This is a genomic window from Bacillus tequilensis (genome assembly GCF_012225885.1).
Lineage (GTDB): Bacteria > Bacillota > Bacilli > Bacillales > Bacillaceae > Bacillus > Bacillus tequilensis.
The window spans coordinates 504,786-562,456 of record NZ_CP048852.1 but is presented as its reverse complement, the minus strand read 5'-3'; the positions used below and the strand labels follow the sequence as shown (position 1 = coordinate 562,456).

Annotated in this window: 52 protein-coding genes, 5 tRNA genes and 14 pseudogenes (2 of these 71 cut by a window edge); 26 read left to right on the top strand and 45 right to left on the bottom strand. The window is 37.3% G+C overall.

The genetic code is table 11. From position 1 onward, the window contains the following. Positions 1 to 598, top strand: partial view of a flavin reductase family protein gene (locus tag G4P54_RS02965; RefSeq protein WP_167871721.1) — the 3' portion only. Its footprint begins 26 nt before the window's first position; the window shows 598 of its 624 coding nt (coding positions 27–624); its start codon lies beyond the left edge, outside the window; it ends in the stop codon at positions 596 to 598. 74 nt (positions 599 to 672) lie between these two features. Here G4P54_RS02965 and G4P54_RS02960 read toward each other — a convergent pair whose 3' ends face one another. Beyond that, complete coding sequence (locus G4P54_RS02960; RefSeq protein ID WP_167871720.1) at positions 673 to 2,121, bottom strand: aminotransferase-like domain-containing protein; 1,449 nt, start codon at positions 2,119 to 2,121, stop codon at positions 673 to 675. 133 nt (positions 2,122 to 2,254) lie between these two features. On the opposite strand from G4P54_RS02960, the gene G4P54_RS02955 reads away from it, so the two are divergent. Next, on the top strand, positions 2,255 to 3,175 hold the full coding sequence (locus G4P54_RS02955; protein ID WP_167871719.1) for a DMT family transporter: 921 nt from the start codon (positions 2,255 to 2,257) through the stop codon (positions 3,173 to 3,175). Between the two features lie 55 nt (positions 3,176 to 3,230). Here G4P54_RS02955 and G4P54_RS02950 read toward each other — a convergent pair whose 3' ends face one another. The 5 genes and pseudogenes from G4P54_RS02950 to G4P54_RS02930 all read right to left on the bottom strand — a co-directional run bounded on the left by G4P54_RS02950 (position 3,231) and on the right by G4P54_RS02930 (position 6,737). Beyond that, entirely contained in the window at positions 3,231 to 4,007 is a 777-nt protein-coding gene (locus G4P54_RS02950; RefSeq protein ID WP_167873809.1) for a GNAT family N-acetyltransferase, read from the bottom strand. A 198-nt stretch (positions 4,008 to 4,205) separates the two neighbouring features. Continuing rightward, positions 4,206 to 4,523 (bottom strand): annotated as a pseudogene (locus G4P54_RS02945) (arsenate reductase/protein-tyrosine-phosphatase family protein). 15 nt (positions 4,524 to 4,538) lie between these two features. Beyond that, a complete protein-coding gene (locus G4P54_RS02940) occupies positions 4,539 to 5,846 on the bottom strand; it encodes an arsenic transporter (protein WP_167871718.1) in 1,308 nt (435 codons plus the stop codon). Positions 5,847 to 5,858: 12 nt separating this feature from the next. After that, positions 5,859 to 6,006: pseudogene (gene aseR / locus G4P54_RS02935) on the bottom strand (metal-responsive transcriptional regulator AseR); the annotation flags it as partial. 152 nt (positions 6,007 to 6,158) lie between these two features. Beyond that, positions 6,159 to 6,737: a TetR/AcrR family transcriptional regulator gene (locus G4P54_RS02930; RefSeq protein ID WP_167871717.1), complete on the bottom strand. Its 579-nt coding sequence runs from the start codon at positions 6,735 to 6,737 to the stop codon at positions 6,159 to 6,161. A 248-nt stretch (positions 6,738 to 6,985) separates the two neighbouring features. Here G4P54_RS02930 and G4P54_RS02925 point away from each other — a divergent pair, with 248 nt between their 5' ends. Then, positions 6,986 to 8,176 carry an MFS transporter gene (locus tag G4P54_RS02925; RefSeq protein WP_167871716.1) on the top strand — a complete coding sequence of 397 codons (1,191 nt, stop codon included), beginning with the start codon at positions 6,986 to 6,988 and terminating at the stop codon, positions 8,174 to 8,176. A 141-nt stretch (positions 8,177 to 8,317) separates the two neighbouring features. On the opposite strand, the gene G4P54_RS02920 is transcribed toward G4P54_RS02925, so the two are convergent. Further along, the gene (locus tag G4P54_RS02920) at positions 8,318 to 8,911 is read right to left on the bottom strand and encodes an NAD(P)H-dependent oxidoreductase (protein WP_167871715.1); all 594 of its coding nucleotides are present in this window, start codon (positions 8,909 to 8,911) and stop codon (positions 8,318 to 8,320) included. Between the two features lie 105 nt (positions 8,912 to 9,016). Here G4P54_RS02920 and G4P54_RS02915 point away from each other — a divergent pair, with 105 nt between their 5' ends. Continuing rightward, positions 9,017 to 9,412 (top strand): winged helix-turn-helix transcriptional regulator, encoded by a 396-nt coding sequence (locus G4P54_RS02915; RefSeq protein ID WP_167871714.1) that lies wholly within the window; start codon positions 9,017 to 9,019, stop codon positions 9,410 to 9,412. Between the two features lie 152 nt (positions 9,413 to 9,564). Here G4P54_RS02915 and G4P54_RS02910 read toward each other — a convergent pair whose 3' ends face one another. Beyond that, a complete protein-coding gene (locus G4P54_RS02910; RefSeq protein ID WP_024713969.1) occupies positions 9,565 to 10,437 on the bottom strand; it encodes a YitT family protein in 873 nt (290 codons plus the stop codon). A 351-nt stretch (positions 10,438 to 10,788) separates the two neighbouring features. On the opposite strand from G4P54_RS02910, the gene G4P54_RS02905 reads away from it, so the two are divergent. After that, on the top strand, positions 10,789 to 11,118 hold the full coding sequence (locus G4P54_RS02905) for a winged helix-turn-helix transcriptional regulator (RefSeq protein WP_167871713.1): 330 nt from the start codon (positions 10,789 to 10,791) through the stop codon (positions 11,116 to 11,118). 83 nt (positions 11,119 to 11,201) lie between these two features. Continuing rightward, a complete protein-coding gene (locus G4P54_RS02900; RefSeq protein ID WP_167871712.1) occupies positions 11,202 to 11,774 on the top strand; it encodes an alpha/beta hydrolase in 573 nt (190 codons plus the stop codon). Between the two features lie 52 nt (positions 11,775 to 11,826). Here the strand turns inward: G4P54_RS02900 and G4P54_RS02895 are convergent, their stop codons facing one another. Both G4P54_RS02895 and G4P54_RS02890 read right to left on the bottom strand, forming a co-directional pair. After that, on the bottom strand, positions 11,827 to 12,252 hold the full coding sequence (locus G4P54_RS02895) for a MaoC family dehydratase (protein ID WP_024713966.1): 426 nt from the start codon (positions 12,250 to 12,252) through the stop codon (positions 11,827 to 11,829). Positions 12,253 to 12,378: 126 nt separating this feature from the next. Further along, positions 12,379 to 12,630, bottom strand: a pseudogene (locus G4P54_RS02890) (MocR-like pyridoxine biosynthesis transcription factor PdxR); the annotation flags it as partial. Here G4P54_RS02890 and G4P54_RS02885 point away from each other — a divergent pair. Continuing rightward, positions 12,631 to 12,992 (top strand): annotated as a pseudogene (locus G4P54_RS02885) (EamA family transporter); the annotation flags it as partial. It lies immediately after the preceding pseudogene. Positions 12,993 to 13,176: 184 nt separating this feature from the next. Here the strand turns inward: G4P54_RS02885 and G4P54_RS21195 are convergent. Then, positions 13,177 to 13,385 (bottom strand): annotated as a pseudogene (locus G4P54_RS21195) (Lrp/AsnC family transcriptional regulator); the annotation flags it as partial. Between the two features lie 186 nt (positions 13,386 to 13,571). Here G4P54_RS21195 and bglS point away from each other — a divergent pair. After that, on the top strand, positions 13,572 to 14,303 hold the full coding sequence (bglS, locus tag G4P54_RS02875) for a beta-glucanase (RefSeq protein ID WP_167871711.1): 732 nt from the start codon (positions 13,572 to 13,574) through the stop codon (positions 14,301 to 14,303). A gap of 574 nt (positions 14,304 to 14,877) precedes the next feature. After that, positions 14,878 to 15,588 carry a YdeJ family lipoprotein gene (locus G4P54_RS02870; RefSeq protein WP_167871710.1) on the top strand — a complete coding sequence of 237 codons (711 nt, stop codon included), beginning with the start codon at positions 14,878 to 14,880 and terminating at the stop codon, positions 15,586 to 15,588. 415 nt (positions 15,589 to 16,003) lie between these two features. On the opposite strand, the gene G4P54_RS02865 is transcribed toward G4P54_RS02870, so the two are convergent. From G4P54_RS02865 to cspC (G4P54_RS02850), 4 genes are all read right to left on the bottom strand, one after another. Further along, the gene (locus G4P54_RS02865) at positions 16,004 to 16,591 is read right to left on the bottom strand and encodes a YdeI/OmpD-associated family protein (protein ID WP_167871709.1); all 588 of its coding nucleotides are present in this window, start codon (positions 16,589 to 16,591) and stop codon (positions 16,004 to 16,006) included. Positions 16,592 to 16,956: 365 nt separating this feature from the next. After that, complete coding sequence (locus G4P54_RS02860) at positions 16,957 to 17,334, bottom strand: hypothetical protein (RefSeq protein ID WP_167871708.1); 378 nt, start codon at positions 17,332 to 17,334, stop codon at positions 16,957 to 16,959. Between the two features lie 252 nt (positions 17,335 to 17,586). Next, positions 17,587 to 18,108 carry a streptothricin N-acetyltransferase SatA gene (gene satA, locus G4P54_RS02855; protein WP_167871707.1) on the bottom strand — a complete coding sequence of 174 codons (522 nt, stop codon included), beginning with the start codon at positions 18,106 to 18,108 and terminating at the stop codon, positions 17,587 to 17,589. 684 nt (positions 18,109 to 18,792) lie between these two features. Further along, positions 18,793 to 18,996 carry a cold shock protein CspC gene (gene cspC / locus G4P54_RS02850; protein WP_024714418.1) on the bottom strand — a complete coding sequence of 68 codons (204 nt, stop codon included), beginning with the start codon at positions 18,994 to 18,996 and terminating at the stop codon, positions 18,793 to 18,795. A gap of 827 nt (positions 18,997 to 19,823) precedes the next feature. On the opposite strand from cspC (G4P54_RS02850), the gene G4P54_RS02845 reads away from it, so the two are divergent. The 5 genes from G4P54_RS02845 to G4P54_RS02825 all read left to right on the top strand — a co-directional run bounded on the left by G4P54_RS02845 (position 19,824) and on the right by G4P54_RS02825 (position 23,911). Then, a complete protein-coding gene (locus tag G4P54_RS02845) occupies positions 19,824 to 20,141 on the top strand; it encodes a winged helix-turn-helix transcriptional regulator (protein ID WP_024714420.1) in 318 nt (105 codons plus the stop codon). Positions 20,142 to 20,212: 71 nt separating this feature from the next. Beyond that, positions 20,213 to 20,848: an FMN-dependent NADH-azoreductase gene (locus G4P54_RS02840; RefSeq protein WP_024714421.1), complete on the top strand. Its 636-nt coding sequence runs from the start codon at positions 20,213 to 20,215 to the stop codon at positions 20,846 to 20,848. 613 nt (positions 20,849 to 21,461) lie between these two features. Continuing rightward, positions 21,462 to 22,313: a RhaT/GlcU family sugar-proton symporter gene (locus G4P54_RS02835; RefSeq protein WP_024714422.1), complete on the top strand. Its 852-nt coding sequence runs from the start codon at positions 21,462 to 21,464 to the stop codon at positions 22,311 to 22,313. Positions 22,314 to 22,377: 64 nt separating this feature from the next. After that, positions 22,378 to 23,163: a glucose 1-dehydrogenase gene (gene gdh, locus G4P54_RS02830; protein WP_024714423.1), complete on the top strand. Its 786-nt coding sequence runs from the start codon at positions 22,378 to 22,380 to the stop codon at positions 23,161 to 23,163. Between the two features lie 286 nt (positions 23,164 to 23,449). Further along, positions 23,450 to 23,911, top strand: coding sequence for a CarD family transcriptional regulator (locus G4P54_RS02825; RefSeq protein WP_167871706.1), 462 nt, complete (start codon positions 23,450 to 23,452; stop codon positions 23,909 to 23,911). Between the two features lie 722 nt (positions 23,912 to 24,633). Here the strand turns inward: G4P54_RS02825 and cspC (G4P54_RS02820) are convergent. Then, on the bottom strand, positions 24,634 to 24,837 hold the full coding sequence (cspC, locus tag G4P54_RS02820; protein WP_003156143.1) for a cold shock protein CspC: 204 nt from the start codon (positions 24,835 to 24,837) through the stop codon (positions 24,634 to 24,636). A 947-nt stretch (positions 24,838 to 25,784) separates the two neighbouring features. On the opposite strand from cspC (G4P54_RS02820), the gene desA reads away from it, so the two are divergent. Further along, positions 25,785 to 26,813 (top strand): Delta(5) desaturase DesA, encoded by a 1,029-nt coding sequence (gene desA, locus G4P54_RS02815; RefSeq protein WP_167871705.1) that lies wholly within the window; start codon positions 25,785 to 25,787, stop codon positions 26,811 to 26,813. A 505-nt stretch (positions 26,814 to 27,318) separates the two neighbouring features. Here the strand turns inward: desA and G4P54_RS02810 are convergent. From G4P54_RS02810 to G4P54_RS21595, 6 genes and pseudogenes are all read right to left on the bottom strand, one after another. Then, positions 27,319 to 27,555, bottom strand: coding sequence for a hypothetical protein (locus G4P54_RS02810; RefSeq protein ID WP_240939721.1), 237 nt, complete (start codon positions 27,553 to 27,555; stop codon positions 27,319 to 27,321). Positions 27,556 to 27,665: 110 nt separating this feature from the next. Further along, the gene (locus G4P54_RS21600; RefSeq protein WP_167871704.1) at positions 27,666 to 27,791 is read right to left on the bottom strand and encodes an asparaginase domain-containing protein; all 126 of its coding nucleotides are present in this window, start codon (positions 27,789 to 27,791) and stop codon (positions 27,666 to 27,668) included. A 32-nt stretch (positions 27,792 to 27,823) separates the two neighbouring features. Beyond that, positions 27,824 to 28,927 (bottom strand): threonine synthase, encoded by a 1,104-nt coding sequence (locus G4P54_RS02800; RefSeq protein WP_024714426.1) that lies wholly within the window; start codon positions 28,925 to 28,927, stop codon positions 27,824 to 27,826. A 73-nt stretch (positions 28,928 to 29,000) separates the two neighbouring features. Further along, on the bottom strand, positions 29,001 to 29,375 hold the full coding sequence (locus G4P54_RS02795; RefSeq protein WP_024714427.1) for a RidA family protein: 375 nt from the start codon (positions 29,373 to 29,375) through the stop codon (positions 29,001 to 29,003). Positions 29,376 to 29,385: 10 nt separating this feature from the next. After that, the gene (locus G4P54_RS02790) at positions 29,386 to 30,036 is read right to left on the bottom strand and encodes a helix-turn-helix transcriptional regulator (protein ID WP_167871703.1); all 651 of its coding nucleotides are present in this window, start codon (positions 30,034 to 30,036) and stop codon (positions 29,386 to 29,388) included. 279 nt (positions 30,037 to 30,315) lie between these two features. Next, positions 30,316 to 30,945: pseudogene (locus tag G4P54_RS21595) on the bottom strand (tetratricopeptide repeat protein); the annotation flags it as partial. Between the two features lie 196 nt (positions 30,946 to 31,141). On the opposite strand from G4P54_RS21595, the gene G4P54_RS02785 reads away from it, so the two are divergent. Together G4P54_RS02785 and G4P54_RS02780 are read left to right on the top strand one after the other, a co-directional pair. Then, positions 31,142 to 31,456 carry a YfzA family protein gene (locus tag G4P54_RS02785; protein WP_024714430.1) on the top strand — a complete coding sequence of 105 codons (315 nt, stop codon included), beginning with the start codon at positions 31,142 to 31,144 and terminating at the stop codon, positions 31,454 to 31,456. Between the two features lie 111 nt (positions 31,457 to 31,567). Next, positions 31,568 to 31,786 (top strand): annotated as a pseudogene (locus tag G4P54_RS02780) (tyrosine-type recombinase/integrase); the annotation flags it as partial. Between the two features lie 155 nt (positions 31,787 to 31,941). Here the strand turns inward: G4P54_RS02780 and G4P54_RS02775 are convergent. Beyond that, the gene (locus G4P54_RS02775) at positions 31,942 to 32,382 is read right to left on the bottom strand and encodes a MarR family winged helix-turn-helix transcriptional regulator (RefSeq protein ID WP_167871702.1); all 441 of its coding nucleotides are present in this window, start codon (positions 32,380 to 32,382) and stop codon (positions 31,942 to 31,944) included. A gap of 434 nt (positions 32,383 to 32,816) precedes the next feature. On the opposite strand from G4P54_RS02775, the gene G4P54_RS02770 reads away from it, so the two are divergent. The 3 genes from G4P54_RS02770 (at position 32,817) to G4P54_RS02760 (ending at position 34,605) form a co-directional block, all read left to right on the top strand. Next, entirely contained in the window at positions 32,817 to 33,236 is a 420-nt protein-coding gene (locus G4P54_RS02770) for an organic hydroperoxide resistance protein (RefSeq protein ID WP_167871701.1), read from the top strand. Positions 33,237 to 33,305: 69 nt separating this feature from the next. Next, a complete protein-coding gene (locus G4P54_RS02765; RefSeq protein WP_167871700.1) occupies positions 33,306 to 34,253 on the top strand; it encodes an alpha/beta hydrolase in 948 nt (315 codons plus the stop codon). A 148-nt stretch (positions 34,254 to 34,401) separates the two neighbouring features. After that, positions 34,402 to 34,605: a hypothetical protein gene (locus G4P54_RS02760; protein WP_240939720.1), complete on the top strand. Its 204-nt coding sequence runs from the start codon at positions 34,402 to 34,404 to the stop codon at positions 34,603 to 34,605. A 341-nt stretch (positions 34,606 to 34,946) separates the two neighbouring features. Here G4P54_RS02760 and G4P54_RS02755 read toward each other — a convergent pair whose 3' ends face one another. The 4 genes and pseudogenes from G4P54_RS02755 to ydfI form a co-directional block, all read right to left on the bottom strand. Further along, on the bottom strand, positions 34,947 to 35,165 hold the full coding sequence (locus G4P54_RS02755; protein WP_240939718.1) for a hypothetical protein: 219 nt from the start codon (positions 35,163 to 35,165) through the stop codon (positions 34,947 to 34,949). Between the two features lie 286 nt (positions 35,166 to 35,451). After that, positions 35,452 to 36,483 carry an acyltransferase family protein gene (locus tag G4P54_RS02750; RefSeq protein WP_167871699.1) on the bottom strand — a complete coding sequence of 344 codons (1,032 nt, stop codon included), beginning with the start codon at positions 36,481 to 36,483 and terminating at the stop codon, positions 35,452 to 35,454. Between the two features lie 248 nt (positions 36,484 to 36,731). Then, positions 36,732 to 38,906, bottom strand: coding sequence for an MMPL family transporter (locus G4P54_RS02745; protein WP_167871698.1), 2,175 nt, complete (start codon positions 38,904 to 38,906; stop codon positions 36,732 to 36,734). A gap of 106 nt (positions 38,907 to 39,012) precedes the next feature. Beyond that, positions 39,013 to 39,309: pseudogene (gene ydfI, locus G4P54_RS02740) on the bottom strand (two-component system response regulator YdfI); the annotation flags it as partial. Positions 39,310 to 39,455: 146 nt separating this feature from the next. On the opposite strand from ydfI, the gene G4P54_RS02735 reads away from it, so the two are divergent. Together G4P54_RS02735 and G4P54_RS21185 are read left to right on the top strand one after the other, a co-directional pair. Next, positions 39,456 to 39,593 (top strand): hypothetical protein, encoded by a 138-nt coding sequence (locus G4P54_RS02735; RefSeq protein WP_167871448.1) that lies wholly within the window; start codon positions 39,456 to 39,458, stop codon positions 39,591 to 39,593. 23 nt (positions 39,594 to 39,616) lie between these two features. Then, positions 39,617 to 39,787 (top strand): hypothetical protein, encoded by a 171-nt coding sequence (locus G4P54_RS21185; protein ID WP_240939717.1) that lies wholly within the window; start codon positions 39,617 to 39,619, stop codon positions 39,785 to 39,787. A gap of 271 nt (positions 39,788 to 40,058) precedes the next feature. On the opposite strand, the pseudogene tmrB reads toward G4P54_RS21185, so the two are convergent. From tmrB to G4P54_RS02690, 8 genes and pseudogenes are all read right to left on the bottom strand, one after another. Beyond that, positions 40,059 to 40,651, bottom strand: a pseudogene (gene tmrB, locus G4P54_RS02730) (tunicamycin resistance ATP-binding TmrB). An 84-nt stretch (positions 40,652 to 40,735) separates the two neighbouring features. Next, a complete protein-coding gene (locus G4P54_RS02725) occupies positions 40,736 to 41,095 on the bottom strand; it encodes a cystatin-like fold lipoprotein (protein WP_420809524.1) in 360 nt (119 codons plus the stop codon). 839 nt (positions 41,096 to 41,934) lie between these two features. Further along, positions 41,935 to 43,338 carry an MFS transporter gene (locus G4P54_RS02715; protein WP_024714435.1) on the bottom strand — a complete coding sequence of 468 codons (1,404 nt, stop codon included), beginning with the start codon at positions 43,336 to 43,338 and terminating at the stop codon, positions 41,935 to 41,937. A gap of 38 nt (positions 43,339 to 43,376) precedes the next feature. After that, a pseudogene (locus tag G4P54_RS21180) lies at positions 43,377 to 43,740 on the bottom strand (BCCT family transporter); the annotation flags it as partial. 608 nt (positions 43,741 to 44,348) lie between these two features. Further along, positions 44,349 to 44,714, bottom strand: coding sequence for a cupin domain-containing protein (locus G4P54_RS02705; protein WP_024714436.1), 366 nt, complete (start codon positions 44,712 to 44,714; stop codon positions 44,349 to 44,351). Positions 44,715 to 44,780: 66 nt separating this feature from the next. Then, positions 44,781 to 44,963: pseudogene (locus G4P54_RS21175) on the bottom strand (DinB family protein); the annotation flags it as partial. Positions 44,964 to 45,268: 305 nt separating this feature from the next. Beyond that, positions 45,269 to 45,841, bottom strand: coding sequence for a class D sortase (locus tag G4P54_RS02695; protein ID WP_167871696.1), 573 nt, complete (start codon positions 45,839 to 45,841; stop codon positions 45,269 to 45,271). A gap of 6 nt (positions 45,842 to 45,847) precedes the next feature. Further along, positions 45,848 to 50,068 (bottom strand): isopeptide-forming domain-containing fimbrial protein, encoded by a 4,221-nt coding sequence (locus G4P54_RS02690; RefSeq protein ID WP_167871695.1) that lies wholly within the window; start codon positions 50,066 to 50,068, stop codon positions 45,848 to 45,850. A gap of 776 nt (positions 50,069 to 50,844) precedes the next feature. Here G4P54_RS02690 and G4P54_RS02685 point away from each other — a divergent pair. Then, on the top strand, positions 50,845 to 51,855 hold the full coding sequence (locus G4P54_RS02685; protein ID WP_167871694.1) for a ketoacyl-ACP synthase III: 1,011 nt from the start codon (positions 50,845 to 50,847) through the stop codon (positions 51,853 to 51,855). A 319-nt stretch (positions 51,856 to 52,174) separates the two neighbouring features. On the opposite strand, the gene G4P54_RS02680 is transcribed toward G4P54_RS02685, so the two are convergent. The 5 genes and pseudogenes from G4P54_RS02680 to G4P54_RS02660 form a co-directional block, all read right to left on the bottom strand. Then, positions 52,175 to 52,699: an NAD(P)H-dependent oxidoreductase gene (locus tag G4P54_RS02680; RefSeq protein ID WP_167871693.1), complete on the bottom strand. Its 525-nt coding sequence runs from the start codon at positions 52,697 to 52,699 to the stop codon at positions 52,175 to 52,177. Between the two features lie 195 nt (positions 52,700 to 52,894). Then, the gene (locus tag G4P54_RS02675) at positions 52,895 to 53,014 is read right to left on the bottom strand and encodes a phosphatase (protein ID WP_081719821.1); all 120 of its coding nucleotides are present in this window, start codon (positions 53,012 to 53,014) and stop codon (positions 52,895 to 52,897) included. Next, positions 52,971 to 53,424 (bottom strand): annotated as a pseudogene (locus tag G4P54_RS02670) (tetratricopeptide repeat protein); the annotation flags it as partial. The pseudogene G4P54_RS02670 and the gene G4P54_RS02675, both read right to left, overlap by 44 nt. A 1-nt stretch (position 53,425) precedes the next feature. Continuing rightward, complete coding sequence (locus G4P54_RS02665) at positions 53,426 to 54,211, bottom strand: helix-turn-helix domain-containing protein (protein WP_167871692.1); 786 nt, start codon at positions 54,209 to 54,211, stop codon at positions 53,426 to 53,428. Positions 54,212 to 54,479: 268 nt separating this feature from the next. Continuing rightward, a pseudogene (locus tag G4P54_RS02660) lies at positions 54,480 to 55,207 on the bottom strand (bifunctional lytic transglycosylase/C40 family peptidase); the annotation flags it as partial. A gap of 32 nt (positions 55,208 to 55,239) precedes the next feature. Here G4P54_RS02660 and G4P54_RS02655 point away from each other — a divergent pair. The 3 genes and pseudogenes from G4P54_RS02655 (at position 55,240) to G4P54_RS02645 (ending at position 57,113) form a co-directional block, all read left to right on the top strand. Next, on the top strand, positions 55,240 to 55,572 hold the full coding sequence (locus tag G4P54_RS02655) for a site-specific integrase (RefSeq protein ID WP_167871691.1): 333 nt from the start codon (positions 55,240 to 55,242) through the stop codon (positions 55,570 to 55,572). A gap of 80 nt (positions 55,573 to 55,652) precedes the next feature. Then, positions 55,653 to 55,994, top strand: a pseudogene (gene immA, locus G4P54_RS02650) (metallopeptidase ImmA); the annotation flags it as partial. Between the two features lie 12 nt (positions 55,995 to 56,006). Then, positions 56,007 to 57,113, top strand: a complete 1,107-nt coding sequence (locus G4P54_RS02645; RefSeq protein ID WP_080624160.1) for a tyrosine-type recombinase/integrase — start codon at positions 56,007 to 56,009, stop codon at positions 57,111 to 57,113. Positions 57,114 to 57,198: 85 nt separating this feature from the next. Here G4P54_RS02645 and G4P54_RS02640 read toward each other — a convergent pair. The 5 genes from G4P54_RS02640 to G4P54_RS02620 form a co-directional block, all read right to left on the bottom strand. Next, a tRNA-Leu gene (locus G4P54_RS02640) sits at positions 57,199 to 57,282 on the bottom strand. Between the two features lie 79 nt (positions 57,283 to 57,361). Next, a tRNA-Leu gene (locus G4P54_RS02635) sits at positions 57,362 to 57,443 on the bottom strand. An 11-nt stretch (positions 57,444 to 57,454) separates the two neighbouring features. Beyond that, positions 57,455 to 57,530: transfer RNA gene (locus G4P54_RS02630), tRNA-Lys, on the bottom strand. A gap of 25 nt (positions 57,531 to 57,555) precedes the next feature. After that, positions 57,556 to 57,630: transfer RNA gene (locus G4P54_RS02625), tRNA-Gln, on the bottom strand. Positions 57,631 to 57,642: 12 nt separating this feature from the next. After that, a tRNA-Glu gene (locus G4P54_RS02620) sits at positions 57,643 to 57,671 on the bottom strand; it runs 43 nt beyond the window's last position.

Sequence of the window (57,671 nt, the reverse complement as noted above, 5' to 3'; positions counted from 1 at the left end):
GCATTTTAAAGAAATCAAACCAAAAATCATGTATTATGGCACCCCTGCATTTCTTCTTACCACACTGAATGAGGATGGCACCACTAATATCAGCCCTATGTCTTCTTCCTGGGCTCTTGGAAACTATATTGTCCTCGGAGTAGGACTGGGAGGAAAAGCCATTGAAAATTTAGAAAGACACAATGAATGTGTCATCAACTTGCCTGGCCCTGAACTGTGGGAACACGTTGAAAAAATTTCATCTTATAGCGGAAAAAAGAGTATACCGCCTCTGAAGAAACAGCTTGGGTTTACCTATAAAAAAGAAAAATACGAGGCGGCAGGGTTAACTCCTTTACAATCAAAAACAGTATTACCAACACGAATTCAAGAATGCCCTATCCAAATTGAAGCCGAAGTCAAACATATTCGCATTCCAGAATATGATTCATCTTTTGCGATTGTAGAGACGCAGGCATTGCATTTTCACGCCGAGGAAAGGATCATTTTGAATGAAAATCATATAAACCCTTCTAAATGGAGTCCTCTTATTTATAATTTTAGACATTATTTTGGTTTAGGAAGAGAAAGAGGAAAAACCTTTCGTTCAGAAACATGACCTTTCTTACCTTTTCAAAACCAAGCCATCATCAGGCTTGGTCTCTTTTTTAGAACATCCATTTAAGGATAGAGTTACTTACTTGCCAATTCTTTTATCATTAAGCCCAATTCATAGATCCCCTTTTGAAGGTCTTCAAGTGACGCATAGGCATATGATAAGCGAACATAATTCCCTTTTTCCTGAGCATAGATACTGCCTAGATTGAGAAGAATCCCTTTTGACAAAGCTTTCGCATAAAGTAATTTCATTGATATTGAAGGCAATACTTTTATCCAGATAAAGAATCTTCCCTTTGGGATATTCCATGTCGCAACATCTTTCAAATGAGTTCCTAATGCACTCAAGGCCAATTCTCTTCTCAGCTTTAATTGCTGCCTAACCTTTTCCACATGCAGCTGGTATTGGCCCGTTGTAAACCACTCTGCCGCTACTCTCTGGGATAACGAACTGGATCCGTAATCTGTTTGCATTTTAATATCGGATAAACGTTCTATCACTGGTTCCGGACCGACGATCCACCCAATCCTCAAGCCCGGGCTCAATGTTTTCGATAAACTGCCTATGTAAAGCACATGCCCATTTTTATCTATTGTTTTAATAGGAAATGGCGGAATTTCATCGATCCATAACTCACGATAAATATCATCTTCAATAATGGGAAGCTGTGTATTCTCACTCGCTGCAAGGATTTCTTCCCGCCGTTTTTTTGACATTAAAATACCGGTCGGATTATGAAAACAAGGATTTGTATATAAGATAGACCTTCCCCGTTCCCCTCTTGGCATGTGAATATTTTCCGGCAAAAGCCCGTCTTGATCCATAGGAAGGCCCGTTAGTTTCATATCGGCAGATTGAAACACGTGCAATGAATAAAGGTAGGATGGCTGATCAAGATATACGGTTGATCCTCTTTGCAAAAGCCCCATTGATATCAGCTGCAGAGCTTGCAACGCTCCCGACACAATCAGAATGGAAGATGGGGAGGCATTGATCCCAATGGTTCTTAAATAGCTGCTTAGGGCCTCTCTTAATGGAAAATAACCTTTTGGTTCCTCATATCCGAATGCTTCCATGTTTTGAGATACCTGCCCCATCATCTTTTTCATAACATCCAAAGGAAAAATCTCAGCTGAAAGTTCGCCTTTGCTGAGCTGTATAAGATCTGTATTTGATTCTGATTGATTGATCTCTTGAACGATTTTTTGGCTGGGCCGCTGGATTCCTGAGGTTACATATTGATCCCAATTAGGCGCAGAATTCTTAGCCAAAAGTGTCCATGTATTGTTGATAACAACTGTCCCTTTCCCCATTCTGCCTTCTATTAACCCATCTGCCATTAATTCCTCTAAGGCCGTAATGACTGTGCTTCGATTTACCTGAAAGTCTTTTGCGAGCGTGCGCTGGCTTGGAATCTTGCTTCCAATCGGCCACTCTCCATTTCCTATTTTCTCCTTAATAAAATGAACGATTTGTCTGTACTTAGGTAGATTTTTCATCTTTTTTTCTTCTGGGTCGTTCATGAAAGCAGTCTCCTTCAAACTAAATTGGTTGGGTCAAAATCTATTGAACTGGTTGAAGCCATATCACCAAATCTTTATTAGTATAGAAACACATTAAATAACCGGTTGGTTTTTGTAAAGAGGAGAGAGAAAGATGCGAAAGAAAACAGTTCAAATTATCATATCTTACAGTCTGATGATCGGTTTATGGGCATCAGCTTTTCCGGGAATTCGTGCAGGTCTGGAAGGTTATACACCAGAACACCTTGCTTTATTTCGTTTGTTAATCGCCTCTATGGCAGTATTCCTTTTTGCTGTTTTGACTCAGATGCGCTTGCCTGACATGAAAGACATTCCTGCCATTTTTCTTTTAGGGTTTTTAGGTTTTGCACTCTATCACATGTTGCTGAACATCGGTGAAAAAACAGTGAGTGCCGGGGTTGCAAGCTTGCTCGTCACCATGGCACCGATCTTTTCAGCCATGCTATCCCGCCTGTTTTTTAGAGAGCATTTTGGATTTACGAAATGGCTTGGTTCTATGATCAGTTTATTGGGTGTATTATTGATTGCATTTGGGGCAGGAGACTTTACGTATTCAATGAGTGGTATCTTGTTCATCCTGCTGGCAGCCTTTTCGGAGAGTTTTTATTTCGTTTTTCAAGCCCGCTATATAGAAAAATATGGTTTTATCCCATTCGTTACATTCACCATTTGGGGCGGAACAATACCTATGCTTGTGTTTCTGCCAGGCTTAGGCGGAGAGATGATAAACGCTTCAACAAGCGCAACTTTGTCTATCGTTTACTTAGGATTATTGCCCACGGTTATTCCTTACTTCGCACTAGCATATGTCACTTCGCTCATCGGTGCTTCAGAAGCAACTCTTTCTCTTTATGTTACACCGGCTTTGGCCCTGGTCATTTCATGGGTATGGATAGGCGAAATACCTGCATTTCTTTCTCTGCTGGGCGGGATGGTTACAGTCAGCGGCGTGTGTTTTACCTACCTTAAAATAAATAAATCGAATAAGATTTCCTTCACCCATTTTTCTGCTAAAAGGGTTAAAAAAATCTAAAACAAAAAAGATACCAACATCGTTTGGTATCTCCTTTAAGGTTCTTTCATTAAGATTATCCAGAGTAGTAAATAGAGTATTCAGCTGCCGGCTTAAATCCTAGTTTAGCTGCTAGTGTAATGGACGACTTGTTGCAAACATCACAATCCCAAATGGGAGCCATCCCATTTTCCAGGCAACATTCGATAAACTTGCTGCCTGCGCAATACGCTAACCCCATGCCTCTATATTCTTCAAGTGTATAGATATCCATTTCCGCCCGATTCCCCCCTAAGAATATAGAGGTGCACTCACTCACAACATGATGGCCATGTAATACGGCAAATCCAAAACCTTTTGAAGAAAAATGTGAGACAGAATTCCAATACTCCTCGTAATAAGCGCTGTTAAACACTGTGCTGTTTAGAATGATGTCTTCATCTATTCTTTTCAATTCAAGCTCCTTTGGAAGTTTCAAAGCTGTTTCAGAAGGTTTTTGCTGAAAGGAAAATGCCATTCTTTTCATTTGATTCAAATCGTCTTTCAGTATTGTTTTCAATACTTGATCCCATGTATCATTAGCAGAAAACAGGGTAAATCTTTTTGTTGATTTCGCTTGTTGTTCATAATATTCAGCAATGAAATCATTAAAAACTTGATTCCCTTGGTCTCCCGCAATAAAATAAATTCCTGATTCAGTTCCTATAAAAAACGATCTAGGGGATGTTTGGTCATCTGTATAAACAACTCCCGGAATGGTTTGTTCTAATATTGCATAGACAAATGTGGGACAAAATGATTCATCAAACAATGTTTTTATGCCGTTATATTTTTCTTTTGCTAATTCCCGCAAACCGACAACTCCTCTCAAACAGCGTCTCCTTCATCATTCTGTTAACAAAATCAATTTTCCTTTGTCTCAGCTTTTAAGCGGCGGTTCAGAACTCAGACAAGTCAAATAAAAAACAGGTGCCTGCACAGAGCCCACCTGTTGAACAGCAATTGATGGGCTCACCAATTTTTTCACAAATGCTGAGTATATCTAATATTTTTATTCCCCAGTTTCAGCAAACTGTTTTAATCGGCCTCCAATTTCATCACGGACTCTTTGGAAAAACGCCCATTTTTCTTCGTCTGTTCCCTGCGCTTTTGCCGGATCATTAAATCCCCAATGCTCACGTTTTACATTTGGAAATATCAATCCCCGCTTCTTTCATTGCTTTGACAGCACGAGGATTTAATCCATGAACCTCGATTCCCGCGCTGTACACATTCCACTCGTCTCCGAGGTGCTTTACCCCCACCCTTCAGCCATTTGACTGCGGCAGGAGTTTCCTTTGCATAGAAAGTAAAATGTTTTCTTTGGCATGTCCATTTTCTCCTTTTAGAAACATGAATGAATCATCATCAGCCAAAGATACAGGCCGACAAGTGTAATCAATAATGTTGGAATTGTAAGAATGATTCCTGTTTTAAAATACGTTCCCCAGGAAATCTTCACACCTTTTTGCGAGAGGACATGGAGCCATAATAATGTCGCCAAGGAACCAATCGGCGTTATTTTAGGTCCCAAATCTGAACCGATAACATTTGCGTATATGAGCGCTTCTCTCATCATCCCATGTGTATCTGTGCCGGCAATTGCCAATGCATCAATCATGACAGTCGGCAAGTTATTCATCACGGAAGAAAGAATCGCTGCGATAAAGCCCATTCCAATCGTACCCGCAAACACTCCTTGATCACCCGCGGTTTGAATCACATCTGAAAGGACATCTGTCAATCCAGCATTACGGACACCGTACACAACAACGTACATGCCAATTGAAAAGAACACGATAGCCCATGGCGCGTCCTTCAGCACTTTTTTTGTATGAACGGCTGGACTCTTTTTTGCAGCAATTAAGAAAAAGAGTGCAATGATACCGGCTACCACTGATACAGGGATAGATAAGAATTCACTTGCAAAGTATCCAACTAACAACAGCCCTAATATATACCACGATAGCTTGAACATGTTCTGATCTTTTATGACATCAGCAGGGTTTTTCACCTCAGTCAGATCATAATGTTTTGGTATGCTTTTTCTAAAGAAAAGGTAAAGTACAATGATGCTCGCCAGCAGCGAGAACAAGTTCGGGACAATCATTCTGGATGCATAATCAATAAACGTAATATGAAAATAATCCGCTGAAACGATGTTGACCAAATTGCTCACGACTAATGGAAGTGAGGTCGTATCTGCTATAAACCCGCTGGCAATGATAAAGGGAAAAACCAATTTTTCATTGAAGTTTAAAGCTCTGACCATCGCTAATACAATCGGTGTCAAGATAAGAGCGGCACCGTCATTTGCAAATAATGCGGCGACGATAGCGCCTAATATAGATACATAAACGAACATGCGCACACCGCTTCCTTTTGCGGCCTTAGCCATATGAAGCGCTGCCCATTCAAAGAAACCGATGTTATCTAAGATTAAGGATATAATAATGATGGCCACAAATGCCAATGTTGCATTCCAAACAATCCCGGTCACAGTTAATACATCATGTAAAGTAACAACTCCGGCAATTAGAGCCAAGACAGCTCCTCCGCAGGCTGACCACCCTATAGATAAGTTTCTCGGCTGCCATATGACCAATACTAAAGTTAAGAAAAAAATGAATACCGCCAAAATCACTGAAGTCAATCCAAAGCCTCCTTACTGGCAACACACTTGAGTTTCCTTTTGTTTGATGTGATGTAACAATTCGTCCTCGTGATCGATTCAATTGCAATGTATCAAACTTGGGACATGAATCATTTATTGAATCATAACGCCATTGCCCTCTTCTGTCCTCATTCACGAATTCTCTATAAAGTTAATCAATTGGTAAGAAAAAAAGATGCCCGCGGGCATCGAAATAGCATGGGAAAGAAGCTCATCACCCTATTTAAGTTAAGGCAATCAAATTGACACGTATGGAACAGAAATGTAAGAACGGACTCCTCTCTACACGATTCACGTAGCTTGAACTCCCTTAAACGCATTCATCACCAAATCATGCACATAGGCATCATTGACCTCGTCCCCTGTTACAAGCAGTCGATAGAAAATCGGTCCGTAAATGAGATCAATACTTACTTCAATATCAAGATTCTCTCTCAATTCACCTTTCTGAATTCCCTTTTCCAGAAGGCCTTTAGCTTGAAGGCGGCGGGGCTGGAAAAATCGTGTGCGATATTCTTCTGCCAATTTGGCATCCAGCTGCCCCGCACCTATTAATTCCTTAATAACGGTACCTTCCCGGCTTGTCAAAAACCTTGCTAAATTCGCGGCGTGGATCGATATATCATGTACTGTTGATCCTGTATCAGGCACTGGCAGTCTTTCCGTAGCAGTCGAAAGAAAGCTGTCCATGATAACGGCAGCTTTGTTTGCCCACCATTTATAAATCGTTGCTTTACTCACTTTCGCGCGCTCTGCAATTTTATCGACTGTCACCGCATCAAAGCCTTTTTCCAGCAAGAGGTCATAGGCCGCAGAAAGAATCGCCTTATGTGTTCCTTCATCACGCGGCCGCCCTCGTTTACTCTGCACATAAATCATTCCTTCCCGAAATATAAACGATACGTTCAGTATACTTAACATGATAAAAAAATAAAACAGAAACCCATTTACAAAACTGAACGTTTAGTTTATAATTCACTTATAAATAAAACTGAACGTTCAGTTTATAAAATGATCAACACTCCGCAAAACCTTATCACTAAAAATCTATGGAGAGGAGAAGAATCAGCAAATTATGTATCAAACATCATAAAATCATTAAAAAGGAGTTCATTCATATGGCTACATTAAACAAACAAAAAGCAGATCAGAGAATCTCACCCAGTTTAACCCTTCTTCTCGCAACGGCATGCGGTATCATTGTCGCTAATCTTTACTACGCACAACCCTTGGTAGGATTAATTAGTGAGGCAATTGGAATTTCTCCAAGCGGTGCTGGATTGATTGTCACACTCACCCAAATCGGATACGTTGCCGGTTTACTATTTCTTGTCCCTTTGGGAGATATGATCGAAAACAAAAAACTCGTCGTTATATCTCTGCTTCTAAGCGCAGCAGCTTTGACACTAACGGCGTTTGTAAAGCATGGCACACTGTTTTTAGCTGCTGCGTTTTTCATCGGATTGGGATCGGTCGCAGCCCAAGTGCTTGTTCCATATGCTTCATACCTTTCGTCAGACGCTGCACGCGGCCGAGTGGTCGGCAATGTCATGAGCGGCCTATTGCTCGGTATCATGCTTTCTCGCCCGATATCCAGTCTAGTCGCTGATATCTGGGGATGGAATGCAATATTTGCTTTGTCCGCCGCGGTAAGTGTTGTCCTGGCAATCGTATTAGCAAAAGTGCTTCCTGCCAGAAAACCAACCGCACATACAAACTATACTGCCTTACTCGGTTCAATGTGGAGGCTGCTGAAGACGACTCCAGTCTTACGCCGCCGCGCCATCTACCATGCGTTTGTATTTGGAGCTTTCAGCTTGTTCTGGACGACTGTTCCTTTATTATTATCCGGTTCTGCTTTTCATTTTTCTCAGAAGGCAATAGCACTGTACGCATTGGTGGGCATTGCGGGTGCAGCCGCTGCCCCTATAGGCGGCCGTTTGGCTGATCGCGGCTTGACCCGGATTGCCACTGGAATCGCTCTCAGTGTTGTCATCGTTTCTTTATTATTGCCGCTCATGATTCAGAGCAGCTCCCCCGTTGGTATAACAGTTCTAGCGGTCGCGGCTATTCTGTTGGATATGGGCGTATCTGCCAATCTCGTGCTCAGTCAACGTGCTATTTTTTCGTTGGCGCCTGAAATCCGCAGCCGATTAAACGGATTATTCATGGCAATCTTCTTTCTTGGCGGCGCTATAGGGTCATCAATTGGGGGGTGGGCCTATGCCTCAGGCGGATGGAGTGCGGCATTATGGATTGGAATCGCTTTTCCGGTCATCGCTTTGCTTTATTTCATCTCAGAGAAATAAGTCTTTCAGCAAAAATAAGCCGTCAGAACCAAGCTAATGGCTTATTTTTGGTGGATTCTTCTTTGTTCGCTGTATGTTAACATCCCTCTTCTGAACAAAAAAATCCTGCTTAATGAGAACAGGATTTTCCTCATTCAATCTTTATGTTAAATCGGCACCCTCCAGTTGTTTTAAATATCTTTGCAGGCGAACCTTAGGGTTTAATTCAATATTTGTAATATGCTTTACATACCAATTCGCACTTTCGGCGATTTCTTGGTCACTGATTTGATTAGCGCGATATTGGGCAAAGGAAGGCAGATAGGTCATGCCTACTAAATTGGCAGTTGCTTGGAATGGCTTTGTCAATTCGCTTATTGAATATAAGTTATATCCGCCCGCTTGGTAAGAATGTTCAGGTGAACCGATGGACATGGCTGTCACCCACTCTTTTCCATTCAATTTCGTTCCGCCAGGGCCATGAGCCCAGCCAAAAGTAAATACTTCATCAAACCACTGTTTTAAAAGCGGCGGACTGCTGTACCAGTATAACGGAAACTGAAAAACAATGCGGTCATGGGCGAGGAGCTGCTGTTGTTCAAATTCCACATCAATCGGTTGATTTCGATATGTTTCATACAGATCATGAACAGTTACATCCGGTTCTCCTAAAACCGCTTCTTTCCACTTTTTATTCATACGAGAGGATTCGATGTTCGGATGTACTACGAGTACTAGTGTTTTCATATCAATCATTCCTTTCTTTGATATGACATCATTATATGTTGTATATTAAGATATAAAAAGTACGCACATTGATTGTATATAGTATCAAAAAGTATACTATTAGGAGTGAACAGCTTGAGAAATCGAAAACTTGGTATCGATTATTCTTCGGATGACTTTGAAGGATGCCCAGTGGAGACAACATTAGATATCATCGGTGGAAAGTGGAAAGGCATTCTTCTTTACCATCTCATTGACGGTAAAAAGAGGTTTAATGAATTCCGAAGACTATATCCGAAAATTACCCAGCGTATGCTTACTTTACAACTAAGGGAACTGGAACGGGATGGTGTGATTCACCGCGAGGTTTATAAACAGGTCCCTCCGAAAGTGGAATACTCTTTAACCGAGTTTGGAAAAACGTTAGAACCTGTAATCCTGCACATGAAGGACTGGGGAGAAAAGTACAAAGACAGAATCAATCAAATTGAAACAGCACGTAAAGCTGAAGATGAAATCAGCAAAAGATAAACAAAAATACCAAGGGTCTCAAAACCCTTGGTATTTCTATATATATATGCGGCCGACCTTCACCGATTATTCACCAGCCAGACCATCAAGAAAACTGTTTGATTGTATCATATGATTTTGCTAAAGCCGCTGTTAAAAGGCCATTCCTTTTTCTAATGAGCATTGTGTTTTCTAAAATTGCTGCCTTTCACTTCAGCTACGTCGTAGACAGTAACAAAGGCACTTTTATCAATATCATTAATTATTTCCTTTAGTTTTGTTTCTTCTAATCGGTTGATGACACAAGTGATTTCTTGAAATTTCTCGTGGGAAAAGCCCCCGTAAGCTTCTTTGTATGTGGCGCTTCGTCCTAATTCATCACGTATGGTCTCTACCATTAATGCAGGCTCGGCAGTAATAATTTGAAACGTTTTAGAACCGCTTAAGCCTTCCTCAACGACATGAATGACTTTGGATGCGATGTAGTAAGCAATGACTGAAAGCAATGCCCCTTGCAAACCAAATACTGTGGAAACAAAAATAAACACAAAAAGGTTTAAGAATAGAATAAGATCGCTCGTTCCAAATGGCAGTTTGCGGGATAGCAGCACAGCCAGCATATCAATTCCATCTAACGCGCCGCCATTACGCAGCGCCAAGCCCATTCCGAAACCAAGGATAATCCCGCCGACAACGGTAATTAACAAAGTGTCTCCCTCTATGATAGCCGGAGTGTGGTGAAAAAAGCTTGTCCCCGCGGCAAGTGATACGATGCCGAGAATGGATAATAACGCAAAGCCTTTCCCAATTTGTTTATATCCTAACCAGACAAATGGAATATTGATAATCGCAATCAGAATCCCCAGCGGCAAATGGAATAGCTGTGAACCAACAATGCTGAGACCTGTCACTCCTCCATCAGAGACACTATTTGGAATGAGCACTGTTTCTAATCCATATGCCGCTATAATTCCCCCGATAATGACCATGATAACTTGCAGAATCATTTTCGCTTTAAATTTCTTATGTTTTTTGATTGTATTCATACCATTCCTCATTTCTTAAATATTTCGTTATATGTAACTATACCATAATAGATTTGTTCAGTTTGTAAGAAGGACTCCTCTTATACCGCTTTATCCCATATCTCAACCAAAGAATAATAAATCATAAAGATAAGGTAACCCTTTATGAATTAGAACATTCAACATGTACCTGCTGCAGATGAAATCCAGCATTCTGTTTATAGCAAAAATACAAAGGAACTTACATTCTTCGTTATCCTTCATAAACCTCTTTGCGCACTAGATCCTCAAACAAGTACGCTTTCGGATCAGAACACCGAAAATCCTGATTCATTCTGATATTATACTTATTAAAAAGGAGGTTTGATTTCCTTGAATAACTTATGCCGCAGTAAACAAGCCCCATTTGAATACACCTTATCTCTTATAGGCGGCAAATGGAAAATGAGGATTCTTTATGAGTTAGGATGTGAAAAAACGATGAGATACGGCGAGCTGAAACGGGCTATGCCTTTAATCACCCATAAAATGTTAAGCTCACAGCTCAAGGAATTGCAAACCGACGGCCTTATTCATCGGACAGAGGTTTCACAAATCCCCCTCAAAGTAGAGTATTCGTTATCAGACAAAGGCCTGTCATTGAATCCCCTTTTAGATGAGATGTGCAAATGGGGAATAATGCAAGGCGCACCTCTTGAATAAAAACCACTTACAAAAAAGTGCGTACTTGTCTTCTAATGAGAGGAATTTTATACTACATAAAAATACTTTGTTAGGAGGAAATAATGACAAAACAAGTCTATATCATTCATGGCTACAGAGCCTCTTCGGCAAACCATTGGTTTCCATGGCTGAAAAAACAACTGCTCGCAGACGGGATTCAAGCCGAAATTTTAGACATGCCCAACCCGCTTGAGCCCAGACTTGAAGATTGGCTGGATACACTCGCTTCTTATCAACACACTTTACATGAAAATACGTATGTCGTGGCTCACAGCTTAGGGTGTCCCGCCATTTTGAGATTTTTGGAACGTACTCAATTGCGCGAACAGCTTGGCGGAATCATCCTTGTTTCCGGCTTTGCCAAATCATTGCCTCATTTAAAGATGTTAGAAGAATTTACAGAGGGATCGTTTGATGATCAAAAAATCATCAGGTCCGCAAAGCACCGTGCTGTCATTGCTTCTAAAGACGATCAAATTGTGCCATTTGCATGGAGCAAGGAGCTGGCACAACAAATAGACGCTGCGTTTTATGAAGTCCAACACGGAGGCCATTTTTTGGAGAATGAGGGGTTTACTTCTTTGCCTATCGTTTATGATGTGCTAAGCTCCTATTTTTCAAAAGAAATCGGCTAAAAACTTTCATCGTATTTGAATAAGCCCGCTTTAGCATAGCGGGCTTTACGCGTTATTGTTTAATTAATACCGATAACTCTCCTTCAAATACTTTTTCTTCTTTATGATTATAAGTAGATAATAATACAGTGAGTATTCCCAATTCATTTCTCTTTGGCTGCTTATCAAGAACCTCAACAATGGTATGCAGTTCATCATCAGGATATACGGGTTTTATGAATTTAATGTTATTCATTTCTGTTCCGGCTATCACATCGTCTCCATACATCTCTTCTTCAACCCAAAGTTTAATGGAAATGCTCAGCGTTTGTATTCCAGAAGAGATAATGCCATTAAATCTGCCTTTACTCGCTTTTTCCTCATTTACATGCATATATTGAGGGTCAAACTCACCTGCAAACCGCATAATATCATCTTTTGTTACCTTTAGTGATTTCGTTTTGAATACCTGTCCAATTGTAAACTCATCTAATCTCATGCTTACACCTCTACTTTGTAATTGATTTTGTACGAGCCTTAAATAAAATAGTGAGGCAGTGCCAAAGGACAAATGCTGCAGTATAGTCCTTGTCCTTTTTAATTATAAACTAAACTGAAAGCTCCCTCATACTTTCCAAACTGCTTTCAGTTTTTTATGCCTTCTCGTATGTTACATTCCAAAACCCCTGCAAATCCAAGTGAGACCGCTTTTGCAGGAGGGTTGTTTTGACATGTTCCTCGCCTTCTCAATTCACTCTTTTTCACTATAAGGCAAATAAACGTCAAATAAAATCCGAAGCCCGGCGTTTTCTCCGCGAATCCTGACATGATTTCCTCATTCTCTTTGCACAGTTTCTAGTAAAATCGCTCTTTTTTTGCTCGTCGTCTGGGCAATTGGCAGGTGATCTCTTGGGCACTCGTTCTGCCGCTCCCCCCTTATGCTGCCATTGTCGTTCTTTTTTACACCGACCTCATGGTCAGGCATCGGGACTCCCGCGCTGCTCAGCCTTGCCTATGTGTCTTTATTCAGCATGCTAATCGACTTTATGTTCTGGTATCGAGGCCTTGTCCAAGGCTGAATTGCGGCGGTTGGACAGCTTCAGCTTTTTCAGCCCTTCTTTGGACTGCTGCTTTCCTCAATGATCCTGCACGAAAAAGTAGGCTGGGCACTAGTAGCAGTGAGTATTGCCGTGATCATGTGCGTGGCACGTGGCAGCTGCTCGGCGATTTGCAAAGTAGTAAGGATTAAAATATATGAAAGCATAAAAAAACCAAGAGTCTGGGGCCCTTGTTTTTTTGCATGCGTCCGTGTAGATGTAATCAACCTCCCGGGTTATTGTCTCTATTTATTAACTCAATAATCGGTCATTTATCATTTACAGCTGATCTAACATTTATTAGGCAGAAATATGCATTCAAACTAACAGCCGTCTCCGCTGTTTTTATCATTATTGATGATATTCTCTTGTGTTTTTATCCATGACAGGTATGGCTGATGATAGATGCTATTTGTATAAATATAAGCAAGGCAATATATATTAACAACCTAATTTCACTTTAAATGTATATCCCTCAATCACGCCGTTGTCTTTCAATGGCCGCTGCTTGACCTGCTAAATGAACTTTTTCACCTCATTCTTTCATCGTCATAGCTCTAGGCCTGCAACATTTTTAATAGGAATAATGCCCAATAAAACCCAGGCGGATCCTCTCAATAAATAAGATTCGTTATTATCATTAATTTGACCGATGTTCCCCTTTCAAAGAATCATGTATGATCATTTAGGAAAACGCTTTCAAATAAAGGGGGATGCCAATATGTCTTGTCGTATGAAACGATTGTTGTTACTTCTTGTCACTGGATTGTTTATGAGTTTGTTTGGAGTCACTTCTACTGCCTCGGCTCAAACAGGCGGATCGTTTTATGATCCTTTTAACAGCTATAACTCCGGCTTATGGCAAAAAGCAGATGGTTACTCAAACGGAAATATGTTCAACTGCACTTGGCGTGCAAATAACGTATCAATGACGCCAGCAGGTGAAATGCGTTTGGCTTTGACAAGTCCGTCTTATAACAAGTTTGACTGCGGAGAAAACCGCTCTGCTCAAGCATATGGCTACGGGCTTTACGAAGTCAGAATGAAACCAGCTAAAAACACAGGGATCGTTTCATCGTTCTTCACTTACACAGGTCCATCGGATGGAACTCCTTGGGATGAGATTGATATCGAATTTTTAGGAAAAGACACAACAAAGGTTCAATTTAACTATTATACAAATGGTGCAGGAAACCATGAGAAAATTGTGAATCTCGGATTTGATGCCGCTAATGCCTATCATACGTATGCGTTCGATTGGCAGCCAAACTCTATTAAATGGTACGTCGATGGGCAATTAAAACATACTGCGACAAGCCAACTTCCGACAACACCGGGAAAAATCATGATGAACTTGTGGAATGGTGCAGGTGTCGATGACTGGCTTGGCTCCTACAATGGTGTAACACCTCTATACGCACATTACGATTGGGTGCGTTACACAAAAAAATAATGTCAAATGGATAAGAGCCTGCTGCTACAATATAGCCAGGCTCTTATGATTGTAATGAGAGGTTATTGAATCGAGATTGTCAGCCCTCTTTTGATCCCTATTACTGGGTTTGTCTTCTTTTGTTAAAATAACTTCCTCATGTCCTTCCATTTTAAAATCTAATCGTTTAACTGTTTCTTCATCTGTTTTCCTATACATCTTATACCTTACCTTTAGCACATTCATTTACAATCGATAAAATCTATTCGTCTTTACACTTTTCTTTTAATAAAATGCAAGAAACCTTGAACCGGTAAGAATGGCGACGACAGTTCTTAGCTGGCCTATATATTAAAATAAAAATAACAGACGCTTCATATCGAATCTCCTCAGTTTGTTTTCCCCTATTACAGTCTGAAGCTAAAGGGGTAAGTTCTTAATAATCCTGAAGTTTGAACGAAGGCTGACAGCCGTTTAGGATGAAAAATTGTTTCCTCTTTTAAACAAATTTTAAGCGATTCTATCTATTACATGGTAATATTTAGTTGTGTAAACTGATGAAGCTGAAACCGAGGTAATGGAGAGGAATGAAAGAATGAAGAAACTTAGCAAGATATTTTACAGTCATGCTGCCTTGCTTCTGCTCGCTTTATTGCTTGCAGGATGTACGGGCAGTAAGGACGAAGAGTCAAAACAGCCTTCAAAACATGATGCTGCCCATTCTGACAAAAATGATAATGGGACTGAAGATAGCACCAACATACGCAAAGAGGAAACAGAGCCAACAACAGAATCAGAAAAAGCCGCAGCTAAGGCTTCAACTGAAAATGCATCAAAAGAATCCACAACGAATGAATCAAGCAAAACCTCTTCTGAAAAAGTGAAAAATGTGGAGAAAGGCAAAGAGGGCAATGGATTGGCTGCATATTCATCTGAGAAAATCGAGTATGCCCGTGTTTGGCTGCAACTTGGGCCCAACCAAGAATTAGATGAATTGAATGTTCGGCACATTTCAGCTGGTGAACCGATCAATCCTAATGATGACACCAGTGCCAGCTATCCAGAAGATGTGATCCAGTTGGCAGGTTCCAGGTTAGTAGATGGATCAGTTACCTATAGCGGCAATGGAGATGGCACAATCAATATATACAATGTTCCTTTACGCTGGGATTCCGCAGCTGATTTAGATCAAGGCGTCATGCGGAAAGAGACTGAGAATATCATTAAAAACACAAAAAAAGTGTACGTTAATACTGGCGACGATCAAAAAATCAAGCGACTCATAGACATTATGATTATTCATTAATCAGTATCATGTGTCTGCAACAGACACATGATACTTTTTCACGCCTATCTTTTTATCAATAATGGTTAGTTATTTTTATATTTACAAAGTTTGGAGTGTAATCACTTGCTTAAAAATCTGCCTATCCTATTGGCTCTTTCATCAGTCGGAGTCATTCTATTAGTTATGAGCCTAACTGTTGCATTATCAGTTACTTTGGGCTGGATCGTCTTATTACTGGGTGTTGCTTTAGAATTTTATAGCGCTGTATGTCTAGTGGCATACAATGCTAATCTAAAGAAACATCTCAGCAGAAAGTAAATGATGTCTTCAGAAAAACAAGCATATCATTCCTATGCTTGTTTTTTTCTGCCTTATGAGCAGAATAAACTTCCATAATTTATTCCTCAGCAATACCTGAAAGCCAAACTATAAACTAATCCTTTAATCCCTTTCCATCAAGAATTTTCTCCACATATTTTTCAACCCTTGCTTCTCTAGTTTTTGATTGTTTGGCTTGAGAAAAATAAAAAATGTATGCTCTTTGCCGCCCCGGGGTCAATGCTTCAAAAGCTGTTTTTAAGGCGGGAATTTCATCGAATTTGTTTTCAAGCTCTTCAGGAATGATCAACTCCGTATTCTTTTTCACTTGCAACCCGGCCTTTTCAACTTCAATGGCTTCATGAATATAGTCTTTCAAGATGGTTTCCATTTCAACGATTTCCTGGACATTGATAAACCGAATCTGGCGCGCCGCCTGTACATTCTCCGTTTGTTGGATGAGAATCCCATAGGCATCCTGCAGCAAGGCACCTTTGTGAAACAGAAGCGCGCAATATTCTTTAAATCCATGTATTAAAACGATATTTTTATTATTAAACGTGTAACAAGGATGCATCCACTTCAATTCTTCGGTCAGCTCACAGTCAAGAACGATGGATCTCAACTTCTCATATTCGTCCTTCCACGTTGCAGCTTTACTTAAAAATTCGTCAACCTTAGGATTCGTTCTGTTATTTGTCATGAGGAACCTCCTGTTCATTTTTTGACATACGATCGTTGTTTATTCTCCGATATCAAGCGGCAGGTTCAAACTTTATTATGTATTCAATAGATTAAGCTTAAGGTTAAGATTATGCAATCACAAAAGGAAGACTTGGACATGCTTTTATGAAACAACATTGATATTTATGGATAAGAAACTGCTGATCGCTTAGATGAACAATTTGCGCTCTGACATTTAGGGAATATTATGCCCTGTAACTTTGCTTTCCGATCCTAAAAGCATCAGTCAATAAGAACTATAATGTCCCCAACCTATAAACCTGCAAAAAAAAGAAAGCTTCTTTCCCCGAGATTAAGGATAAAGCCCTCTCACCTTGTTGTCAGCTATGATTGAACTTTTTTATTTCTTCCAATGAGTAAGGTTACCACAACACTTGCTATGCTGACTAACGTTCCTGCAATAGAAACAAGAATAGTCAAAGCACCATTAGGAATAAGAAATCCAATGGGTATCAGCCCCAGAAAAGTTAAAACGATAAAACATTGATATACTCCAGAAATGATTCTTACAACCCGGTGGCCAAAAAAGGACATGGCTAATGGGGGTATGAATAAAAAGACAACGATTCCAATCGATATCACTAAGAGAATAGGCTGATCAAATGAAATGACGTTATCTCCAGGGGAATCTTTAGCAGCCACCAGCACAACAGCAATAGACATCATAAGCGTAAGAAAAACCAGACAAAACCTTTTTAACAACGTGATAACCCCTTTTTAATAAATGTACTCAAAATCAGTATTTTTCACATTTTATTTTATTCAATGAAAAATAGAATATGAATACAATTCTATTTTTCATTGATTCTTCTCATGATCCGAACAATATCAAACATTCTTATTCGCGGTTTATTCAATCGACGTATTTTTAGCCTCAAACGACATAATTTCTGAGGCTTCCCCTTTTTAACTTAAATGCCACTTAATTAAAACTCATACAACCTTAAGCAACAATTAAAATTTACAGTACCAAAAAATCGCAATTTCATTTGCTGTTGGAAAGTTGGAATAAAGCATCGTATCGACCGCACCTATGACAAAGTGATGTTTAGCATAAAAATGACAAGCTGAAACATTAATATCTTGTGTTTCAAGCATTAGACCGCACAAGTGATTCTCCTTTGCCCATTCAATCGCTTTATGTAACAATGCTGTTCCGACACCATTTTTTCGATAATTTTTTGCAACGGCAATGTCCTCTATTAGCGCATACCCATTCCAATTAGAACGAAGCTTAATCCGGCCGACGCAGCTGCTTTCAACATAATAAAAAAAGACAACTTTCCCTTCTTCATCAACGTAACTGGCATCAATTTCGTCATCTTCATACTTCTTGAAATAAGGCTTCGAAAATAGTTCCTCGGTATATGTCCAAACATTGTTTTCAAATGCAGGTACAATTCTCCCAAAAACAGCGAAAGGTTCGTTTGGTTTATTGAAGTCTTTCATATTTAATTGAGTCATTTTAATGATCATATCAATCTCCTTCCAAACGAGATTATATTTTATACTTCCATGATATGTTATTTCACAAATAAATCAATAACGCTTTTCAATCCTCAAGCTTTGTGAAAACCGCTTTTCATTAAGCCGTCCGTCAGTTTCAGCAGCAAACATTTTTCTGTTCTGAAGCAGGAAGCATGAAGAAGATGTCATTCAGCAAAAACATCAATATAAAACCTGGTGCAAACAAAGAAGATACCAATATCATTTGGTATCTTCTTTGGTAGTTCGAGTCCCTCAACCTAATAAAAACATATCACTGGTTATGAAAGCTTGTTTTCATTATACGCTCTATCCCCATTTTCATCATTTCTATATGTTTTCACGAATACGGTGAAAAATCTGTGATTAAATTTTGCCCATATGTCATTGATAGCAAATCATGAACTCCTAAATGAACGGGCAGGTTACTGAAAAAAGAAAGAATAACATGCAGTTGTATTAAGAACATAAAAACAAATAATTTATATACATTCCGCATTTTGTCAATCCAGTATGTTATACTGTAAACAAACCTTTGAAGTTTAAACCTTTTTCTATTACCTTGTACCATCTCTCCCTACTCGAACGTTGAGTGGGGTTTTTTATTAAGTATTGTACAGAGAACATAAAAAAACAGGCCCTTTATAAAGAGCCTGTTTGTATAACGATTGAAGATTAAACAGTTTTTTGAACGTTAGCAGCTTGAGCTCCGCGAGCACCTTGCTCAACGTCAAATGTTACTTTTTGACCTTCGTCTAAAGATTTGAATCCGTCGCTTTGAATGGCAGAAAAGTGTACGAATACATCGTCTCCATTTTCACGTTCGATAAATCCAAAACCTTTTTCTGCATTAAACCATTTAACTGTACCTTGTTCCATTTTTGTTGCCTCCTAGTGTGTTACCACAATGTATTACTATCCTTGCCCAAAGTATCATCAAGACGAAAAGTCAATATTCATACTATCCTTTACACGAACAAAAATAACTCCCCTTTATAATAGCACGAACCGGAAATAACTGCAAGTTAATATTATGTTCCATTTATGGTATTATTCGTTAGGTAAGTCAATCAAATTACTTGCTACAATAAATTGACATCGCAATGTCTGATTTCGTAAATATTTATGCTTCTCAAAAGCACTGATCATCTATTTCTTTCGCTTTCATATAAGGTTGCGTTTCATTTATTCGTAACAAGATTATACGGAATACCTAAGGGAGCTGAACTCTAGTTCTAAATCAGCGTTTTCCGAACATATAAAAATCTGAAGCATCTCTACAGAAGCTTCAAGATTTGATTCTTCATGGAATACGCTTTTTCCAGCCCCCATAACGATATGTATTTCGTAAGTATAATCATCACTTTTTTCCACTAAAGCCTTCGTGAAGCATTTCATTTCCCTCCTATGTTTATTTATTTAACCATTACAAATACTCATTTTGTTTTTCTACACTTAAGTTATTGAATTATTTCCCTTAAACAGCCACATCTTGTTACCAATAAAATATATTTCATTTCATAATCATAATTTGACTATTTTAGAAAATTATTTGATACTAAAAGGAACTAAGGGTATAAAAAGTAACTAAAAAAAGAGATATCAACCTTTTTAATTCAAAGTACCCAAATACTTTTCCATTATTTTTGTTACAATAAATGCATAAGTTATTTTTCATCCATATTTATTGAAGGAGGACTTATAATATGGGAGAGTCGAAAGATTTACAACCTAAAGTAGAAAAAAGCTTCGAGATAATTGGGAAAAAGTGGACAGGGTTAATTATTTATGTGCTAATGAGTGGACCTAAGCGCTTTAGTGAATTAAGTGAGAGCATGCCTTCCTTAAGTAGAAGGATATTAACTGAACGGATTAAAGAATTAGAAGAACAGGGAATTATTGTACGAAATGTAATCCCCGATCGTCCGATACGTTCTGAGTACTCTTTAACTCAAAAAGGAACAGAATTAGGAAAAATATTAGGACCGATTAGTCAATGGGCGGAAAGCTGGGTCAAGGATTGACCGTTCTTTTAGAATCTATGCCAATAAACACAACGTTATTGTTAATAATCTAATAAGGAAGGAAGATCTCCATGTCTAATGTTCTCTATATAACAGCACATCCTCTGCCTGAAGATGAATCACTCAGCATGACCGTAGGCAAAGAATTCATTGAAAGTTACAAGCAAACACATCCTGATGATGATGTTGTCCATTTAGATTTATATCAAGCTGATATTCCTTATCTAGACGCAGATGTATTTAATGGTTGGAAAAAACTTCGCTCTCAAGCTTCACTTCAAGATTTATCAACGGATGAACGGTTAAAAGTCGCCCGTTTAGCTGAATTAGGCGGACAGTTTTTGTTAGCTGATAAATATATTTTTGTAACACCTATGTGGAATTTTTCCGTTCCAGCCATCATGAAGACCTATATTGACGCAATCGCAGTGTCAGGTAAAACCTTCAAGTATACTAAAGAAGGTTCAAAAGGATTACTAAAAGGAAAAAAAGCTCTCCATATACAATCTCGAGGAGACATCTACTCACATGGTCCTGAAATGGAAAGAGAGATGGGAAACCGATACTTAGAAGCCGTTATGGATTTTTTTGGTGTCAAATCTTTTGAAAGTATTATTATTGAAGGGCAAATGAAGTTTCCAGAACAAGCTCCTCAAATTAAAGATAAAGCAATTCAACAAGCCAAAGAGATGGCTAAACAATTTTAATCCAAAACATAGTAAGGCCTTGAACCTTTTCAAGGCCTTCAAATGTCTACAAGCTTTTTTGTTTTATCCCTCTTCATATAAAATAGCTCCCTCATGCCTCTAACCTGCTTGATTTATACGACTGTACCCTTTATGGTCGATTGTTGAGTGCGTATTGAATTTACTTCTTTATATGTCTCACTAAATGAATTTTGTATGATCGTAAGAATATGTTGCCATATATAATATTTCTGCCATTTTTTGAGTCTCGCCTTTCTTTTTTATATGTTGGTTAACAAACCACACATAACACATGCGATAAAATAACCTAAGTAACCATTAGTAACTTAGATTAGTTTTTTTCGTTGTAACTGAATTTTTCTTTTGGAATCAGATTTCATATAGATTAACCTTTTTTATTATTTCAGACCCGAAATATTAAAAATAAAACCTTATTCTATAAGGTTTTATTTTAATTTGATATAGAAAGATTTATTCGAAGAACTAATCAGAAACGCAAAATAAAATCATTGACTATTTTAGTTACCTAAGTTACTATTAGTAACGTAAAGTGACGAAACAAAACTAGCCACTTTTAATACATCAAGGGTTTGGGAAAGAAGGTTTGGATCAAATGGATATTTTCTTAGCCATTCTTCCTGCAGTATTTTGGGGAAGTATCGTCCTCTTCAATGTCAAGTTAGGCGGAGGACCTTATAGTCAAACACTTGGAACAACGATTGGAGCACTGATCTTTTCAGCTGTTACCTATCTCGTTATCCATCCTGTATTGACGCCTTTTATCTTTATTGTAGGAATCGTTTCTGGGTTGTTTTGGGCTGTTGGACAAAGTAATCAGTTAAAAACCATTGAATATATTGGTGTTTCTAAAACGATGCCAATTTCAACAGGTATGCAGCTCGTATCAACAGCTTTGTTTGGGGTGATTGTTTTTCATGAATGGTCAACAGTCACTACAGTTCTATTGGGAATACTAGCCCTCCTTTTTATCGTGATTGGGATTGTGTTAACCTCTCTTGAAAGAAAAAAAAGCGAAGAGCAATCTGGGCAATTTAAGAAGGGCATTATCACACTCATCATATCTACGATTGGATATTTAGTATATGTTGTCGTTGCACGTTTGTTTAACGTTGATGGCTGGGTAGCTTTATTCCCTCAAGCTATTGGTATGTTTATTGGCGGACTCATCCTCACTTATAAACATAAACCTTTTAATAAATACACAATTCGTAACATTATACCTGGTCTTATATGGGCTGCGGGTAATATGTTCTTATTTATTTCCCAACCTAAGGTAGGGGTAGCGACAAGTTTTTCACTATCACAAATGGGAATTGTCGTTTCAACGCTTGGAGGTATCTTCTTACTAGGCGAAAAGAAAACAAAACGTCAACTGATTTCGATTTCACTTGGCATTGTGCTCATTATTTTGGGTGGAGTGCTGCTGGGAATAGCAAAAAGTTAAAATACATTTCGAGCTAACAGTAATATATCTAAAAAATAATCGTTAGAATCAGGAGGAACTGATCATGTATAAAGATTTAAAAGATAAAGTAGTTGTGATTACAGGCGGATCTACAGGCCTAGGACGTGCAATGGCTGTTCGCTTCGGTCAAGAACAAGCTAAAGTGGTCATTAACTATCGCAATAATGAAAATGAAGCCTTAGAAGCTAAAAAAGAAGTGGAAGCAGCAGGCGGACAAGCTATTATTGTACGTGGTGATGTAACAGTAGAAGAAGATGTCATCAACCTTGTACAAACAGCTATAAAAGAATTTGGCACTTTGAATGTAATGATTAACAATGCAGGTGTTGAAAACCCTGTACCTTCTCATGAACTTTCTTTAGACAATTGGAATAAAGTAATTGACACGAACTTAACAGGAGCCTTCCTTGGCAGCCGTGAAGCGATTAAATACTTTGTAGAAAATGATATTAAAGGGAATGTCATTAACATGTCTAGTGTACATGAAATGATTCCTTGGCCGCTATTTGTTCACTATGCAGCGAGTAAAGGCGGTATGAAGCTAATGACAGAAACATTGGCACTTGAATATGCACCGAAAGGAATTCGCGTGAACAATATTGGACCAGGAGCAATGAACACACCAATCAATGCTGAAAAATTTGCAGATCCGGTACAACGTGCAGATGTTGAAAGCATGATCCCAATGGGTTACATTGGTAAACCAGAAGAAGTAGCCTCTGTAGCAGCATTCTTAGCATCTTCTGAAGCAAGTTATGTAACCGGTATTACACTCTTTGCAGATGGCGGTATGACGAAATATCCTTCTTTCCAAGCTGGAAGAGGTTAATAAAAATAAGGCCTTAAGGCTTTAGAGAAATAAAAAATAGAAGTCTGGGACACTGAACTTATAGCACTAGTGCTGTTTGTTCGGTGTCCTTTTTTATATCCTTTCAAACTTTTTTCAGAGCAATTATCACGTTATTATGATATTTAACACGATCATAAAAATTTTCACTTGTTTTTTCAGAAAGTTATTGACACTAAAAAACCGATCATGTTATTATTAAAAATTTGATATCCCATTCCATGTATGGTAATCTTAAGTTGAGTTACCATATATGGAGGTGGATTATATGTTTCAAATTGGCGATAGGATTGTTTATCCAATGCACGGAGCAGGTATAATTGAAGCCATAGAAGAAAAAGAAATCTTAGAGGAAAAACAACACTATTATGTCATAAAAATGTCAATCAGTAATATGACAGTTATGATTCCAACGCGTAAAATATTGAGTTCAAATATACGACCAGTTACTGATATACTTGCATTAAAACACATTATGTACATTTTTCAGCATGGAGAATCAGATAAGTTACTGCCGTGGAAACAAAGGTATAAAGTAAACACAGACAAAATAAAAACGGGTAAAATACAAGAAGGTGCTGAAGTTGTGCGTGATTTAATGCGTTTGAAGAAAGAAAAAGCACTTAATGCAAGCGAAAAAAAAATGTTGGATAATGCATATGAATTTTTGATTAGTGAACTGGAAGTCATAAAAGGAATCACTGAAAATCAAATAAAAAGTTTCTGTTAAGGTTAATTATAGATAATGTTTTGCATTCCAAAAAGCACCCTTTAATTTTCATAATATTACGATTAAGGGTAAACATTTCAAAAACGTTTAACTTCTTCAACTTACTTTAGAACATTAACCTCTTTTATTATCCCTACAATCTAATCTGTTTCAAAATTTCTTCAACGAACATTTGAAGTTTTATCAAAACACTCAATGAAATAGTCACTTGGTTTTTGTAATCCTGATTCACACTGGCACGGACAAGGAGCCGTAAGGATGGAAGAGAGGCAGGGCTTTCATTGTTTTAGGTCTAAGTGATTGTTTCCAGAAGAAAAAGTAATTACTCTCCTCTCTATCTTTAAGAATTTCTTACATCTGCTGCGACAGTGAGAGATATGCGAGTTGTAATAACTAAATATATGGTCAACAATAAAAAATGAAGAAATTTCTAGATATCATTCATTTCATCTTGTACTTAAATTAACAGGCAGGTTACTGAAAAAAAGAATAACATGCAGTTACATCGAGAACAGAAAAACAAATAATTTATATACATTCCGCATTTTGTCAATCCAGTATGTTATACTGTAAACAAACCTTTGAAGTTTAAACCTTTTTCTATTACCTTGTACCATCTCTCCCTACTCGAACGTTGAGTAGGGTTTTTTATTAAGTATTATACACAGAACAGAAAAAAACAGGCCCTATATAAAGAGCCTGTTTGTATAAACGATTGAAGATTAAGCAGTTTTTTGAACGTTAGCAGCTTGAGCTCCGCGAGCACCTTGCTCAACGTCAAACGTTACTTTTTGACCTTCGTCTAAAGATTTGAATCCGTCACTTTGGATTGCAGAAAAGTGTACGAATACATCGTCTCCATTTTCACGTTCGATAAATCCAAAACCTTTTTCTGCATTAAACCATTTAACTGTACCTTGTTCCATTTTTGTTGCCTCCTCGTGTGTTACCACACATTCTGTTACTATCCTTGCCCAAAGTATCATCAAGACGAAAAGTCAATATTCATACTATCCTTTACACGAACAAAAATAATTCTCCTTTATCATAGCACGAAACGGAAATAACTGCAAATTAGTATTATGTTTCATTCATGGTTTTATTATTTGTTAAACATGTAGATACCAGTGCAAAATAAGATGCCTATTAATAACTATGCTTTGAAAACACCGTGAAAATGAATCACAAGTGTCTTCAAACCTTTTTCTTGGCTAAATAGTACTTCACTATTGATTGTTAAAGATTTTTTAAAAAAGTTCAGCTGTTTCTCGTTCGAGTGCAATGATGTTCTTTTAAAAGCAGAGCTGCTCGCTGGTAAAGCTTGTTTCTGCAGATGTTTTCAAACGGTCACTCATGGTATATCCCCATTTGCCAAGGTGCTCATAAAAATAGAGCTTAATCATAAATCATCTTCCTTTCCAAAGCCTTTTTAATTAAGAAACAAGGAAATTCAAGCTGAATAGTAAATGGGCTTCTAGCTCTCTTTACCTTGTCTCTCAAAAATCAATCAATATTTTCTTAATGTTTGCTCCTCAAACAATCCATGTTCACGGTCTAATTAAACTGATTCCCATAGAGACCAGGGAGAGAGTTTAGCTCGATAAAAGGCTGGGTATAATCTTCATACGCTTTGTATCTCGGTTGGCTCTGCTAATTGAGCTTTCAATCAGTTTTCGCAATCCCAATCATTTTACAGTGGGATCGGAAAACGGATTCATTTAACAGCTTTTGAAAAGGATCCTTAGCTGGCGGGCAAGTTATAACAAAACCATGATACTTATCATATATGGAGTATGACAGCTGGGACTTCAAAGGCTATAAAACGTTTTCTATACTTAGATTAAAAACAGCAGGGAAGGGGAAACTTTTAAGAATGAATAAACAAAATCTAAGGACTTTGAGAAAAATGGTTACCCCTTATGAAAAGTCCGATTCACAAAAAAGTATTTATCAAATCATAAACACATTGGTGCCATTTTTCCTGTTATGGTGTTTGGCATATAAGAGCTTGTCGATTTCTTATATCCTTACATTAACGATTTCTGTCCTTGCGGCAGGTTTTTTAGTGAGAACTTTCATTATCTTTCATGATTGCTGCCACTATTCCTTTTTTAAGAACAGAAAGGCGAATCGAATTCTTGGAACAATAACAGGAATTCTAACTCTGCATCCTTTTGATCATTGGGCACACGATCATTCTATCCACCATGCGACAAGCAGCAACCTGGACAAACGCGGTACAGGCGATATTTGGGTACTGACCGTTGAGGAATATAAGGAAGCCTCAACTAAGACAAAAATAATGTACCGTTTGTACAGAAATCCGTTTGTTATGTTTATTATCGGACCGATTTACGTCTTTGGGATTACTAATCGTTTTAATCGTAAAGGGGCAACACGCAAAGAACGGATGAATACGTATGTAACGAACCTGGGGATCGTCGCTTTGGCAGCACTTTTATGTTGGGCTATTGGCTGGAAAAACTTTCTGCTGATCCAGACGCCAATTTTTATGATATCGGGATCCCTCGGAATTTGGATGTTTTATATTCAGCATACGTTTGAGGATTCATATTTCGAAGAAGATGAGCATTGGGAATATGTAAAAGCAGCAGTTGAAGGAAGCTCTTTTTATAAGCTTCCAAAAGTCATGCAATGGTTAACAGGCAATATCGGTTTCCATCATGTTCATCATTTAAGCCCAAGAGTCCCAAACTATAAGCTTGAAATCGTACATAACAACACTGAACCATTGCAAAACGTGCCGACCATCACACTGACAACAAGTATTAAGTCGTTAAAGTTCCGCCTCTGGGATGAAGAAAGCAAAAAATTTGTTGGTTTTAACCACTTAAAAAAAACTTCTAAAAGCCAAGTACCAGATCGGCTAAGAACGGATTAAATAAACTCCATAATCGATGATAATGGGCAGTGTATCTTACAGAATAAAAGTGCAGACTCGCGCAAAGTTTTTGTGCAGAGGTCAGCACTTTTTTAATGCCAAATGTACTTGCAACAAAAAATACCAAAGGTGATTAAATCCTTGGTATTATCGGGATGCGGCCGAGAGGACTTGAATATCCACGGGTTATTCACCCACTAGGCCCTCAACATAGTAAATCTTTAACATTGGTTATGAAAGCTTGTTTTCATTACACTCCGTAACTTCTCGTTATACCATTTCTATATGTTTATACGAATTATGGTTAAAAAATGGTGAATCAAAACATAATGATATCAATCTGTCCATACGGTAAACGTCAAAATCCATTCTATGTTTTTATTCTCTAAGGAACATTTAAAAATTAGTATATCATACTGTTGAATCTCATTTTTATCATTTGTTAAGCTTAATGCTAGCATAAGAAGAATCCGTGCTTTTGTGGGATTTCATGATTCAGATACGACTATCCGAGTTGATTATCCATATCAGTACGGCTAACAATTCCCCTATTGAGTCGAGATGACCGTATGACGGTAACCCCGTTGTTTAACGCATCATGAATTTCAACTTCTGCTTGTTTAGAAATAGTATAGCCTTCAGCCGTAGCTACAATAATTCCTTTTGCACCTGCTTGTACCGCTGCGTCATATAAATAACGATTATCCCCTTGATGCGCATATATAATCGAAACCTTAGACAACTCGTTGATTAACCTTACGTCAAAGGCTGTTTCGGTAGTATGGCGATAGGTAATATCTTTATAAAAATAGTAAACCTCTCCTCCAACAATTGAGCCAATGTATCCTTGTTTCAGGCCTTAAACGGGTCTACCGTTGCAGTGTTCGTTTTTGTTATAAAACGTGCGGATCCAATACGATCATTGAGAACAACAAGCACACCTTTTCCATGTGATTTTTTATCACAATCAACTTTCACACCATTATAAATGTTTAACAGGCCTTCTGGATTTATTTTGATTTAATACCTGCGCCACAAAGAGGTATGATTATTTTTTCTTCTGGTGCCTTTTTATACTTGATGTAGCCAGCATAGTTTACTGCTGATGTCACTTCCACATAAAATCCTTTCGTACTCAGTTTTGCTCGTGCACTCAGAATCTCATCTTCTTCAATATCAATAAACGTACCATTGGTATTACGTACAGCTTCTAAAATTTGTTTGGAACGCGCTGGTGCAGCAATAGATATCCCTTCCGCTAAAGTACCTTTATTTGCAACGGGTTGTGCTGATTCCTCCCCGGTTTGGTAAGCTTTCACAAGGGGCGCACAGTTCTCCGCTTGAATGGCAACGATTTTCGGTATTTTATCAATTAATCCATTTTCAAATAACTCTTTAAAGCCATAGTACGCACCTAGGAGAAGCGTACCGTTTCCAACCGGAATAATTAAAGCATCAGGCGCACCATTTAATTGTTCATAAATTTCATAGGCATATGTTTTCGTTCCTTCATAAAAATAAGGATTATACACATGACTTGCGTAAAAAACTTTTTCTTCGTCTACAGCTTTTTGTGCTGCGGCTGCAATGTCCTCTCGTGTACCACGAATCTTTTTAATCGTTGCTCCGTGGGCTTTTATTTGAGCAATCTTTTTGGGTGAAGTTTCATCACTTAGATATATATCACAGGCAATATTACAACGTGCTGCATAAGCTGCAATAGCCGTTCCTGCATTACCACTGCTATCAGCAATTACTTTTGATACCCCTAATTCTTTTGCCTTTGTCATCAAAACAACGGCTCCTCGATCTTTAAAGGATAATGTAGGCATCATATAATCAACTTTTACATACGTATTGGTCTCGATATGGTCTAGAACGATTAAAGGTGATTGACCTTCACCCATTGTCACGGATTCCCATGTCTTCGAATCTTTTGCGAATGGCATGGTTTCAAAATAACGCCATAATGAGTTTGGATAGTTATTCCAAGCTGCAATATCAACTTTTGGGGTATCTTTTACTATGTTTAATACTCCGCCACATTCACATTTCCATAAAGTTGGTGTAATATCATGCTTTTTACCACAACTGTTACAAACAAATTGTTTCATCATTTATCAATCCTTTCGAATAATTTTTTATACAAATTAGATTTTTTTATACGATATAGACAAAAAAATATAACTAAATATATGCAATAGCATCAATTTCAATTTTGAATCCAAAATGTAATTCATTAGTTGGTACAACGGTACGAGCTGGTTTATGGTCACCGAAAAATTCCTTACACACAGCATCTGCTTTATCCCATAATTTCACATCTGGAATATATAATGTTATACGCAAAATCTTCTCTTTTTTACTTCCAGCTGCTTCTACAATCATTTCCACATTCTTAAGTGCTTGTAGTGTTTCTTCTTCGATGGTGCCAAATTTTCTTTCACAGGTTTCTGGATGAATAGCAAATTGCCCTGATACATAGACAGTGTTCTGATGAGCTGTTGCCAATGCATAGTGTCCATTTGATTTTAGATTTCCTACTTCAAAGATGCTTTTCATTTGATTCCCCTTAACTTGATTTATTTTTGATTTCATCCAAATAACTATAAACTGTTACTTTGGATATACCTAACAAAGATGCGACCTTCTCAACAGATCCTTTCATTAGAAAAATGCCTTTTTCGTCCATAAATCTTATTAATTCAATCTTTTCATGACGTTTCATGACTGGATGAACACTGTTTTGAATAATTTGTTGAATCAATTGATCCACTATTCCTTCAACATTTTCAATATCATCATCTGATTTTGTTTCATTCTCCTGAACTTCAACTTGTGTAGAAAGAAAAGTATTCATAAATTGTTGCATTTGATTCAGTGCTTCAACATCAAAATTTATGCAGAAAGCACCAATCACTTTTTGCTTGGAATCACGTATTAACGAAGTCGAAGAACGAATCGTACGCTTATCTTCTGTTACAAATGTATAACCTGCAAGATAATCTTCTTTAAAATCTTCTGATTGTAATACAGTCTTTACTAGGTGATCAAATGATTGACCGATTTCTCTTCCTGTAACATGGTTATTTACTGTAAACATTACAGAGGCTTGAGGGTTCGTCAAATCATGAATAACGACTTCACAGTTTGATCCAAACATTTTTGCAGTAGATTTTGCTATAGGGATAAAACTCTCTAATACTTTCTTAATTTCTTCCACGTCTAATTACCTCATTTTTTAAAATTCCACCCAATTGTATATTTTTTTATACAAAAAGGCAATATGTAGATTTTTTTATATATTCGACAGGAACATTTTTTTCCATACAATCATCAATAAAAAGCTTTTAGCAACTCCAGACTATCTCATTTTGCAGATGAAGACACTACTCCAAATGGTGGTTTCAAAATTGCCGCAGATCGAGTTGGTGCATAAAGAGGGAGGGGAGTTGACCCTTTCTTTTTTTCGAATAACTCTTCTTGCTTCTTTCTCTAACTCTTTACCCTGCAAATAATATTCCTGAGCAACATTAAAATTATTTCTTTTCGCCTCCACATGAGCCATAGCAAATAAAGCTTTTGTTAAAAAGATGTGTTCAGATTTTCCGAAAATTCTAATTGATACATCTAGATGATTAGCCGCTTTATCAAATCCTTTAATTCCTCATAACAAATTCCAATATTCATGTGAGACATACCAATGAAATGATCAATCTTTATCTCCTCTGCAATATCTTTAAAAATTGCTGTAAAGTCATTTCAAACTCAAAAGAATCAATCAAATTACCCGCTGCAATAAATTAACATCGCATTGTCTGAAAAGCATATTCATCATATTTCTTAAATATTTTCAGTGCTCGATTAGCATAGTTCATTGAGAAATAAGTCTGTTTCATATCATAATAAACGTACGACACTTTGAAGAAAAATTCTGCCCTCTCTAATTCATCCTCAACCTGATATAACTTAGATTCAGCAATCCTATAAGCACTTATAGCAGTTGTTAACTCTTTTCGTCTAAATTCGTGCATACCCAAGAAAAAGAAATAATAACATTCAAGCATTCCTGCCAATTGCCCTGCTCTTCTATTTCCTTTATTGTCTCGTAAGCATTATTTAGATCATCTATTTATGTGTTCGAGTCCATTCAACATCAAATGAATACTGTTACTATAAATAACTTGATGATTAAAAGAAACTTAACACAAAATATGGAAACATATGATACACTATAAACAATAGAAAAAGATATTATATTTGAAATTCATTCTTAAATTTTCTGTATTTTAATATAAAATGATATCTAATGCAGGGAGGAATATTAGTTGGCTGAAAAGCAAAAAAGTGTTTCATTTTTTAAAAAATATTGGGTTTCTCAAATTGGTGTATTTTTATTGTCACAGGTGATTTTTATAACATTTGAAACAACAGGATGGTTACCTAATTATAGAGAGATTGATGGGACACTATTTGGGAGAATTACGGAATCGTCTATTTTTATACAATGGTTTACCTTTTATAAAACACCACAATTAAATTTACTTACTGTCTTTTTTGGCGTCTTCTTTCTTGTGCCTGGAATAATAAGTGCATTAAAAAACGTATTTTCACCTAGACACTATAGTAATAGCTCTAGATAACGGTGATTAAAAATAAATTAGTTTAGAAGAGTTTTACTTAGCCTATTGGGTGTGTTCGTTGAACAAGTCAATATCACAAGAATGGAACTTCAATATATTTAGGAGTTCCGTAGCCGAAAAATCAAAACAATTTGTAAAGAAGTAGAACTGATCTGCCTTCATGATCTGAGACATTCACATGTTGCACTATTAATACACCAAGGAGAAGATTACATCACAATAAAGGAACGACTAGGACATGCTTCAATCAAAACAACAATCGATGTTTATGGTCATCTCTTTCCTAATAAACAAAAAGAAACTGCTGATAAGCTGGATGAATTATTCTAACAAGCGGGGTAAAAAGGAGTAAACCACCCTAAAATTAAAAGAGAGCATAAAAAAATACCAGGGGTCTACAACCCTTGGTATCATTGATGCGGCCGAGAGGACTTGAACCTCCACGGGTTATTCACCCACTAGGCCCTCCATCTATATTCATAAAACTATTGCTCAGTTGTCAGCATGTTAAGCAAATTACGAATTTCCTTGTTATAACTTTTAATTTCTTCTTCATTACAACCGGTTTTATCAAATACTGCGTTAGGAATCGATGTGACTTTTTCTTTAAACTCATTCCCTTCAGTTGTTAACGTAATAATTACACTTCGTTCATCCTCTTTTGAACGCTCTCTTATAATAAGACCTCGCTCCTCAAGTCGTTTTAAAACTGGAGTTAATGTTCCGGAGTCTAGATATAATTCTTCGCCTAAACCTTTAACAGATATTTTTTCCTTCTCCCATAAAACAAGAAGAACCAAATACTGTGGATAAGTAATTCCTAATTCTTTTAAGAGAGGATGGTATAACTTTATCATTTCACGGGAAGCTGCATAAATCGCAAAACATAGATGATTACTTAACAGTAATTTATCATCATTCTTCATGTTAAATCCCTCACAATATTTATATTCATTATTACACATAATAGCACAAGAATTACATTAAGTAAAATTGAATGACTAACAATTTAATTAATCATAACTTATATACATGGAAAATCAGAAAGAATCTATCTTTATTTATAACCACCATGTGTTTGAGAGGCTTTCTTATTATTACCGATACTATATTGTTTAGACCGACTCATAGATTTATTGAGCCGCCAATAATATGATCTTCTATTTTCTCAATATGGTTATTATGTACACTAACTTTAAACTGCCGAAAACTGTTCTTTATTTTAGTCTAATCAATAATTTAGAGGATTTTCATTATGAATTTAAATTGAGAACAATTAAATTTTTAAAAATTTAATTGACAACGATAACTATATTGATTAAAATTCAATTGTGTTAAATTTAATTTATAGGAGTGTTTGATGATGACAGTATATTTTACAGCAGAAGCTACAACAAAAGGCGGAAGAGAAGGTCATGTAAAATCTAATGATCTTATTATTGATTTGGATTTAGCTATGCCAAAACCAAATCAAGCATCCACGGCTACAAATCCAGAACAATTATTTGCGGCAGGCTATTCAGCTTGTTATGACAGTGCTCTTCATTTAGCAGCCCAAAGACAACGATTAAAAATCGAATCAGCTGTTACTGGTAAAGTAAGTTTATTAAAAGATGAAAGTGATAATGGTTATAAAATCGGAGTTGTTTTGGAGGTGGAAATTCAAGGGGTATCTCAAGAGCAAGCGGAAGAATTAACCCATGCAGCTCATCAAGTATGTCCATATTCTAAAGCTACTCGCGGAAATATTGATGTACAAATCATTACAACAGCAATGTAAGACGAAAGATGCCAAGATCAAAAGGTAATGGAATAAAAGTTACCAACCTTCAAATAAGGAGTGAGATCTATGTTAAAAAAAGTACAATTAGAAAAAGCAGCTCAAGAATTTGCAGAAGCAACCGCAAACCCACCCTATCTATTCGACCTTGGACCTGAGAAAGGACGAGAAGCTGTAGATGAGGTTCAATCTGACCCAATTGATAAACTGCCAGTTGATATTGAAGATATTATGATTTCAGGAGGACCGAGCGGACAGGTATCAGTAAGAATAATGCGCCCACAGAATGCGCCTGCGCACCTTCCTGTCATCGTGTACATTCATGGGGCCGGCTGGGTATTTGGTAATGAGCATACACATGATCGGCTCATCCGTGAGCTCGCAGTTGGAGCACAAGCTGCTATTGTCTTTCCAAATTACACCTTATCTCCAGAAGCAAAATATCCGACAGCCATTGAAGAAATCTTTGCAGTAGTGAAGTGGGCAGCTGAAAATGGCCGTGAGAACGGCATGATTCCCGAGAGTCTAACAATTGCAGGTGATAGTGTTGGAGGCAATATGACTGCTGCTGTCACGCTAATGGCCAAAGCACGAGGTGACTTGAATATCCGACAGCAATTACTTTTCTATCCGGTAACAGACGCTTCTTTCGATACGGAATCCTATCACCAGTTTGCTACAGGATACTTTTTACGCAAGGACGCGATGATGTGGTTTTGGGACCAGTACACAACCAATTCGAACGAGCGTGCTGAAATTACAGCATCACCTCTACGTGCAACTACTGAGCAGCTTCAAGGGCTTCCGCCTGCATTGATTATCACAGCTGAAGCTGATGTACTTCGTGACGAGGGAGAAGCATATGCCAATAAACTTCGTGAAGCCGGTGTTCCGGTCACTGCCGTACGTTTCCAAGGTATCATTCACGATTTCGTGATGCTCAACGCCTTAGCCAAAACTGAAGCTGCGCGCGGAGCAATTGATCTTGCCACAACCTGGTTGCGTAAAGGGTTTTAATGAATCTCTTGTTTCGTCACAACTGCTGCAAATAAATAAAAAACAAACAGATCCACTCCATAATTGAGTGGATCTTATATCTATTCAATCACTTATCGCAAATATATTCACAATCGAGTATGCTTTCTTTTACTTTCGTGAGGATAAATTGAAAAATGCTGAAACTGATGCTCAAACAAATGCTAACTATCATGAATGGAATGAAAAGGCCAATATCATTTATGAATTTGTGATGAAATACAATGATTATATAAAAACTGCACGTGATTATGGTACCGGTGAGATCATTCATATGGTTGAAGTACACACTCTCACTGTTATTGAGGAGAACCTAAGAATTACTGTTAACTGAGGTAATGTTTCTTGACATGTATATGACCATCTATACCCTAATAAACAAAAAGAGATGGCTGACAAATTAGATAACTTACTATAAGTTAATCGACACTTTTGGTCACAAAACACATTTTAAATAAATAAAAAATACCAAGGGTGTCAAAACCCTTGGTATCATTGATGCTAGCCGAGAGAACTTGAATCTCAACGGGTTATTCACCCACTAGGCCCCCAATAAAGTGAAGCTGTGTTTTCTGTTACAAAACCTTTATACAAATGTAAGATTTAAACATGGGAAAAGCAAGCGCTCTTCACCTGCTTTTTAAAGTATTCCTATGAGAGTGTCTTAGCTTTATCTTAAACTTGAAAAATTCTTTTTATTACATTAGGAAATACAAATGACCGCTTGATTTCTTTATTTACTTGTATAATGTCTTTTTGTGTTTTCCCATGCTCTTCCCAAGTGACTTCTACTGTATAATCATTGTTCGTATTTGGTGGATCCGCCATTATCGCTGCTGCTATTTCTTTTGCATTCTTAGGTTCATCTGTTGCGTCACCTGATACTCCAAGCATTTAGTTTTTTTGTCACCAAATCATATGGAATTTTGCTTCTCTTTAAAAAACCCAAGAAAGCTCCCCCATCTATACTGAGTTGTTGGAATATTTACACTAATTTCATTATGGCAAATTAAACATTTCTTGACAAGGGATCAGCGCATAAAAAAGAGCAGACACAAAGTCCACTCAACTATTTAAAGGGCTATATTTATTTCTAAACAGTCGCTTTCAAAATTAAAAAGAATTTTGCTAAAACCAAACATATTAATGATTGAGAAAGCTTAGAATGTCCATTTTAATTTTAAATTGCAGCTTTTCTTTTGGGTTTATTGATCTTCCCGACAAACATATAGCCATATTTAAATTGATTAATAATCCATGATGCGAAGATCGACGCAGCTACTCCAATTACAAAAGTAACTATTAAAGCAAATATCCAACTTGTCTCTTGCAAATTTACGACAGTTAAATGAGCAATCCCCAAAAAGTAACCATGTAATAAATATATTGAGAAAGAGTAAGTGCTTATCTTCATCACAAAGCCTGGAACATTTTTTATCTTTGAGAACAGATGAAAAAACAAAAATACAATGCTAGTAGTGTATAACAAGATATCCGGCCGCTTTGAGGAGACTTCAAAATAACCTAGATACGTATAGGATAAGAGCATGAATGCTGAAAAAGCAGCAAAGACATAAATCCAATAACGAAATTTATGTAAATACGCAATAAATGTCTTGTAATTCTTTCCACAATAATAAGCCAGACAAAAATAAAACAACCACCCAAAAAACGGAATCCATTCTAATGTAAAGGTAGGATTCGGCAGTGATACTGGAAGGTGAAAGAATCTTATACCGTATAAATAACTTGCTGTGAAGAAAAAAGACAAGGGTAACACCCATTTAGGAGAGGCTTTACTTAAAAATGTGTGGAAAAGCATATGAAGTATGTAAAATTGGAAAATGATTAAAACAAAATAACCGATATAGTTTCCTAAAAATATATTTGCAGACATCCTCTTTAAAAATTCTAACATCCCTCCTGCATTATTTTGTGTGATGGTCATCAAGAACGCATCAATCACACCCATGGAAACAAACGGAATAAAAATAAATTTTATTCTTTTTTTCAGAAAACCCTTAGGTGTACCATTAGGATATGAATGAGCTAACAAGAACTCAGAAATAAAAATAAAGCTAGGTGTACTGAACATCAGCAGCGATACCAGTGCCGATGATTCATTCGGCATTGATTGAATAGCAATTGCATGAATTAACACTACACTCAAACAAGATATACACCTAATAAAAAAAATTTCTTTAATTTGCATAGACTGTTCACCTTTCTTATTTGAAATATCATTTAATTCAAAACATGGCATAAATAAATTCTCAATAAAAAGAGTCACTCTATTTAATAATTGCATAGCTTAGTAATAGGTCTTTTGTACAAACTTACCTTTTTATATAAAACCCTATTTTCCAAAGTTTTTAAGAAAATAGGGTTCCATTTAGTTGTTAATATCCATCAATTAATAAATGTCTTGCTCAAAATAAAAATTGATTATAAAGTTTGTTTCTATATGCTTATTTTCTGTATGTTTTCAGATTCTTCCGCTGTCTGTATTTCTTGTGTTAATTGATGTCCTTCTATATCGACATTCGGAATGACCTTGTCTAACCATTTTGGTAAATACCAAGCCGCGTTACCCATCAATTTCATAACACTTGGAATAATGGTCATTCTTACAATAAATGCATCAAATAACACACCGAATGTAAGTGCCAGCCCCATGGCTTTGATAGTACCTTCATGTGAGAAAATAAACCCTGAAAAAACAAATATCATGATTAACCCGGCTGCTATAACAACGGGGCCATTATGTTTCAGCCCTGCTTGAATCGCTTGAATAGGATTTTTTGTTTTAATATATTCTTCACGCATACTGCTAACAAGAAATACTTGATAATCCATTGCTAATCCAAAAAGAATACCGATTACTAGAATTGGCAAGAAAGCAAGGATCGGTCCATTTTGTGGAATTGAAAACAAATGATTTAAATTTCCATCCTGTAATATGAATACAGAAAGTCCAAGCGTAGCCGTCAATGTCAATAAGAAACCGACAACAGCAACTAATGGCACAAGGAGGGAACGGAATACAACTGTCAACAATATGAAAGCAAAACCTACAATTAAAGCAGCGAATATTGGAATTGCATCATTAAGCCGATCAGATATATCAATATTAACTGCAGTCGGACCAGTTACAAGTAAATCGACACCTTTTTTATCACTTAAATTTCTTACATCTTTAACTAAATCCTTAGTAGTTGGATCATTGGGACCTGTTGCAGGCACAACTGTTATTATAGCAAAATCACCTTTTTTATTTGGAATTGGAGGTGTGACGCTTTTAACATGGTCTAGATTTTTAATTTCTTTAACCGCTTCTGCGAATGCTTTGTTTTTGTCTCCTGTAGCACCTCTAGCATCTGCAACAACTGACAGTTGACCGTTAAACCCTTCTCCAAAACCGTCCGCCAATAAATCATAAGCTTTCCTTGCCGGGTTATCCTTAGCATTCATCCCGTCATTTGGTAAACCCAATTCCATATGAAGAGAAGGTATACTAATCACAATTAAGAGGAGGATACCTGATAAACCTATAATGATAGGGTTTTTTGTTACAAATCGTCCCCAGAAACTTATTTCAGAATGTTGCTTTTCATTTTTCTTAGTTGATTTTCCAATTGCATGTCTTCCTATTATTGATAATACTGCAGGTACTAACGTAATAGAGGCCAAAACAGCTGTAAACACACTTAGCGCTGCTGTGAGTCCCATTGTAGATATGAAGGGAATTCCAACCACAGTTAAACCGCATAGAGCTACAATAACCGTAAGACCAGCAAAAACAACTGCACTACCTGCAGTCCCTGTGGCTCTTGCAATAGATTCATTTTTTTGCAAGCCTTCCCCCAAAAACTTCCTGTGCTTTGTAAAGATAAATAATGCATAATCAATTCCAACAGCTAGACCAATCATTGCAGCTAATGAAAGACTGACAGAAGCAATATCGAATACTTGAGTACCAATCAAAATGATTCCAAGACTTGTACCCAATCCAATGATTGCAGTTAGAATAGGTAAACCAGCTAACAGCAAAGAGCCAAAAGTAATAGCTAGTATCACAAAAGCTAAAATAACACCAATGATTTCAGACACACCGCCGACTTCTATCTTAGCTCCAGGCATATCTCCATTTAATTCAGTTTGCAATCCTTTGTCATTAGCTACTGACAAACTATTTTTTATATGTTTAATGGAATAATCCGATATATCATCTGCTGCGACTTTATAATTGACATCAGCATACGCTACTGTTTTATCTTTTGAAATAGTTCCAGTATAAAAAGGAGTCGCAATAGTTTTAACCGAATTATCTTTATTAATTTCTTTTATCGTATCTTCTATTGCCTGTTGAGCCGATTTTGAAGTAAGCTTTTCACCATCTTTAGCTCCAAATATGACTCGAATGCTCCCTTTATGCGGCCCCTGTGGGAACTCCTTATCAAGGACATTTAAAGCTTTCTCTGAAGGTGTATCTGGAATTGACATATCCTCAGAAAAAGCGGGTTTTAACGCAATAGCCAATGCTAGCGTTGCGATTAACAATACCATCCACGCACATATCACTTTGAATTTATTGTGCGAAGACCATTTTCCTAATTTATATAACCAACTAGACATTTTGATCTCCTTTCAAATCATAAATCATTATTTAATAGTAATTTATAATTGCACAAAAAAAAACGTACATTTGGGCATGCACGTTTGGGCAAATTTAAAAACGATACTATATATCTAACGTAAGAAGGCCTTTTTGAATTGCAATTGTCACAGCCTCAGTTCTAGAACTTACACCTAATTTATTGTAAATCGTTGTTAATCTGGATTTCACTGTTCTCTCTGATATTCCTAAATCAAATGCGATTGCTTTACTTTTAAAACCTTGAGCAATGGCTCTTAGAACAATGACTTCCTTTTCAGTAAGCTGCGTATCACTGCTTTGTTTCTTCATCCGCTCCAATTGGATTTCTTTCAGACGCACTAAGATATCAGGCTGCAATAGTACGTTTCCCCTTAGCACTGCAATTCAATAATAAAATTTTAAAAATTTTTAGTCTTGCCCAAAAGTACATTAGGAAGCTTGCCTTTTAGTACGTTTTATTTATTCAACTTTAAAATTAAAATAATAAGAGTATTTATAGAATTTCACCCCCTAGGAGGAGATCTCCCATGAAATCGATTGATCTCATCATTGAATCATTAGAAAGAAAAGGAATCCTAACTGAAAAGACGTTTAAAAACCGCTCTTCTAAATTTCAAAAAGCAGTAAAAAAATTTAATAGAAAAAACGAATTAAGAGGGTTTTGAAGGAAAAGAAAAGAGGATAACGCATGTATTGGACTTTAGGTGGTTTATTATATCTTCTCATCGGTACTTGTATTTTCATTAGAGTCATTAGGAACAGCCAATCAAGTTCTAGGTTACTTCTAATATTAGCAGCTCCATTTATCATTTTTGGTTATCCATACTTCTTTTTAAAGCAGCTTCTTGCTAAACGATAAATCTTATTGTTCTATGTATGTTTTTAACTCAATAAAGTAAGTGTATGATCAATCACAATATAAGCTAATATTACATATACTCATACAAAACAGGTGCTATTTCAGCATTCAGGCAAAAAAGAGAAAGGGTAGATTACCCTCTTTATGTATCAACTCGCTCTGAAGCAATTTTGAAATCAACATTTGAAGCACTGCCTTCACTTGACAAGGGTTCAATGCATAAAAAAAAAGAGCAGACATAAAGTCTACTCGGGCTTTCTGTGCGGAATCTTTATTTAATGCGGATATGATTTAGCTTTACCATCAATCTGTCGGTGAACCTTCGGAGGCCGCCCCTCGTATCAGGGTCTAATGGAAGATTGGCTCTTGCGGCAATGGTTTCTGCCACCTCCTGAATCGACATGTTGTCTGTTTGGAGGTGATCCGCAAAAACTGGTGATGACAACCCTTCAATGCAACGGCCGATTTGTTTGGCGGCCCATGAATTTTTTCCTTCTGCTCTTGTGCGCAGCCGTTTTAACAAGGTTGCCTTTGAAGCCATTAGTGTAAAGTGGTGAACCGTCTGACCGTCATGCCTAAGTCTGCCGATGATCTCATAAAAGTATTCAGGATGTACAATCGTCATAGGCACAATGATGATGCCGCGGTATGTATCGGTCAGAGAGGCTAACAGGCGGTTATTGAACGTCCGCCATAAGGGATAGCTTTGAAAATCGTCTTCCGCGATCTCCGGCGGTATCATGGAGCGCAGCGCAAACCCCATTTCTCAGGATCATACACATAAGATGCTTTCAGCCTTCTGTGCAGTTCGAAGGCGGTTTGTGTTTTTCCAGAACCGAAAGCCCCGTTTATCCAAATGATCATCTCCATTTCTCCCTTCTTATTTATCATAAAAAAAAAGCCTCAGGCTGTAGAGAAAACCTCGAGAGCCTCGTGCAGACATAAAGTCTACTCATTAGTTTTCGTTTCCTTCCCTTTAACTTCTTCATAACCAGGTGTTTTCTTATACAGACCAAGTCGGTCGCCATCACCACCACCCGGCCTATGTGCATTTTCTTCAAAAGAATCTCCAAGCTTCTCATAATAAGAATAGGTAGTAAGCTTGCGAGAACTTTCTTCTGGCTGATAAAACGCAAGTTGAATATACTTCCCGTCATCATATACACGAATTATGGCGTTATCTCTCTTGTACTCATCAGAAGCAGCTCTCATTTCTTTTCTAGCTTTCTTCTCCTGCTTAATTACTTCATTAATTGCATTATCATATTTACTACCGCCGCACGCAGTCAGCAGAAGCAAAGCGAATATATTAAGGAAAATAAAAAGGTTCTTCCAAAAGAGATAGCTGACAAATCATACGACCTACTATAAATAAGTGGACAGTAACAGATAAATTTCTATAAACAAAAAATACCAAGGGTATCTAAACCCTTGGTATCATTGAGATGCGGCTGAGAGGACTTGAACCTCTACGGGTTATTCACCCACTAGGTCCTCAAAAAGTGATGATGTATTGTGAGTCGTAAAAGCGTATAATACCAATGTTTGTTTATTTGGATGATGAATGTTTACAAAGATTTATTCTTATTTGGGAGTAAAAATGGAGTAGTGTTTTTTCATCGCCAGAAAGTTAAATGACATGTCACTGTGCTATTACCCAACCAGACATTTTCTAGAAGGGGGATTTATTTTATGGTTTTTCTGATTTTGCATTAGGTGATTGTTGAGTCTGTTAAAGAGCTTGACTCATTTGGTTCATGGCCTGGTTAGCTTGGAGTGCTTTGTTGAGCTTCGAACAGCTTATTGGATGTTTTGATGAGCTTTTTAATCGGGCTGGTTATTATTTTGTTGTTGAGATGTCCCTAATTGAAAAGCTAACTCCACAACAAAACTCCATTTTTTCACCACTTCACCCTCTTCATATCCAAAAAACCTTTGTTGATAAAAACAATAAGATTATTAGTTAGCGTACAAGTTCTCGTTTTCTGCTTTGAATCCCATATAGAAAATAAAAAGCCAGCTCTCCTTCGGGAGAAGAACTGGCATAACAAAGCTTCTTGCTTCTTATTTTGCTGTATTGCTCGGATAATCCCAGCTTATTCTGAGTCTGTATTTCGAGTAGCCGGTCAATTAAATGGATGTTTTTTTCATTCCTTTTCTGTTTGTTCCATTTTCCACCACAGTGAATCTTTTGGATTTTCCACAGCTTCTTGAAACTCAGCTTTAGACGCAACTGTTGGGTAAGAACCTTTTAAAGATTTACCTGAAGTATCTTTAAATAAGGTTAGCACAACTATTAAGCCAATTAAACTGACTGCTAATAAATAGAAACCTGGCGCCAAATTGTTTCTTGTCACATGGGTTAACCAAGAAGCAACTAAAGGTGTTGTTCCACCAAAAATAGAAACTGATAAGTTGAATGTCCAGGATAATGTACGATATCTAATGTCAGTATGGAACAACGTAGGTAAAGATCCTGGCATAGTACCTTCGTATACAGATAATACAATACCTAACATTAAAAGCCCTATAAACAAGAATGTTATATTCCCCATATTAAGAAATTGGAAAGAGATAATCGAAAATACAATTCCTAATACTAATCCAATTGTTATAACTTTTTTATTTCCTAATTTATCTCCTAGTTTACCAAAAGTTAAAGCGAACGGTACCATAATAATCAATACAATTGCTGTAACCGGTGTACTTATATTATCACTTATACCAAGGTTCTCATCTAAATAAGAAGGCATATAACCTAACAATAGGTAATTGGTTATATTGAAAAATGCCACAAATACGATACATAAAAAGATATCTTTTTTATATGTTTTAATTACTTCTAATAAACCTGGTTGTTGTTCTTGGTTATCAGAGATGTCATTTTCAAAGATTGGCGATTCATCTAAATGACTTCTCAAATACAAACCGAATAATCCCATTGGGATACTCAAGAAGAAAGGAATTCTCCATCCCCAACTATTCATTTGAACATCAGATAAAGTCCAGAAAAGTACTGTAACTAAAACAGAAGCTACTATATAACCAGATAATGTGCCGATTTCTAAACCACTGCCTAACCTTATACGTTTATTATCTGGAGAAGATTCTGCGATATATACCATTGCACCAGCGTACTCTCCACCCACAGAAAAGCCCTGCAGAATACGAGCTAAAAGTAATAATATAGGGGCCCATACGCCAATCTGATCATAGGTAGGAAGTACACCAATTATTAAAGTAGATAAAGCCATCATTAAAATAGTAATTGTTAATACTATTTTCCGACCAAATTTATCACCCATTTTACCAAAAATAATTCCGCCTACCGGTCTAAGTAAAAAGGCAATTGCAAATGTAGCAAAAGTAAATATTAACTTTAATTCATCGTTTTGAACTGGACTGAAAAAGTTTTTACTAATAATAACTGCCAAATAAGAATATAAAGCAAAATCAAACCATTCCATCGCGTTTCCTATCCCTGTAGCAAACACGCTTTTCTTCGCTTTTTGAATGTCTACAACGTTAATTTTTTTCTTGTTGAACTTCATCTAATAATATCAACTCCTTAATTATCAGAACCTCATTATACAAGCGCATAAACGGTCCAAGCATGCAGTCCCAGAATGTATAGCGTAATGCTTCTCTAAAAGTCTGGGGGTTTCTGTTTCACCTGATGGAGAGCTAATGACATAGTGGCTGATTGGTTCAACTGTACCTTAAAAGAATAGACTAACATCCATATCAGCCCCAAATAACATTGAACCAGGAAAGAAGGATGAAATTCAGTTTTTTCGCTGGTTTCCTTAACTTATTTTTGCCGATTGGACTAAAAATAATACAAAAAGCAACAAAAAGAGAAACAGCCAACAGATAATACCAGCCAAAGTGGTTGGTGATATATCCTTGGGCTGTGGTTGGATTTTCTGCAGACTATTTGGAGAAATGATTCCCCTTCATACAGCTCGATTGTGAATATTATCACAATCAAAAAGACTTTTATTTCTTCTAAGTATCCAAACCTTTATTTTAGTCCTTCCATTACGTCTTCCAATATGTTTATTATGTTTTGCAGATAGATTGAGGTCATTCCTAAGAATTATTTACTGATTCTATCTTTATTACCCCACAATCAGGTGAAACAAAACACTATAAACGTACCATATCTTTTTAAAATCTGACAAGCCCAACAGGGTGATAGAAACCCGGCTAAAGCCAAGCTAATCAATGGATAGAAGAAATTTTTTTGTTTTTCCCAAGGAATAACGTCTGTGTTTAATCTAGCCCAATTAGAAAGAAAAAGAGCAGGAGTAATCCTGCTCTTTCATTCAAAACTTTAATTTATATGACGAATGTCGTATACCTTTTCGACTTTCTTTACCTATTAATTAGTATGCAGACTACAACAGAAATCAGTGAAATAATGGTTGTATTTAAACAGGCCAATCATCGACAATTGAATGTATTGCATGACACCTAACAAAATTATTTTTCATCCAGCTGGAAATAAAGTAACATTTTTAAGGTAATGGTTTTATTTTTGATCGGCTTTTTCTTACAACTAAATCCAGACATCATTTTCAGCTGTTTGATCAGTTATTTCTTGCCCGGTATTCACAACACCTTTAGGTTCTACAAGCAAAATTTTACACTCTGCTTCTGCATAAGGTTTATGTTCAACATTTTTCGGAATGACAAACATTTCACCTTCATTTAATTTTACTTCTCCATCACGAAATTCAATGATTAAATTACCCCCAATGACAATAAAGACTTCATCTGTTTCGTCATGCTTATGCCAAACAAAGTCCCCTTGTACTTTAACTAGTTTAAATTGATAGTCATTCATTTCAGCGATTACTTTTGGAGACCATTGATCTTGGAATTTAGATAATTTCTCTTGAAAATTAATCGGTTTATATTTCATTCTTTCTCCTCCCCGTGTAAAACTAAAGACATCATATTTCGCCCTTTTTTCTTCCTCTGATTTTAACTAGTCCCAAATTAAAGACCGGTCCACTTCAGCAGTTCTGAGATAGTCTAAAAGTTGACCGGTTTGTACTGACTCATGATAAGCGATTCTTAATAACCTGTCCCCTAGTTTTCGAACTGACCCAACATCAGACCTGTCTATCTTTCTATTTGTTAAATCTGTTTCGTTTAAAGATTTAATGACATTGATGACACGCCATGGGTATTTTAAAAACATAAATAAAAACTCACGGAAATTCAGGTGTGTTTCAGATAGTCCCTCAACATAGTAAATCCATATCACTGGTTATGAAAGCTTGTTTTCATTACACTCCTTATAATCATTTGTCATCATTTCTATACGTTTATATCAATTATGGTTAAAAAATGGTGAGCCAAAATCAATGAATGTCCTTACTTTTTCTTTTTCATCTATAATGATTAAGAATTTTAATTCCTTCTATATTATAAAAAGGCTGACGAAAATGATCGTCAGCCTAATCTTTGTTCTCAAATCCGCTTTCCATAAATGATATATCGCTTTGGAGCATTGCCGATATATGAAAAGGGATAACAAGTTGTAAGAATAAGCTCCTCTTTGTTATGCTGCAGCGTAATAATAGACGTATCTGCTTGATCTACGATTTTTGTTTTGTCTATTTCATATGAAAAACTTCCATATGGCAGCTTAACCTTTAATTGATCGCCTTTTTTCAGTTCTCCCGTTCGACGGAAGACGGTATCCCGATGACCTGATAGAACAATTTGCCCGTTTTCATCTGGATAATAACTGCCTTTGTAGTGGCCGACTCCTTTTTCCAGATCATCCGCATCGGTTCCCTCTACAATCGGAAGCTCTGCGTTGATTTTTGGAATCTCCAAAATGCCGACCGCCTCACCGAACTTAGGCTTAAATTCTTCTTTATCTGAGCCTTTATTTTTTCCAGAAGGGCTCTTTAGTGCAAGTTTTGCTTCATCTAAAGTTTGTTCTGTCTTATGACTGATGTCCACCACTTCCCAGACTCCGTAACCTATAAAAACCAATCCGGCAATAATGATGAATATAGGAAGATATTTCTTCATGCAACATCAGGCATTTCTTTTTCTTCTAAAGTACCAAAGTGCAGTTCCTGCTACTAGCAATACCAAACCAACAAGGATCAGATTATACGTATTTGTTGCTGTATTTGGAAGCTCATTTCCTGATTCTGTTCCCTGATCTTTGTTTGGAATATCGGGCTTGCTTGGTTTCCCAGGTGCCTCTGGTTTGTCAGATACAGGGTCCTTCTGCTCGACAGTAATATCTACTTTAGGCTTATCTGGCTTATCGATATCGCTGCCTTCTACAGTTGCAACGTTTGTAATCATTTTGCCTGAATATTCGGACTCAATTTTCGCTTGGAATGTCACACTATGCCACTCAGTGTCAGTGACGTCACCAAAGTTGGCAGAGACTTTACCGTCCTTGATTGTTGCTTTTCCGCCGTTGCTCGCTTTCAAGCTGCCTTCGACATATTTCAATCCCGCCGGAAGTTCATCTGAAATAACCAGATTTTCTACTTTACCGTCGGATACTGTGTTTCGTGTCTTAATCGTGTAAACGACCGTGTCCCCTGCTTCATATTTCTTTTTATCTTTGTCGAGGTTCTTCGCTGTTTTTTCAGATTCTAAAACAGGATTCCGCGGATATACCTTCACTTCATGGCTCGGTTTGTCAGGGACCTTGATATTGTCACTGCTGATGTTTGCAGTGTTGACGATATCTTTACCTGCTTGACCAGACTTCACTTTTGCTTCAAATGTTACAGAGTGCCACTTCGTATCGGTCACATTGCCAAACTCACCTGACGCTTTGCCGTCGGCATAATATCCATGATCATCGTCTTGATCATCACTTACCGCTGTACCATCCATTTTCAATGTTCCTGCAACGTATTCTAAGCCTTCCGGAAGAGAATCCGAGATGACAAGATCTTTGACAAGGCTGTCATCAACCGTGTTCCGAGTTTGGATTGTGTAAAGAAGCGTGTCGCCCGATTCCGGATGGTCCGCATCTTTATTTCCATCAGCTTTTTCCTTAATGGAGGCTGTTTTCTTTGATTCCAGCTTAGGATCTTTCGGGTCAACTTTGATATCTGTTCCCGGTTTATCAGGATCATCAATGTTTCCGCCATCAACGGCTGCCACGTTTTTAATCGTTTTTTCCGCATATCCGGACTCAATTTTCGCTTGGAATGTCACAGTACGCCACTCAGTATCAGTCACGTCGCCAAAGTTAGCTGTAATTTTGCCATCCTTGATTGTTGCTTCTCCACCGTTGCTTGCTTTTAAGCTGCCTTCAACATACTTCAATCCTGCTGGAAGTTCATCTGAAATAACCAGATTTTCTACTTTACCGTCGGATACTGTATTCCGGGTCTTAATCGTGTAAACAACAGTGTCGCCTGCTTCGTATTTCTTTTTGTCTGTGTCGAGATTCTTCGCTGTTTTTTCAGATTCTAAAACAGGATCTCGCGGATATACTTTCACTTCATGGCTTGGTTTGTCAGGAGTTTTGATATTGTCACTGCTGATGTTTGCCGTGTTGACAATGTCTTTACCTGCTTGTCCGGCTTTGACTTTCACTTCAAATGTCACGTTATGCCATTTCGTGTCAGTAACATTGCCAAACTGCCCTGCCAATTTGCCATCTGCGTATTGACCTTGGTCATCGTCTTTGGCGTCAGTTACGGCAGCGCCGTCCACTTTCATTGTCCCTGATACATATTCCAATCCTTCTGGAACGGCATCTGAGATGATAAGATTTTTCACAAGACTGTCTTCAATCGTGTTTCGGGTTTGAATTGTGTAAAGAAGCGTGTCGCCCACTTCTGGATGGTCCGCATCTTTGTTTCCTTCAGCTTTTTCCTGAATAGAGGCTGCTTTCTTTGATTCCAGCTTAGGATCTTTCGGGTCAACTTTGATATCTGTTCCCGGTTTATCAGGATTATCAATGTTTCCGCCGTCTACCTCTGCCACGTTTTTAATTGTTTTGCCCATATAGCCGGACTCGATTTTCGCTTGGAACGTCACAGTCCGCCACTCAGTGTCCGTGACGTCACCAAAGTTCGCAGTAACCTTACCGTCTTTGATTGCCGCTTCCCCGCCATTGCTCGCTTTCAAGCTGCCATCGACATAGGTGAGACCGGCTGGAAGTTCATCTGAAATAGACAGGTTTTCTATCGTGCTTTCAGTAATTTTATTCCGTGTCTTGATGGTGTAGACAACTGTGTCGCCCACTTCAAATTTATCCTTTTTCGAATCGAGATTCTCCGCTGTTTTTTCCGACTCTAACACAGGATTACGCGGGTATACCTTGACTTCGTTATTCGGTGTATTAGGTTTGTCAACATTATCTCCGCCTACGGTTGCGGTGTTGACAATATCTTTCCCAGCTTGACCTGGCTGCACCTTCACTTCAAATGTAACATTATGCCAATCCATGTCTGTAATATCGCCCAATTGGCCGTTTACTTTGCCATCTGCATAATCGCCTTGATCATCGCCCTGTGTGTCAGTTACAGCTGTACCATCTACTTTCAATGTCCCCGGCACATATTCAAGACCTGCAGGAATCGCATCTGATATAGACAGATTTTTTAAAATACTGTCTTCAGAAATATTTCGGGTCTGGATCGTGTACTGAAGCTTGTCCCCGATCTCCGGGTGGTCTGCGTCTTTATTTCCTTCAGCTTTTTCCTGAATGGACGCCGTTTTCTTTGACTCGAGCTCAGGGTTTCTCGGGTATACTTTGACCTCGTTGTTCGGCTTGTCCGGATCATTGATATTGTCTCCCGTCACGCTTGCCGTGTTCACAATATCCTTGCCTGATTGACCAGATTTCACCTTCGCTTGGAATGTCACGGTATGCCATTCGGTGTCAGATACATCACCAAATTGGCCCTCCGCTTTCCCTCCGGCGTAATAGCCTTTATCACCATCTTGCGCATCGCTTGCCGCTGTACCGTCTACTTTCAATGTGCCCGGAACATATTCCAATCCTTCCGGAATTGCATCTGATATAGTCAGATTTTTCAAAATACTGTCTTCGGACGTATTCCGGGTCTGAATCGTGTAAAGAAGCGTGTCACCCACTTCTGGGTGAGCTGCATCCTTATTTCCTTCAGCTTTTTGCTGAATAGTTGAGGTTTTCTTTGATTCAAGCTTAGGTTCGTTAAAAGTGATCGGTGTGGTCACTTCATTTGATTCAGTATTTTCCTCTTTATTCGCTAGCAAATTGTCATAATTAATTTGTGCCTTATTGTGAATTTCCTTAACAGAATAATCAGTCAGTGTTTTCACTTTAAATTGAACAGTGACTCCATTAGGCAAATTCGTCGTATTAGGTAAATTCCCCAGCTTGACGCTTACCTTGCTGCCGTCAAAACGGCCTTCGTCACTGTCAGATGCATCAGTTAGATTTTTTGTCGTCGAACCGTTGATCAATTTTAACGATCCAGGGACATATTCCGTTCCCTCTGGGATGAGATCGGTGAAACTTGCATCTGATGCAATATCTCCGCCTTCGTTTTTAACTTGAACTGAATATGTCAGCTCATCGCCGGCGTGTACATCCCCCTGTGGAGAAACCGTTTTTTTCGCAGTTACGCACGGTCCTGTGCCCAGAAAGATATCATCCAAAAAGTTTCCATTCGCTGTGTTTCCACCAGCTGAGCTAACCGCTTCAAAACCGAATCTGGTTACGGTCTGGCCTGCCGGAACCGTATAAGTCCCCGTATAAGTTCCCCATTTTGTATTTCCATCAGACATTTGTCTTTGAACCGGAGCGTCATAAGGATTGGATGTCACTGCCCCTATACGAAGCTGCATCGTATCAACACCTACACGTCCCATATGGGATAAGCGCCAATATATCGTTTGACCAGGCGTTGTTTTGACATCTTGATACAATAGACTAGGTTCAAACGCATTTAATTCGGCCCATCTATTCCCATTTGGCGGCGCGGGGTAGTTTTGAATAAATCCAGGATTTTTTTCTGCATAGTTCCAGACCTCTACTACTTTCACTCCTTGGGAATCGTCGGTCGTTTTCCATGGAGGCATCTCAGATTCTTTGAAATAGAGTCCTGTAGTACCCACCGCTGTCCCTTTGGCAGCACCTTGCTCAAAGCTGCCGTTAACTAACGCAACCGGAGCCGGGCAAGTATTATCTGCTTGTTGAGTTACCTCTGTATTATCTTCGGCATGAGTATGACTTGGCAAAACGGTCAACACATTTCCGGCAATCAATAACAAAACTGCAAGAACCATTAGGGTTTTCCTAAGATTCAGTATGTAAGATTTAGGCACAAAGCCCTTTCTCATAGACTCTCACTCCTATTATTTAATTGTATTATGAACCTACCTCCCGATAAATTCACAAGAATCCGAATATTCGTTATATGACCTCCTCTCGAATCAAATATATATAACAAGTGAATATTTTACAATGTGACAAAATATTCATATATTTGTCACAAAAAAAGGCTTGATTACAAGATAAATCAAGTATTTGTCGTAATTTGTAAAGGGTATTTAGTACTTTTTTGTTTGAATTTTCATTAATTCCTAGTTATAAGTGTTTTGTTCAAATCGTGATTGTAAAAAATAGGAGGAAAGAAGAACAAACCATTGATCAGCAGCATCAATGTAGAATGATTTGACTGTGATGCAAAAACAAAAGAAGATACCAATATAGTTTGGTATCTTCTTTGTATTCAAGTCCCTCAATCTAGTAGAAACATATCACCATTTACAAAAAAATTTATTTAAAGCATCTGTTTACTTTATTTACACCGATTTGGATCAATTATCATGAAGTAAATCCTTCAAACAATAAACCTTATTGCCTGAGCAAGTGTTCTAGTTATGGCTTTGAATTATGAAATGTTTAACGAACAATTGGGATTTTCAAAAGTTGGAGATATATCTCTAAAACACAGATATTCAGTCGAAATTTTCACGAAGTTTATTTACTTTTTCTAAAAGCATACATTATAATACTTTAAATAGTTAGACAAATCACACAACTAAGGAGATTATTCTAAATGACCGTTCAAAGTGTAGTCATCAAAGAGTTAGCAATGTACCATCCCAAAAGAAAAGTAACCAATAAAGAAATGCTAAAGCATTTTACCTCTATTGGGCAAGATGAACAAGAAGTAGAAAACTTCTTGAAAAAAATTGGCAAAAAAGATCGATATATCACTGAGGATGGAGAAACTACATTATCTATGGCCATAGAAGCCTCAAAAGCAGCTTTGGAAAAGGCAAACTTATCCGGAGAAGATATTGATCTTCTTGTATTTTCCTCTGGAACTCCAGAATATTTATTTCCGCCTAATTCACTCATTGTTCATAATGAGATCCATGGTAAACGAGAAGCAGTGGTTTATGACGCAAACACAGCTTGTGTAGGGATGGTTGTGTCATTAGATCAAGTTTCTAAAGCCTTACTTGGCAATCCTGATTCAAAATATGCCTTAATTGTTGGGTCAGAGAGAATGTTCCACTATGCTGAAAAACACGACCCGTTTTCTTATGGCAATTTTGGAGATGCTTCTTGTGCGATCATTCTTGAAAAAGTAAATGCAGAAGGGCTGGGCGTTTTGGACTCCTCTTATAATACAGATTCGCATTACTATAAAGAATTGGTCTTCCCTGCATGTGGTATGTCAAACATTTTAAATGAAAATATCCCTAAAGAGGAAAAGCTGTTTGTATGGGCAAGCAATTTAAGCTGCGGAAGAGTATTTGATTACGGAACGACTCAAATTACAAGTTTGCTGGACAAACATGGTTTAACGACTAAAGATATAAAACAATATTTCTGCACTCAAGTGTCTTTTGACGCTGTCAATAATATGTTGCAGCCAATAGAGGATGATCCTGATAAGTTGTTTGTGATTGGTGACGAATACGGATACACTGGGACGAGCAGTCCGTTTATTGCTTTACAAAAAGCAGTAGAAACCGGAAAAGTTCAGCGAGGAGATTATATTATATTTTGGTCGATTGGCGCAGGGTATACTGCTTGTGCTATATTGATGAAATATTAATTCAACGCATACATTGCCTAAGAAATATAATTGCATCTTTTAAAAAGTGATAACTTGTTTCTTTATGATGCTTTTCGAATTTTTCTATGTTAGTTTAGATTTTTTATCAAAAGGCTTAATCAAAAAAAAATTAAGCTTTTTGATGTTTTATTTATCTATGCCCCACTCTATCCGCAGCTATATTAATTTCATCCTGACCACTTTCATCATTTTACATGAATTCTGGGCACAAATTGGGCACCTATTATTATTAAAATCTATCACAAACCCTTACTTTCACAACACATAATTTGTTTCAGCTTCCCTCGCGAATACCGGGTCAATGCTCAGCTTTTAGATATTCAACCAATTTCTCCGCACTGTTCTTAACATCTTCTTTTGAAAGGTGAAGTGTATCATATTGTGTAAACGCAGGAAGAAAACGCATTCCTATATAGTTAGCCGTGACTTGAAACGGTCTGATAAGCTCGCTGATCGTGATATTATATTCTCCGCCTGCTTGATAATCAGATTCCTGTGCGCCTAAGGAGATAGCTAAGAGTAGTTCTTTTCCATGCAATTTAGTTCCCCCAGTTCCATAAGCCCAGCCATGTGTTAACACATCATCTTCCCATTGTTTGAGTAACGCGGGACTGCTGTACCAATACATTGGGAACTGGAAAACGATACGCTCATGATCTAACAGGAGCTGCTGCTCTTTTTCTACATCAATGATAAAATTAGGGTATTCACTGTACAGGTCATAAACCGTAATGTCATTCTCTTGCTTTAAACGATTCATCCAGGTTTTGTTGACAACAGACGTTTCCAAATTTGGGTGTATAACAATAACTAATGTTTTCATATGACTGATTATCCTTTCTTCGCCGATTAGTTATTATTGCCGACAATGAATTGATTCTAATTTTAAAAAAGCAACTTTATTTACACCTATTTTATCCTTTTTCATGAATTCAGGGCAACTAATTGGGCACTGATTATATTTGTAGCCCCAAAAAAGGCTTAACCTTTTAAAAAAGATTAAGCCTTTTTAGTCCCCTCATGCGCCTACCCTATCTGCAGCCACTTTGACTTCTGTACTATGATCACTTTGCAAATAAATTATTGAAAATACACTACTTAAAACCACTGCTGCCAATAGAATCCGGCTGATTTTCATTAATAATCTCCCCTTTTTTAATTTTTCGTCTTGCTTCAATACTCATACGATAATATTCATGAGAGAGCATTAAATTTCCTTTTCCCCTCTAATATTTTGATTTGAATTTCGCTGAGTATTCCTTATCATCACTTTTATTGGCAATAAATCGCCCTATCCTAAAGTATAGCAATGCAACATCATAATTTTGTTGTTTTGCTTCAACATAGGTTAAAGTGAATAAAGTCTTTGCTAGGAAACTATCTTTTGATTTCCCGAAAATTTCTAACGACAAGATTAAATATTATGAAGCCTTTTTATATTCTTTCAATTCATCATAACAAATCCCGATATTCATGTGTGACATTGCAATTAAATGCTCTATGTTACTTTCTTGGCAATTTCTAAAGAAATTGTTCCAAGGCTCTTTCATTAGATATTATCCATTCTTTTTCTCACTCTCTTACTAAGCTTAAAGCCGAATCTATTTATATACTCTTCGTTTTTCACCATGATTTGATATGCCTCTATGATTGGCAAGATACGAATCAGGATATAGACACCTACAGCTATCAAAACTACACAAACCGGATAGTAGGCAATTAAACCTGAGGCAATATGTTTTCTTTCAAGAAGAAAAGGAATTACGCCTGCCACAATAGAACAAACTCCAACGACCATGATAGCAGCATACCTTTTTTTAATATCTTTATATCTCGCTGTCAGCTCTTTATGATGATTTTGATCAAAAATCAGAGCCTCTTTCTTGAGTACCTTATATTTATCTTCTTCCGTAATCATTCCTGTCACAATAGCTCCAATGCCTAGTACTGCTATAATAATGATAAGGAGTGTATAAATAGCGGGTTCTTGTTTAAAAACCAAATAAGGGACAGTGGAAAAAATAAGCATGCTCAGTCCGAAAGATACATACTTGAAAACTTTGCGTTGATGCAATAAAAAGCCGTCTGCCATTTCTCTGCTTACATAATATCCTTCTTTGTTATCGGGACGAGGTTCAACAGAGTCTTTTAACAAATAATCAATTGATACTTCGAAAATGTTTCCAATCATTAGAAGCTTTTCTGTTTCAGGAAACCCTTGCCCATTTTCCCACTTACTAATCGCCTGCCTTGTCGTGTTTACTTTCTCTGCTAAAGCTTCCTGTGACAGACCTTTTTCTTTTCGCAGCTTAAAAAGTTTTTCACCAAATGTCATATTTAAGAACTCCTTTACTTTGTTGACTACATTGTATGAAAACAGCGCTCTCCGTTCTATCTTCCAGCAAATGCACTTTGTCAACTTACGGTTGCAACGATGTTATACAGTGTGTTTTATACCTATTATGATCATGTCTTTGATAAGTAAAAGTTTTCAAAATTAAACACCTAATTCCTTTTCCTTCTTAAGTATAGATAAACAATAAATTCTTTTCCACTTTTTATTCACCCTCTAAAACTTGTGATGTGCATTTTAAATTCAACTCCTAATTATTAATTCGTCCAAAAGATACAAGGTGATCTCTCCAATACTTGAATTTCAGATCAGAATATTCAATTCCACTGTCATTTGAATTAAACATTCTGCCATTGCCTACATAGATGCCAACGTGAGTAATGGCTTTTCCTTCATATGTGCAGCCAAAGAACACTAAGTCACCCGCAGTCGCTTCTTTTGCACTTATGTTCTTTGTTGCTCCGTGCTGTTCTTGGAAGAGTAATTCCGGCTTTGGCGAAAGACAACTGAACTAGGCCCGAATAATCAAAACCAGTTTTCGGATTTGAACCTCCCCAGGCATACGGTTGCCCTTCATACTTCATAGCTTCTTTCATGACAGTTTCATAGAAATCCATAGAGCCGTTCACATACCTCATGACATGGTCAACACAACTTGGGTCACCGTAGCTTTTCCAGCCCATTTTAAATGCTTGCAATCTGCTGAAATCAAGTGCCAATTTCTTTGTGTATTTTCCGCCATTCTTTTTGACATAGTCTATAAATCCGGAACCAAAGTTGTATGCCTGTAAGGTTAAACGAACATCACCGCCAGCCTGTTTAAAAACCTTCTTTAATTCCGACTTCAATCGAACGTTCTGGGTCAGTTATGGAGTTGGGAGGTAAGCCGATACTTTCGGAACTTTGCATGATATCTAAAGAACGCCCACCACTTCCTTGCATGGTGAGCGCCATAATAATATTCACTTGATCAAAAACCAAAAAGCATTTTGTAAAAGTGAAAAATTTAAGTGTTGTCAAAAACAGATGAATTTTGGACTCCCGATCAGTTTAAAGAATTTATTAGTCTCATAGAAAAAGACGAATTTATTTTTAAGGTGTTCTATACAACTGATGATCTGACTGGAATGCACTTAGGAGAAATTTTAGCGTTTCAATGGAAATATTTAGACAAGTTTAGAAGAGAAATCAATGTATACAAAGCTTTAACATATATAAATCAAGAATATATAATTACAGCTCCAAAAACTAAAAATTCTGTTCGCTGTATAAGTATCAATTCAAAACTTATAACATTGCTTGATGAATGGAGACAACACAGAAGGAAATTTTTGATGAATTAAGAATTCATCAAGCAGAAGAAACTTATATGTTTCAATACAAAGACAGACCTCCTGTCAAAGATATCTTCAGCAGAAAAATAAAGTATTTAATTCATATCAACGAGAACCTCCAACATCAACAATTTGTAATTGCCCATGAATTAGGGCATTACTTTCTCCATAAAAGATTGAACACTTTTAAAGTTGTGAATTGCTCTAAAGTTCTAAAAGATAAACTTGAGCATCAAGCAAGCCTATTTGCATCAGAATTAATACTGACAGATAAAATGCTTAATGAAGCCCTTCCATATATACAGGGTTTTAGCAAAGAACAAATAGCAGCATACTTCAACGTACCATCATTTGTTACTGATTATAAACTTTCTCAAATTGGCTCATTTAGTAACAGAATCTATTCACACGAAATAAGCGCTTTTGGTTAAAGGAGAAATAAAATGTCTGTAAAAAAACTTGAAAATGGTCAATATCAAGTTGACGTTAGCTTTGGATTTGACCCGATTACTGGAGAAAGAATTAGGACTAGACCAGTAGCATCAACCAGAAAAGAGGCTTTAGAATTAGAAGCAAAATTAAGAAGAGAATTTCAAGAAGAAAGAGCAAGAAAGTCCAGATCAGTAAGCTTTCCGACTTTAATTTCAATTTATTTAGCAAATTGTGAAATAGATAGTAAACCAAACTATTATCAGAATCAGAAATACATTATAAACAAACATATATCTGATTACTTTTTGAAATCTGATATACAAAAAATCACACATAGAGAAATAACTGATTTCAGAAAACATTTAATGGAAACAGGTCTAAGCAATAAATCGGTTAATAATATAATGACTAGTCTAAGCAAAATTTTTGATACAGCTGTACATGAAGAAATCTTAAAAAGAAATCCGTGTGACAACGTTAAACGATTACCTTTAACAAGAAAGAAAATGAAGTTTTGGAGACCAGAAGAGTTCAAAAAATTTATTAGTTTAATTCCTCAAGATCAATTATTGTTTAAAACCTTTTATACTGTTGCTTTTTTAACTGGACTAAGATGTGGTGAAATGCTCGCCCTGCAATGGAAAGATATTGACAAAATCTTATTAGAAATAGATGTGCATAAATCGTGCACCTGGCTTGATGGTCAATTTGTTGTTACTACTCCAAAAACCAAGAATTCGATTCGGCGAGTTAGCATCAATAAAAAATTGCTTAAGCTACTAGAACGTTGGAAAGAAGCACAAGAAGAGTTGTTTAATGAATTAGGTATTAGACATTCACATGATACCTATATCTTTCAATATAAAGATACACCTTCAAGAAAAGATATTTTCAGTCGGAAGATTAAATACTTTTGCAAGGATAGCGATCTTACTCCTATACGTTTACACGATTTTAGACATTCACACGTTGCACTATTAATACACCAAGGAGAAGATTACATAACAATTAAAGAGCGTTTAGGACATGGTTCTGTAAAAACAACAATTGATGTTTATGGACACCTATATCCAAACAAGCAAAAGGAAATGGCTGATAAATTAGATGACTTACTTTAGGTAAGTGGGCAGTTTGTGGGCAGTAAATCATTTGAAAATAAACACAAAAAAATACCAAGGACGTCAAAACCCTTGGTATCATTGATGCGGCCGAGAGGACTTGAACCTCCACGGGTTATTCACCCACTAGGCCCTCAACCTAGCGCGTCTGCCATTCCGCCACGACCGCGTGATCATTAAATTGTTTGTTCTGGTTTAGTAGGCTCTTAACCTAGTAAAACCCATTTGCGTGCACTTTGTAAATAAAGTGCGGGTGAAGGGACTCGAACCCCCACGTCGTAAGACACTAGATCCTAAGTCTAGCGCGTCTGCCAATTCCGCCACACCCGCAAAAAGACAAATGGTGAGCCATGAAGGACTCGAACCTTCGACCCTCTGATTAAAAGTCAGATGCTCTACCAACTGAGCTAATGGCTCTTACTATTCAATTTCAAAATAAAAATGGCTGGGCTAGCTGGATTCGAACCAACGCATGACGGAGTCAAAGTCCGTTGCCTTACCGCTTGGCTATAGCCCAACGAAAATGGAATGACCCGTACGGGATTCGAACCCGTGTTA

Coding starts and splice junctions, on each gene's coding strand:
- G4P54_RS02960 (WP_167871720.1), bottom strand. CDS start 2,121: ATGAACGACCCAGAAGAAAAAAAGATGAAAAATCTACCTAAGTACAGA.
- G4P54_RS02955 (WP_167871719.1), top strand. CDS start 2,255: ATGCGAAAGAAAACAGTTCAAATTATCATATCTTACAGTCTGATGATC.
- G4P54_RS02925 (WP_167871716.1), top strand. CDS start 6,986: ATGGCTACATTAAACAAACAAAAAGCAGATCAGAGAATCTCACCCAGT.
- G4P54_RS02920 (WP_167871715.1), bottom strand. CDS start 8,911: ATGATTGATATGAAAACACTAGTACTCGTAGTACATCCGAACATCGAA.
- G4P54_RS02910 (WP_024713969.1), bottom strand. CDS start 10,437: ATGAATACAATCAAAAAACATAAGAAATTTAAAGCGAAAATGATTCTG.
- G4P54_RS02900 (WP_167871712.1), top strand. CDS start 11,202: ATGACAAAACAAGTCTATATCATTCATGGCTACAGAGCCTCTTCGGCA.
- G4P54_RS02895 (WP_024713966.1), bottom strand. CDS start 12,252: ATGAGATTAGATGAGTTTACAATTGGACAGGTATTCAAAACGAAATCA.
- bglS (WP_167871711.1), top strand. CDS start 13,572: ATGTCTTGTCGTATGAAACGATTGTTGTTACTTCTTGTCACTGGATTG.
- G4P54_RS02870 (WP_167871710.1), top strand. CDS start 14,878: ATGAAGAAACTTAGCAAGATATTTTACAGTCATGCTGCCTTGCTTCTG.
- G4P54_RS02865 (WP_167871709.1), bottom strand. CDS start 16,591: ATGACAAATAACAGAACGAATCCTAAGGTTGACGAATTTTTAAGTAAA.
- satA (WP_167871707.1), bottom strand. CDS start 18,108: ATGATCATTAAAATGACTCAATTAAATATGAAAGACTTCAATAAACCA.
- cspC (WP_024714418.1), bottom strand. CDS start 18,996: ATGGAACAAGGTACAGTTAAATGGTTTAATGCAGAAAAAGGTTTTGGA.
- G4P54_RS02845 (WP_024714420.1), top strand. CDS start 19,824: ATGGGAGAGTCGAAAGATTTACAACCTAAAGTAGAAAAAAGCTTCGAG.
- G4P54_RS02840 (WP_024714421.1), top strand. CDS start 20,213: ATGTCTAATGTTCTCTATATAACAGCACATCCTCTGCCTGAAGATGAA.
- G4P54_RS02835 (WP_024714422.1), top strand. CDS start 21,462: ATGGATATTTTCTTAGCCATTCTTCCTGCAGTATTTTGGGGAAGTATC.
- gdh (WP_024714423.1), top strand. CDS start 22,378: ATGTATAAAGATTTAAAAGATAAAGTAGTTGTGATTACAGGCGGATCT.
- G4P54_RS02825 (WP_167871706.1), top strand. CDS start 23,450: ATGTTTCAAATTGGCGATAGGATTGTTTATCCAATGCACGGAGCAGGT.
- cspC (WP_003156143.1), bottom strand. CDS start 24,837: ATGGAACAAGGTACAGTTAAATGGTTTAATGCAGAAAAAGGTTTTGGA.
- desA (WP_167871705.1), top strand. CDS start 25,785: ATGAATAAACAAAATCTAAGGACTTTGAGAAAAATGGTTACCCCTTAT.
- G4P54_RS02800 (WP_024714426.1), bottom strand. CDS start 28,927: ATGAAACAATTTGTTTGTAACAGTTGTGGTAAAAAGCATGATATTACA.
- G4P54_RS02795 (WP_024714427.1), bottom strand. CDS start 29,375: ATGAAAAGCATCTTTGAAGTAGGAAATCTAAAATCAAATGGACACTAT.
- G4P54_RS02775 (WP_167871702.1), bottom strand. CDS start 32,382: ATGAAGAATGATGATAAATTACTGTTAAGTAATCATCTATGTTTTGCG.
- G4P54_RS02770 (WP_167871701.1), top strand. CDS start 32,817: ATGATGACAGTATATTTTACAGCAGAAGCTACAACAAAAGGCGGAAGA.
- G4P54_RS02765 (WP_167871700.1), top strand. CDS start 33,306: ATGTTAAAAAAAGTACAATTAGAAAAAGCAGCTCAAGAATTTGCAGAA.
- G4P54_RS02755 (WP_240939718.1), bottom strand. CDS start 35,165: ATGCTTGGAGTATCAGGTGACGCAACAGATGAACCTAAGAATGCAAAA.
- G4P54_RS02750 (WP_167871699.1), bottom strand. CDS start 36,483: ATGCAAATTAAAGAAATTTTTTTTATTAGGTGTATATCTTGTTTGAGT.
- G4P54_RS02745 (WP_167871698.1), bottom strand. CDS start 38,906: ATGTCTAGTTGGTTATATAAATTAGGAAAATGGTCTTCGCACAATAAA.
- G4P54_RS02735 (WP_167871448.1), top strand. CDS start 39,456: ATGAAATCGATTGATCTCATCATTGAATCATTAGAAAGAAAAGGAATC.
- G4P54_RS21185 (WP_240939717.1), top strand. CDS start 39,617: ATGTATTGGACTTTAGGTGGTTTATTATATCTTCTCATCGGTACTTGT.
- G4P54_RS02715 (WP_024714435.1), bottom strand. CDS start 43,338: ATGAAGTTCAACAAGAAAAAAATTAACGTTGTAGACATTCAAAAAGCG.
- G4P54_RS02705 (WP_024714436.1), bottom strand. CDS start 44,714: ATGAAATATAAACCGATTAATTTTCAAGAGAAATTATCTAAATTCCAA.
- G4P54_RS02695 (WP_167871696.1), bottom strand. CDS start 45,841: ATGAAGAAATATCTTCCTATATTCATCATTATTGCCGGATTGGTTTTT.
- G4P54_RS02690 (WP_167871695.1), bottom strand. CDS start 50,068: ATGGTTCTTGCAGTTTTGTTATTGATTGCCGGAAATGTGTTGACCGTT.
- G4P54_RS02685 (WP_167871694.1), top strand. CDS start 50,845: ATGACCGTTCAAAGTGTAGTCATCAAAGAGTTAGCAATGTACCATCCC.
- G4P54_RS02680 (WP_167871693.1), bottom strand. CDS start 52,699: ATGAAAACATTAGTTATTGTTATACACCCAAATTTGGAAACGTCTGTT.
- G4P54_RS02675 (WP_081719821.1), bottom strand. CDS start 53,014: ATGAAAATCAGCCGGATTCTATTGGCAGCAGTGGTTTTAAGTAGTGTA.
- G4P54_RS02665 (WP_167871692.1), bottom strand. CDS start 54,211: ATGACATTTGGTGAAAAACTTTTTAAGCTGCGAAAAGAAAAAGGTCTG.
- G4P54_RS02645 (WP_080624160.1), top strand. CDS start 56,007: ATGTCTGTAAAAAAACTTGAAAATGGTCAATATCAAGTTGACGTTAGC.